This is a genomic window from Nitratireductor sp. (assembly GCF_017794765.1).
Taxonomy (GTDB): domain Bacteria; phylum Pseudomonadota; class Alphaproteobacteria; order Rhizobiales; family Rhizobiaceae; genus Nitratireductor.
Window position 1 is genome coordinate 1,994,389 of the sequence record NZ_CP051236.1, and the last position, 56,251, is coordinate 2,050,639.

Consider the following 56,251-nt stretch of genomic DNA (forward strand, 5'->3'; position numbering starts at 1 on the left):
GGTTTATGGGCTTGACACCTTTAAAGGGGCTTCTTTTTCTCTCCGGCGCTGTCGTGGCGGGTCTCGGGGCCGCATATGTTATGGGCGCCTTCGAAACACGGGAACCTTCCCCGGCAGGTCTGTCATCGATGCCGTCTCCCGAACCGGACGCATCTTCGACCCCGGCGAAGCTGAATGAGCCGGATGCCGGCCCCGGAACAAAGGAAGCGCGCCTGGAAGGGCCAGACGATGCTGAGACGGACAACAGGGCTTCTGAAACTCTGAAGTCTGCTCAGGAGATTGAACCGCCGACATTCGACGTTGTGCGGGTCGAGCCCAATGGATCGATGGTGGTCGCTGGCAAGGCTGCGCCCAATGCGCGGGTCGAGATCATCAATGGAGCGACCGTTCTTGGAACCACGATAAGCGGTCCTTCAGGCGATTTCGCGGCTGTGCTTGATGAGCCTCTGAAGCCAGGGGACTACCAGATCGTTTTGCGGGCAACGACACCAGAAAACCTTGCCGCGACATCCGTTGAAACGGCTATCGTTACAGTGCCCGACAGCGAAACCGGACAGGTGCTTGCACTTGTCGATCAACCGGGTGCGCCCAGCCGCCTGATCACGGTGCCTGAAGCCACAGCCCCCGAAGAGGGCAAGGCGCAGATGGAAGGGGAAGAGAAGGCCGAAGCCACACCAGCAGGCCAGGAGCAAGCGGTCTCGGTAGAAACGCCGCAGGCCGAACCCGCACCAGCCAACGCTCAGGTCATGAGCCCGCCGACGGAAGAGACCGCGCCTGCAGCCGAGCAGCCATCGCCGTCCGCTTCAACAATCGCGCAAACCTCTACGCCCCCCGCGGCAAGCCCGGAAACCCCCTTTATCGAAGCGGTCGAGATTGATGGACGCCAGGTCTTCGTTGCCGGTGCGGCTCGACCCGGCAGCACGATCCGTGTCTACGTGAATCAGATTCTTCTGGGAGAAACGGTCACCACACCCAATGGACGTTTCCTGATCGAAGCGACCCGTGAACTGCCCACCGGTGATTATATCGTGCGCGCTGACATGCTTTCTGATGATGGTCGCAGCGTCATTGCCCGTGCAGCCGTGCCTTTCACGAGGTCGGAGGGTGAGCAGGTGGCGGCTGTCGCTGCCCCGAATGCCGGGCCGGACGTGCGCAATGATGCTTCCGATGACAAGGATGCCCGTCTACCGACCACCGAGACGCCCAAAACGATGCAGGAGCAGAAGACTGCTGCAGCGGCGACTGCGTCTGCTGATCCGGAGACCACGGCTCCAAAGCTCGCTCCGGTGGATGGCTCTGTCATCATCCGTCGCGGCGACACCCTCTGGCATATTTCCCGCCGGGTCTATGGCCGCGGCATTCGCTACACCACGCTCTATCTGGCCAATCAGGACCAGATCGAAGACCCTGACCGCATCTGGCCGGGGCAGGTTTTTGCCGTGCCTGAAAGCACGGAGGAAGGCGAAGCCGCCGATATGGATGCTATCGAGGATCGGACGGTCAAACCGGACAGCCCAAATTAGTCGACAACAAAATTTTTCTTTGCCTTGAAATCGCGAGACCTTTCATCGTATATCGCCGATGAACGATGAAAGGTTCAGCCATGCCCAGAACTATGCCGGACACGTGCTGCGCGCATCACGCCATCACGAGGGGTGTGAGTGCGCTGTCTCATCCTGCACGCATAGAGATACTCAAGCATCTTTCGGGCTATGATGCATGTTGCTGCAAGGATGTGGTGAGACACCTTCACCTCGCGCAGTCGACGGTCTCCCAGCACTTGAAAGTGCTCGTGGATGCGGGGCTCGTGCATGTGCGTCCACAGCGTCAGAGTTCGCGCTATGAGGTCGACACAGAAGCTCTCCAAAGCCTGACCGAAGCCCTGGCGCATCTGACGCAGACCTGCATCGACGCCAAGAAAAGCAGAAAATCAAACCACGAGGCCGAAGCGAATGACCAGTAAAACCGTATCCGCCGAGGGTTCGACTTTCCAGACCTTGCGCAATCTCTGGCCCTATATGTGGCCGTCCCACCGGGCGGATCTGAAACGGCGTGTAGTCATCGCCGCATTCTTCCTGGTGCTCGCCAAGGTCATTCTTGTCTTTGTTCCGTATTTTTACAAATGGGCCACCAACGTCCTGTCCGGTGAAGGCGAGGCGCCCGGCTTCCTACCCGCCATTCTGGCCGGACCGATCATGTTGGTCGTGGCTTACAATGTCGTGCGTGTGGTCCAGCTTGGTTTTAACCAGTTGCGCGATGCGCTTTTTGCAAGTGTGGGGCAGCATGCGGTACGCCAGCTTGCCCACCGCACCTTTGTCCACATGCATCAGTTGTCGCTGCGCTTCCATCTGGAGCGGCGCACGGGCGGGCTGTCGCGCATCATCGAGCGTGGCACCAAGGGTATCGACACGATCGTCCGCTTCACGATCCTGAACTCGATACCCACGGTTCTCGAGTTCGTTCTCGCCGCGGGTATTTTCGCATTCGCCTATGGCTGGGTCTACGTTGCGATCATCGCCGTTACGGTCTGGCTCTATACCTGGTTCACGATCCGAGCGAGTGACTGGCGCATCGGAATTCGTCGGCAGATGAATGATTCGGATACCGATGCCAACACCAAGGCCATCGATTCCCTGCTCAATTTCGAAACGGTCAAATATTTCAATAACGAAGCGATGGAGGCCCGGCGTTTCGACCGGTCCATGGCGCGCTACGAGGATGCGGCAACCCGCACCTGGACATCGCTGGGCTGGCTCAATTTCGGTCAGGGCGTCATTCTGGGGCTGGGCATGACCGCCGCCATGGGGCTGTCGGCCTACGAGGTGATGCGCGGTACACAGACGGTTGGCGATTTCGTTTTCATCAACGCGATGCTGATGCAGCTTTCCATTCCTCTGAACTTCATCGGCTTTGTTTATCGCGAAATCCGGCAGGGCCTGACCGATATCGAGCAGATGTTCGATCTGCTTGACGTTCGTGCTGAGGTCACCGACAGGCCCGATGCAGAGACACTCACCGTTGAGGAGGGCGACGTCCGCTTCGAGAATGTGCGTTTTTCCTATGATCCTGAACGGCCGATCCTCAAAGGCATCAGCTTCGAAATCCCGGCCGGAAAGACTGTCGCCGTTGTCGGCCCTTCCGGTGCAGGGAAGTCCACCATCTCACGCCTTCTTTTCCGCTTCTACGATGCGCAGAGCGGTGAGATCACAATAGACGGGCAGAATGTGAAGGATGTGACGCAGGAAAGTCTGCGCGCGGCTATCGGAATGGTCCCACAGGATACGGTGCTCTTCAACGACACCATTGCCTACAATATCCGGTACGGCAGGCCTGACGCCAGCGATGAAGAGGTGCGCAAGGCGGCCGAATTGGCTCAGATCGGTTCGTTCATCGAGAGTTTGCCGGAAGGATATGACACGATGGTCGGTGAGCGCGGGCTAAAGCTTTCTGGCGGTGAAAAGCAGCGTGTCGCCATCGCCCGCACGATCCTCAAGGCACCACCCATTCTCCTGCTTGACGAGGCCACGTCAGCCCTTGATACGCATACGGAGCAGGAGATTCAGACGGCGCTCGACACCGTCAGCCGCGGGCGGACCACACTGGTGATCGCGCATCGGTTGTCGACCGTGATCAATGCAGATGAGATCATCGTGTTGAAAGGCGGAGAGATAGCCGAACGGGGACGCCATGGAGATCTTCTTGCGGCTGGCGGCCTGTACGCCGAAATGTGGAACAGGCAGCGCGAAGCAACCGAGGCCGAGGAACGCCTGCGCAAGGCGCGTGAAACCGATGAACTGGGCATCGTGGTTCGCCGGAAGCCAGCATATTAGTGGCCATCCCGCAGCTCGCTGACGTGTATCGAAAGGACACGCAGGTGTTGGAAACGGGCCGGCAGTCCTGTTGATGCGTTGCGGGAGAACCCGGATTCCGTTACCAAGGCGGCACATTCATTCGATTTGAAAGTGGCCGCCCATGAGCCTGATTGACACGATCCGCAACACTCTGGTGCCGATCCACCGCGAGGGATACCCATTTATTGCGGCCTTTGCGGGCGCTACGATTGTACTGGGTTTGATCTGGGGGCCGTTGTTCTGGATCGGTCTGATCCTCACGGCCTGGTGCATCTACTTTTACCGTGACCCCGAGCGCGTCACCCCGGTTGACGACAGTCTGGTGATTGCGCCTGCGGATGGCGTGGTGTCCTTCGTGGGCCCCGCCGTCCCGCCTGCGGAACTTGGCATGGGCGACGGGGAGATGACCCGCGTTTCCGTTTTCATGAATGTCTTCTCCTGCCACATCAATCGCGCGCCGGTACGCGGCCGGATTTCGCTGATCGAGCATCGCCCGGGCCGTTTCCTCAATGCCGAGCTCGACAAGGCGAGCACCGAGAACGAGCGCAACGGTCTGGTGATCGAGAGTCCCCACGGCCCGGTTCCGGTGGTGCAGATCGCGGGGTTGGTCGCAAGACGCATTGTCTGCTGGGCAGAAGCACCCGGCCAGATCTCTGTCGGCGAGCGTTTCGGCCTGATCCGCTTCGGGTCCCGTGTCGACGTCTATCTCCCTTCAGGCGCGGTGCCACAGGTTGCCATAGGTCAGACCGCCGTTGGCGGCGAAACTGTGATCGCCGCTTTCGGGCATGACCTCAAGCAGCCCATCGTCAGGGTTTCCTGATGGCCGGGCCCTTTCCACCATTCGAGCCGCATGGCGGGGGCGGGCCGAAACTTAGTGAAATTCCGTTGCGCATGCTGGTGCCGAACGTCATAACCGTTCTGGCAATTTGCGCCGGGCTTTCCGGTATACGACTGGCCTTCGAGCACCGTGTCGAAACGGCGGTGGTCATGGTGCTGATTGCTGCTTTTCTTGACGCGGTGGATGGGCGTGTGGCGCGCATGCTCAAGGCTTCGTCGAAATTCGGCGCACAGATGGATTCACTTGCCGACATCGTGAATTTCGGTGTCGCCCCGGCGCTTGTCCTCTATGCCTATGTTCTGGACAGGGCTGGCGCACTCGGCTGGATTGCAGCGCTCCTGTTTGCCATCGCCTGTTGTCTGAGGCTAGCGCGGTTCAATGTGATGCTTGAGGATCCGGAACGGCCCGCCTGGCACACGGATTATTTTGTTGGTGTTCCCGCGCCTGCCGGAGCGGCGCTTGTGCTCCTGCCAGTTTACCTGGGCTTTCTCGGCATTGCGCCGGATACCACCATGGCCTTTGCCGCATCGGCCTATACCGTTCTGATCGGCTTCCTGCTGGTGAGCCGCTTGCCGGTCTATTCGGGAAAGAGCTCAGGGAGCCGTGTCCCGCGTGAATATGTTCTTCCACTGATTCTGGGGCTGGCGCTCTACGTGCTTCTTCTAACCAGCTTTACCTGGATGACCCTGACGGTCTCAGCGCTTGGTTATCTGGTTTTTCTTGTTTTCAGCATGCGGGCCTACGCCCGCCGTGCGGAACTGGAAGACAGGAAAGTTGCAGAAGAAGCCGGTGACGGCCCGACGTAATTTCCCGTATCAGGTCTCGACTGTTGGCGCAGGGGCGCCACGAACCTCGATCATTCGGCCAAAGAGGGCTTCGGAAGCGCGCATGTCTTCCCTGCCAGAGCGTGCGATCAAGGCCTCGATCGTCATCGGAGGCAGGGTGCGTACGTGGCGCGCCGGTACCAACCCGCGCCGCTCCATATAGACAGGGACCACGTTTGCCTCGGCCTTGAGCGCAATCCGTGCGACGGCACGAAACAGGCGAAACGCCTTGGTGTCCGGCTCCGTGTCGTCAGGCATGTAGACGGCAAGTCGACCATTCCCTTTGAGGCGGCGCACAAGCCTGCGGCTGACGAAAACATGATGCGCGTTGAAGGCAATCGTGCGGGCGAGCGCGCGCCAGGGCTCGAGAAGTGGTGACTTTGCCGATGCTTCGTCCAGAATATGCAGCGTGTCGTCCGGCAACAGTGCAAGCATCGTCGCAGGGTCGAGGCTGGACTGATGCCAAACTGCATAGATCACCGGGGTTTCGGCTTTCCGCGCCAAATCGATCTCACGATCGCTGATGCGGAATACGAGCTTCAAAGGCGCATGCAAGGCCGCCTGGTGAAAGCTGACACCGCGGCGATACTGGACGATGCCTGCCATGGCGGCCCACACCGCCAGAACAAGCAGCACGAATTCGATGATCAGTATCATGCCGCATCTCCCAATCGCCGGTCCTTTACCATTGGGCGCAGCCCGGCATAATTCTCAATGTTCGGTCGGTCACGTCGAAGACGCAGACCTTTCCGCAGCCCCTCGCGGCGCGGTCTCTTCGTCCGCTGCCGGGTGGAAAGGTAACGAATGCGTTCCGCAGGTCAATCGTGAAGTCTGGTTTGAAACCGAGCCTGTATCCGCTTCATTCAGGCATCTGATAGCGAGTGAAGCGATTCTTCTTCACATCGAAGATCAGTCCTGTTTCTGCCAGTTCGGGGCTGGCAAGCGGCAGGATTTTGGCAGCCACTTCAGACGGGTGCGGCAATGTCTCGGGGTCTTCGCCCGGCATGGCTTGTGCGCGCATGGCGGTTCGCGTAGCGCCTGGGTTCACGGAATTGACCCGCAACGACATGTTCTTCGTTTCATCGGCCCAGGAGCGTGCCATCGCCTCAACAGCCGCCTTGGAGGCTGCATAGGGCCCCCAGAATGCGCGCGCGGAATGTGCCGCTCCCGATGACATCACGATGGCGCGTCCCGCATCTGAAGCACGCAGCAGCGGGTCCACTGACCGGATCAACCGCCAGGTGCCGGTCACATTGATGTTCATGACCTTCTCGAAGACCTTGGCCTCCACATGGCCAAGCGGCGCGATCACGCCGAGAACGCCGGCATTGGCAACCAGGATATCCAGTTTGCCCCAGCGCTCATGGATAGCGCCGCCGATACGGTCGATGCCGGCCATGTCGCTCAGGTCAAGCGGAACAAGCGTGGCTTCGCCGCCTGCAGCCTTGATCTCATCGTCGAGTTCTTCAAGACCACCGACAGTGCGCGCCACTGCAATGACATGCGCGCCACACGCTGCAAGCTCCTTTGCCAGAAAATAGCCGATGCCGCGGGATGCGCCGGTGACAAGAGCCAGCCGGCCTTTCAAGTCTGGTTTGGTGTCTGTCATTGACCGCCTGCTGCGAGAAGGGAAAGCGTGCGCACATTGTCTGTGCTGTCGTGATCGGTCAACCGCGTCGGGTAGTCCTTGGTGAAGCAGGCGTCGCAATATTGCGGCTGCTCTGAATTGCGTGCCGCCTCGCCAACCGCGCGGTAGAGCCCGTCAATTGTCAGGAAGGCGAGCGAATCCACCCGAATGAACTCCGCCATCTCCTCGATCGACATGCGTGATGCCAGAAGCTTCGTGGCTTCGGGGGTGTCTACCCCGTAGAAACAGGGCGAACGTGTGGGCGGGGAGGCGATGCGCATATGCACTTCGGCTGCGCCCGCATCGCGCACCATCTGCACGATCTTCTGACTTGTTGTGCCGCGCACGATGGAATCATCCACCAGCACAACCCGCTTGCCCTCAATGCAGCGGCGATTTGCGTTGTGCTTCAGCTTCACACCCATATGGCGGATGGAATCGGTCGGCTGAATGAAGGTACGTCCCACATAGTGGTTGCGTATGATTCCCAGTTCGAAGGGAAGGCCTGCGGCCTGAGCATAGCCAATGGCGGCAGGTGTGCCTGAGTCCGGAACCGGAACGACAATATCAGCTTCGACTGGCATTTCGCGCGCGAGCTCGGCACCAATTTCCTTGCGCACCTCATACACATTGCGTCCCTCGACAAGAGAGTCGGGGCGCGCAAAATACACATACTCGAAAATGCAGAACCGAGGGTTCTCTTTGTTTTCAAACGGGAAAAAGCTCTCGATACCCTTTTCCGTCACGACCACCATTTCGCCCGGTTTCAAATCGCGCACGAACCGCGCGCCGATAATGTCGAGCGCACAGGTCTCCGAGGCCAGGATATAGGCGCCGTCGAGATCGCCCAGAACCAGCGGGCGTATACCCAGCGGATCGCGGCAACCGATCATTTTTTTCGATGTAAGCGCAACAATCGAGAAAGCGCCCTCAATCTGCTGCACGGCCTCGATGAAACGCGCATTGGTGTCGCGTTCCTTGCTGGTGGCGACCAGGTGCAGCACCGTCTCGGTGTCGGAAGTGGACGAGAAGATCGCCCCTTCCTTCTGCAGCTTGCGTTGCACCGTCATGGCGTTGGTAATGTTGCCGTTATGAGCGATCGCAAGTCCGCCATCAGCCAGTTCGGCGAAAAAGGGCTGGACGTTGCGCAGGCCTGAGCCGCCCGTCGTCGCATAGCGCGTGTGGCCGATGGCGCGGCTTCCGCTCAGGCGGTCGAGGACCGACTGTTTGGTGAAAGTATCGCCGATCAGGCCGATATGCCGCTCGACATGGAATTGGGTGCCATCGAAGGAGACGATGCCGGCTGCTTCCTGTCCACGGTGCTGCAGGGCGTGCAGGCCAAGCGTTACGATCGCCGCCGCGTCACTGCGCCCGAATATACCGAAGACGCCGCATTCATCATGAAAATGGTCGTCCGCTTCGCCTGCGAGAGGCAAATTGTCTTCCAGTGCCATTTCTGGCCGCCCTTTCATTGTGACACAGACGGCCTGTGACCGTCAGTTTGCGGTTTCGCTCTCGCCGGATACCCCATCGGTGAGGCGGTCGAAAACCGAATTGTCCGGATCATCCGGAAGCATTCCCTGGATCCATTGGCCCACGCCGTCCAGCAACGGGCGGGATTTGGCTTCCGCTACCCAGCTGGGCGGGTTCGCACCCATCAGCCAGTTGAGAAACAGCAGCGCAACAGCCACCACCAGAATACCGCGTGCGGCACCGTAGAGGAAGCCGAGCGTGCGGTCGAGCGCACCGATCCGCGAATCAATGATGAAGTCCGCGATCTTCATCGTGATGATCGTCACCACGATCAGCGCAATGAGGAAAACGACCGCTGCTGCAACCGCCAGGGCCAACATGTCATTGCTGATATAGGGCGTGACGTAGGGCAGAACCAGCGAATGAAAATAATAAGCTGCCACCGCCGCCGCCGCCCACGAGGCGATCGACAACACTTCGCGTGAGAAACCGCGCACCATGGCCAACATGGCCGAAACGAGCGTGAAGCCGACAAGAATTCCGTCAAGCAACGTGATTGGCATTGTCACCCCTACTCCTTTGGCAGATAGGATGCCCCCGCAAGGTCATTTTCTTCGTCTTTCGGGCCACTGTGCCGCCAATCGATCTGTTCAAACCGCCCCGCCAGGCCGCCCCAGCTACTCCGCCTTGGAGCCCGCGATCCGAGCCACAAGTTCGGCCAGCGCTTCAGGGCGTGCGGACCGCGATGCTATCCCGCCCGATCCGTCCTCATTCCCCGGCGGCATGACCGCTTGGGCAAAACCGAGCTTCTCGGCTTCCTTGAGACGGCTCGCTGCATGTGCAACGGGTCTGACAGCTCCCGAAAGGCTGATTTCGCCGAAATAGACGCAATCGGCGGGCAGGGCAAGCCCGGTGAGCGAGGATACCAGCGCCGCCGCAACCGCCAGATCTGCTGCAGGCTCTGAAATCCGGTAGCCGCCCGCCACGTTCAGATACACATCATGGGTTGCAAACCGCACCCCGCAATGCGCCTCAAGAACGGCCAAAACCATGGAAAGTCTGGCAGAATCCCACCCCACCACGGCGCGGCGCGGCGTGCCGAGCGGGGAGGGCGCGACGAGCGCCTGGATTTCCACAAGAACCGGCCTTGTTCCCTCCATACCAGCGAATACGGCGGCGCCTGGTGCGGCGGCGCTTCGCTCCCCCAGAAACAGCTCCGATGGGTTTGACACTTCGCGCAGGCCCTTGTCGCCCATTTCGAAAACGCCGATCTCGTCGGTCGGCCCAAAACGGTTTTTTACCGTGCGCAGAATGCGGTAGTGATGTCCGCCTTCACCTTCGAAATAGAGAACCCCGTCCACCATGTGTTCCACCACGCGTGGACCTGCGATCTGGCCTTCCTTGGTTACGTGCCCCACAAGAACCACCGCGGCGCCTGTGGATTTCGCATAGCGGATCATGGCCTGGGCCGAGGCGCGCACCTGCGTCACCGTGCCGGGTGCAGACTCGGCCATGTCGGTCCACAGCGTCTGGATGGAATCCAGAATGACGAGATCGGGCCGCTTGCCATCCTCGATCGTGGCCAGAATATCCTCGACATTGGTTTCGGCTGCCAGTTCCACCGGCTGCTGTGCCACATCAAGGCGCTGGGCCCGCAGGCGGATCTGCGCAACTGCCTCTTCGCCCGACACATAAACGATGCGATGACCGCGCGAGGCAAGGGCGGCCGCAGCCTGGGTGAGCAGGGTGGACTTGCCGATGCCCGGATCGCCGCCGACCAGCAGCGCCGAGCCGCGCACGAAGCCGCCGCCGGTCACCCGGTCGAGCTCGCCAATGCCGGTGGTGATTCGCGGGGCGTCCTCAATGTCGCCCGAAAGCGTGGTCAGCGCCACCGCACGCCCCTTGCGGGCCTTGCGCGAGGCCGCCTGGGGGCCGGAACCGATCCCGCTGGAGGTGCCTTCCTCGACGAGCGTGTTCCAGGCACCGCAGCCATCACACTTTCCCGCCCAGCGCGCGTGCACCGTGCCGCAGTTCTGGCAGATGAACTGAACGCGCGCGCGCGCCATCAGGCACCATCTCCGCTGTGAATATAATGACGCTCGAAGCGATGTCCGAGCGCAGTCAACAGTTCATAGGAGATCGTTCCACACGCTGACGCAAGATCGTCTACCGGGATATTCGGTCCCACGAGCTCGATGAAGTCGCCTATCTGCAGTGCATCAGGACCAAGATCGGTGACGTCGAACAGCGTCAGGTCCATTGTGATGCGACCGAGAACAGGTACGCGCTGCCCCTCGATGAAACCGCATGCGCCTTCTTGCAGAACGTTGCGCAATGGCACACCAGCGCCGGAACCTGAGCGATGGTATCCATCGGCATAGCCCGTGGCGGTCACGGCAACGAGCGTGTCGCGGTTGAGAGGTGTTGCGCCGTAGCTGACAGTGCCGCCAGCAGGCACATGCCGCAATTGAGCAATGCGCGCGTGAACACGCACGACTGTACGCATGGGATTGAGCCCATCGCTTAGCGGATTGCTACCATAGAGTGCCACGCCAGGCCGCGTCACATCGCACAGAAATTCGCCACCGAGAAAAATGCCCGCAGAGTTCGCCAGACTTGATTCGGCATCTGGAAAAAGTGCGCGAAGTGCCTGAAATGATTCCAGTTGTTGCTGGTTCATTGGGTGGGTTGGCGTGTCGGCGCAAGCCAGATGACTAAGGATGAGGCGCGGGGTCAGTGCTCCGGTCAGCGCGTTTTCCTGCGCCAGAACATTGGCGCGATCAGCCGAAAGCCCGAGACGGTTCATCCCGGTTTCGACATGAAGGGCACAGGGGCGCGGCGTGTCCCCGTCATCCCAGCCATGCGCCTCCCAGATAGCCAGATCCGATTGCGAGTTCAAAACCGGCAGAAGCCGTCCTTCACGGTAGAATGAGGCTGCTTCAGGACTGAACAGACCGTTGAAGACGTAAATGTCGGCCTCCGGAGCCGACGCGCGAACGGCAAGCCCTTCCTCGGGGAGGGCGACGAAGAATTTTCGACACCCTTCGGCGACCAAGGCTTCCACCACCGGACCCGTTCCGAGCCCATAGGCATCCGCCTTTACAACGGCTCCGGCTTCCGCCGGTGTCGACTGTTCCGCCAGGAACCTGTAATTGGCCGCCAGCGCATCGAGGTCGACCGTAAGTCGCCCTCCCGCCACACGGGGGTCGGCGCCGCGCACTTGCGGATCGGTATGGATCATATCGCTATTACTCAAAACGCTCGGGCATGCGGTCCTCTTCTGCAAGGTCCGAGAAGCGTGTGAATTCGCCCTGGAAGGCAAGCTGTACGGTGCCCGTCGGGCCGTGGCGCTGCTTGGCAATGATCACTTCGGCCTTGCCGCGCACTTCGTTCATCTCGGCTTCCCACTGAAGATACTCCTCGGTACCGGGTTTCGGTTCCTTGTTCTTCAGATAGTACTCGTCACGATAGACGAAAAGCACAACGTCGGCGTCCTGCTCGATGGAACCCGATTCGCGCAGGTCGGCAAGCTGCGGGCGCTTGTCGTCGCGTGACTCCACCTGGCGCGAGAGCTGCGACAGCGCGATAATCGGCACAGAAAGCTCCTTGGCGAGCGCCTTGAGGCCCGTGGTGATCTCGGTGATTTCCTGAACGCGGTTTTGCGCAGATTTCGCGGAAGACCCCTGCATGAGCTGCACATAGTCGATGATGATGACATCGAGGCCACGCTGGCGTTTGAGACGTCTTGCACGGGCTGCGAGCTGGGCGATGGAGATACCACCCGTCTGATCGATGAAAAGCGGAATCTTCTGCATGGTCTGGGCGCAGGCCACGAGTTTCTCGAAATCGCTTTCCGTGATCTCGCCGCGGCGGATCTTGGAGGAGGGGATTTCGGTCTGTTCGGATATGATACGCGTGGCGAGCTGTTCGGACGACATTTCCAGAGAGAAGAAACCGACAACACCGCCATTCGCCGCGGCGTAAGAACCGTCTGCCTGCTGAGCTGGCTCATAGGCTGCCGCAATGTTGAAGGCGATGTTGGTCACCAGCGAGGTTTTACCCATGGCCGGACGACCGGCGAGGATGATGAGGTCCGAAGGTTGGAGCCCGCCCATGCGCGCGTCGAGATCACGCAGGCCCGTCGAAATACCCGAGAGGTGCCCGTCGCGCATGAATGCGGCATTCGCCATGTCGACGGCGATTTTCGTGGCATCGCCAAAGCTCTCGAAGCCACCATCGTAGCGGCCGGTTTCCGCCAGTTCGAAAAGACGCCGCTCCGCATCCTCGATCTGCTTGTTCGGGGCCATGTCCACCGGCGCATCATAGGCGATGTTCACCATGTCCTCGCCGACGGTGATCAGCGCGCGGCGGATGGCCAGATCGTAGATCGCCCGGCCGTAGTCGGCGGCATTGATGATGGTGACGGCTTCCGCCGCAAGGCGTGCCAGATACTGCGCGACGGTCAGTTCGCCGACCTTTTCCTCGGCAGGCAGAAACGTCTTTATCGTGACCGGGTTTGCGGTCTTGCCCATGCGGATGAGTTCGCCTGCAACCTCGAAAATCTTGCGGTGCAGGGGCTCGTAGAAGTGAACGGGTTTGAGGAAATCGGAAACACGGTAAAGCGCGTCATTGTTCACCAGGATCGCGCCAAGCAGCGCCTGCTCGGCTTCGATGTTGTTTGGTGCTTCTCGATAAAGCTGGGTTTCCGCGGTCTCAAGCTTGCGGACTGCCGCCTCTGCCATTTGCTCTTGTTCTTCCGGTATGATTTCGCCACGTGTGCCCGGACAATGATAGACATGAAGCCCCGGCACCCCGAACGTCTTTCGTACCTTTTCTTGGGAGAAGGTGAAAGCTCGGAGATGGTCTGTGACCGCGATTCACAGTTGCAGGTCTCAGCTGTGGGCAAGTTTCAAGATTAGCTTGACCGCGACTGCAGTGAAGCGGCACGCGAATCGCACCAGGGCTCGTGGAATTTATTCCGCCGCCTGCTTGAATTTCCCCGTTCTTTTTCCGGTCGCATCAGCGAGGTGCTTTTCGGCTTCGCCGATATAGGTCCGGGTCAGGGGCAGGGTTTCACGCTTCTTGGCAAGCTGAATCTGGAAGACCACCATTTCCTGCCAGCGGAACGAGGCCTCCGAGCCTGCGAGATAAAACTCCCACATGCGGGCGAAACGCTCATCGTAAATCTCGACCGCCTTGGCACGATTTTTCTGGAAGCGCGCCTGCCAGTGTTTCAGGGTCTCGGCATAGTGCAGCCGCAGGATCTCGATGTCGGTGACGATCAGCCCTGACCGCTCGATCGCCGGCATCATCTCCGAAAGTGCCGGAATATAGCCTCCCGGGAAAATATATTTGCGAATGAACGCGTTGGTCGCGGCTGGCGGCGCCGAACGTCCTATCGTGTGCAACAGCATCACGCCGTCATCGGCCAGAAGGCGCGCGCTCTGGTCGAAGAACGTTCGATAGTGGTTGATGCCCACATGCTCGAACATGCCCACCGAAACGATTCGGTCGAAAGGGCCCTTCAGGGAACGGTAATCGACAATCTCGAAACGTGCTCTGTCGGAGAGTTTCTCCTTCTGGGCTCTTTGAGTGGCCACGCGGTGCTGTTCTTCTGAGAGCGTCACGCCCAGAACATGGGCGTCGAACTGACGGGCAATATCGAGGCCCAGACCGCCCCAGCCACATCCGATGTCCAGGACTTTCTGTCCCGCACCCAGTGCCAGTTTCGCCATGATATGCCGTTTCTTGGCCCTTTGTGCTTCCTCAAGCGAGACCTCCGGCGTTTCGAAATAGGCGCAGGAATACTGCATGTCTTCGTCGAGGAAGAGGCGGTATAGCTCCTCCGAAAGATCGTAATGTCGATGGACGTTGCGTTTCGAGCGCGCAGCGGTGTTCCATTGCTGCAGGCGGCGGAAGGGGTGGCGCAGCGCCTCTCCCAGCCTGACCAGGAAAAGCTGCGAGCCTATTTCGTCCATGTTCGCATAGGCGATCTGAAGGAAGGTGAGAATATCGCCTTCCTCGATGTCAATCTCGCCGTCCATATAGCGTTCGGGGACAGCCAGTGTCGGGTCGATCGCAATGGCGCGTTCGGCAGCCTTGGTATGAATGACGATGTGGACGGGATCGCCGCTCCCGTCCCCGAAAACATGTGTTTTCCCAGCCGCATCGGTGACGGAAAGCTCTCCTTTGCGGACGAGGCGAGAAAGGATTTTTTCGAGCAACCAGTTCATCGCATAACCCCCAAAAGTCTCGGGAGGCCGCAAGTATGAAACAATTTTGAGACGGTTGAAAAGGGGGGAGGCCCCTGCTGGTCTGCAGTCAGCTACATGCTCTTGCCGCTTCTTGCCATTCCGGGCCGGAAGAACCGCTGAAATCCAAGCCGTTTGCGCGAAACATTCAAGGCATGCAAGCCAGGATCAAAACAATTGAATAACGCGATGGCCAGCACAAAAAAAGCCGGGCATGAGCGCCCGGCTTCCAATCTCCGAAACGCGTGATTTACGCGTTTTCGTCGGTCTCTTCCACGGCCGTCTCTTCGGCCGCTGCATCGTCATCTTCATACTCGGCTTCTGGATCGAAGAACTCGTCCGGACGCGCGCTGTCGTTGATGTCTTCGCCGTAGATGGCTTCAGCCGAATCCAGCGTTTCGCCGCGCGCCTGACGCTCGGCCTCGTCGCTCGAACGCGCAACATTAAGTGTCACGGTGACCTCGACTTCCGGATGAAGTGCAATGGCCACATTGATCAGGCCAATGGTCTTGATCGGCTGGTTAAGCTCAACCTGGTTGCGGCCGATCTTGAAGCCTTCTTCAGCCAGGATCTCGACGATGTCGCGGGTGGCAACCGAACCGTAGAGCTGTCCGGTCTCGGCAGCCGAACGAACGACGACGAAGGACTTGCCGTCGAGCTTCTCTGCAACAGCCTCGGCTTCCTTCTTCTGTTCCAGATTGCGCGCTTCGAGCTCGACGCGCTGGCTCTCGAATTTCTTGCGGTTGGCTTCGTTCGCGCGCAGAGCCTTCCCCTTGGGCAGGAGAAAATTGCGTGCGTAGCCGTCTTTGACCTTCACCACGTCGCCCATCTGGCCGAGCTTGGCGATACGCTCAAGGAGAATAACGTCCATCGTTTCTGTCCTTTGTCATCGGCGCTTTGCGCCGGAATTTCGTCAAGGCAGGTCAGAAACGGGAATGCCGGCATGCGGCATGAAAGTCGCTGTCCTGCCCGTCGTGGCAGTTAGGGGCATCTGCCCCAACTCGGGATTTGAAAAGCCTCTTCCGCGCCCGCCGCGGTAGAGGGGGCGGGCGGAAAACCGCCCGCGCCAAAAAGTCTTACTTCACCACATAGGGAAGAAGGCCCAGGAAACGGGCGCGTTTGATGGCCTTGGCCAGCTCACGCTGCTTCTTCTGGCTGACTGCCGTGATGCGGGAGGGAACGATCTTGCCGCGCTCCGAGATGTAACGCTGCAGGAGCTTCACGTCCTTGTAGTCGATCTTCGGTGCATTGGCGCCGGAGAACGGGCAGGTCTTGCGGCGACGGTGGAAAGGGCGCCGCGTCGGGATCTGGTTGATGTCGACCATTATTCGGAGCCTTCCTTGTTACTGTCGCGGTCATGATCGCGGCGCGGGCCACGGTCGTCGCGGCGCGGGCCACGCGGGCCACGGTCGTCACGGCGCGGGCCACGGTCGTCGCGGCGCTGCATCATCGCGGAAGGGCCTTCCTCATGCGCGTCGACGCGAATGGTCATGAAGCGCAGAATGTCTTCCGACAGGCCCATCTGGCGCTCGACTTCCTTTACGGCCGCAGCCGGAGCGTCGATGTCCATGAGGGTGAAGTAAGCCTTGCGGTTCTTCTTGATCCGGTAGGCGAGGGACTTCTGCCCCCAGTTTTCAACCCGGCCAACGGAGCCGCCACCAGCCTCGATCACACCCTTGTACTGTTCCACAAGGGCATCGATCTGCTGCTGCGAGAGATCCTGCCGGGCAAGAAACACGTGTTCGTAAAGTGCCATTGTCTTGCCTTTCTTCGTTTCCATCCACCGGCCCAGCGGCTAAGCCTCTGCGACTAGTCTTGTCCCTGAAGGGCCGAAGAAAAGCGCGTTGGACGGTCGAGAGCGGAGACACGGGAGGCGGAAGAACCTGTCTTCACAGCGTACGCTTCGCGAAATCGAGAAAAGCGCACGGCCCTCCGTTCAGCCCCCAGCTGAGACCGGCAGATCGCGCGCTTATACAGGGTTTGTTGCAGGATGCAAGGGACTCCGGGACCGGACGATAACACGATCAGGATAGGTGACCCCTCGGGGAGGGGGAGGCACGAAAAAGAGACACATGGCCACGACATGCCAGATGACCCGCAAGCTGCTGCATACGGGTGCCCCTTCGGTGGCATCGCTTTCGGTCATGGTGCTGTGTAACAGTGCGATAGCGGCATTTGCTTCCTGAGACGGAACACAAATGGGCATGCCGCCAAACGCTGTCGTATGTGTCCACAAAACCGAGCACAGTTGGAAACCCAGCACAACAGGATGGAGGCCGTAGCCCTCCAGAAACGACACAACGGCGCAGGTCTCACCATGACCGGAGCCGGTGGCGATTTGTACAAGAGTACCACTCTGGGGAGAAACAGATGTTGGCATTTCAAGTATCTCGGTCAGGGACTGCTGAAAAATGGCCGATGCAGCGGTGATGTGGAAAACAGGGTTTTGTAAAAACATTGGCGTAAGGAAGCGCGCGCCATGGTCGGAGCATTCTGCTTGAGTATTCGCTTGCGCTGCAGCCGGACGACGCCGGCCTCCAGCGATGCCATGAACGCAACGATTTCCGCAGTTTTCTCACTGATCGGCTGGTGACGGTCGCCGAAACCGGCGAACGCTTTGCAATAGGTCCTGACCCTCGAAACCGGCAGGGAGTCCAAAGACCATTTGAAGACCCTGCGATAGCGCGTCACGTCTTGAGCTTGTAACCAGTCTTGAAAATCCACCAGATGGCACCAAGGCAAAGCGCAAGGAAGAAGGAGATCATGGCGATGCTCACGCCAATCCCCACATCTGCAGTCTCGTAAAAGCTCCAGCGGAAACCGCTGATAAGGTAGAGCACCGGGTTTGCAAGCGTCACCTTCTGCCAGAATTCCGGCAGCATCTCGATGGAGTAGAACGATCCGCCAAGGAAGACGAGCGGCGTGATCACCAGAAGCGGTATCAGCTGAAGTTTTTCAAAATTGTCGGCCCATATGCCGATGATGAAGCCGAACAGACTGAAGGTAACCGCCGTCATCACCAGGAAGAACAGCATCCAGAATGGGTGCCTGATTTCTATGGGGACGAAGAGATGCGCCGTAGCCAGGATGATGAGGCCGAGGATCAGCGACTTGGTTGCAGCCGCCCCCACATAGCCAAGCACGATTTCGAAAAAGGAGATCGGTGCCGAGAGAACCTCATAGATCGTGCCGATGAATTTTGGAAAATAGATGCCGAACGATGCGTTGGAGATGGAATTCTGCAACAGCGTCAGCATCATCAACCCGGGAACGATGAACGCGCCATACTGGACGCCGTCGATCTCCTCGATGCGCGAGCCGATCGCCGCGCCAAAGACGATGAAATAAAGCGAGGTGGAGAGCACGGGCGAAATCACGCTTTGAAGAAGCGTGCGCTTCATGCGGGCCATCTCGAAGAGATAGATGGATTTGACGGCTTCGAAATTCACTTGTTTTCCTCCACCACGAGGCTCACGAAAATGTCTTCGAGCGAGCGCTGTTCCGTATCGAGATCCTTGACGGTGATTCCGGCTTCGCTCAGCGCCGACAACAGGGAGGCAATTCCCGTCCGTTTCGCCTGTGTGTCGTAATGATAGATGATCCGCGTGCCGCCATCGGCGAGTTCGAGATCGTATCCGGAAAGCTGTGCCGGCAACGCGTTCAGTGGCTTCTGTAGATCCAGCGTGAGCTGCTTTTGTCCGAGTTTACGCATCAACTCGGCCTTTTCCTCGACCAAAAGCAGCTGCCCTTTGTTGATGACACCCACCCGGTCGGCAATTTCTTCCGCCTCTTCGATATAGTGCGTGGTCAGGATGATCGTGACACCGGTATCCCGCAAGCGCTTGACGAGCCGCCACATATCCTTGCGCAGTTCCACGTCGACACCCGCGGTCGGTTCATCCAGAAAGAGGATGCGCGGCTCGTGGGCCAGGGCCTTGGCGATCATCACGCGCCGTTTCATGCCGCCCGAGAGAGCCATGATCTGGCTGTCTTTCTTGTCGTAAAGTGAGAGGTCGCGCAGGATCTGCTCGACCAGCGCCGGCGCCGGCTTCTTGCCGAAAAGGCCGCGACTGTAGCTTACCGTTGCCCAGACCGTTTCGAAGGTTTCGGTGTGCAGTTCCTGGGGAACGAGCCCGATCAACTGTCGCGCCTGGCGGTAGTTCTGGACAATATCATTGCCTTCCACGGTTACCGTGCCGGTAGTGGGCTTTACCAGCCCGCAGACGATGGAGATCATCGTCGTTTTTCCGGCCCCGTTTGGGCCGAGCAGCGCGAGTATCTCGCCGCGCCTGATATCGAGGTCGACCGATTTCAGTGCGGTCACACCAGTGTCGTAGGTCTTTGAAAGATCTTTGATGGAAAGAGCTGTCGTCATGGGAAAAGTCCGTCATGTCGGGGCTTTGGCAGGCCGCGCACATATAGACATTATGCAGCCCGCTTGCCAGCGCACGCGATTGCTCGCTGACAGTTCCTGACATGAACGGACGGTTTTTCTTCCCTTCGCCCGGCTCAGTTGTTTTCCGGGTCGGTCTCCGCAGCGAAGGCGAGTTGCCCGCAGCGCACCATCGCAAAAAGCGCGGGAATGCCGATGATCACCGACAGAATGATCTCGCCGACGGTCTGAAGGTGCAGTAATCCGGAGAGCCCCCATATCCCGGCAGCGGAAGCGGTTGCCACTTCCGTGGAAATGAAGAGTGTCACGGAAACAAAGCCCAAGATCTGCGCGAGCGTAAGCCTGCGGCGAGGTGCAATTTCCTGCTGTCGCGGCCCGTTTGCTTTAAAAGACATGTCTAAAATACCCCTGCACGCCACCGGAATTGGGGCGGAACAGCGATACATCTCTCCTCAATTATGGAGTTTTCATGTCACGGCTCTCGGGGACCGAAAACGCCCAAAAAGCTTGACGCGCCGATTGTGTTGCGTCACCAGATGCGCCCGACAAGGACGAATACCGGAGATTTGGCGATGGGCATCGCTTTCACCTTTCCAGGTCAGGGAAGTCAGGCTGTCGGCATGGGGCGCGATCTGGCCGATGCGTTCCGCGAGGCAAAGGACGTTTTCCAGGAGGTTGATGACGCGCTCAACCAGAAACTTTCCAGAATCATGTGGGAAGGTCCTGAGGACGAACTGACACTCACCGCCAATGCACAGCCAGCGCTGATGGCCGTTTCAATCGCCGCTATGCGGGTGATGGAGAAGGGCGGTCTTTCGCTTAGGGACAAAGTGTCCTTCGTGGCCGGTCATTCGCTTGGTGAATATTCTGCCCTGTGCGCTGCCGGCACATTCTCGCTGGCTGACACCGCGCGGCTTTTGCGCATTCGAGGCAATGCCATGCAGGCTGCCGTGCCGGTGGGCGAAGGGGCGATGGCCGCGATCATCGGTCTCGAAGCTTCAGACGTGGAAGCGGTCTGCTCTGCTGCCGGAAAGGAAGGCGTCTGCCAGATCGCCAATGACAATGGCGGCGGACAGCTCGTGATTTCCGGTGCCAGGAGCGCCGTCGAGGAGGCTGCCAGGCTCGCGTCGGAAAAGGGTGCCAAACGCGCGATCATGCTACCGGTTTCCGCACCCTTCCACTCCGCGCTCATGCAGCCGGCTGCCGAGGCCATGCGAGAAGCGCTCGCCGGTGTCAGGAAACACGCCCCGGCCGTTCCGGTGGTGGCTAATGTCACCGTCTCGCCTTTGAGGGATCCCGAAGAGATAGCCGAACGACTGGTCGAGCAGGTCACGGGTCGTGTGCGCTGGCGCGAAACCATCGACTGGTTTGGAGAGAACGGCGTGGAGACGCTTTATGAAATCGGCTCCGGCAAGGTGCTGTCTGGTCTCGCCCGTCGCATCAACCGTGATCTTGCCGCAGTCCCGGTTAACACACCGGCAGATATCGAAGCGGCAATGGCGGCACTCGGCTGAGCCGGGCCGCTTATACAACGAAGAATTTAGGTGATTGAAAAGGACAAGGCCATGTTTGATCTGAGCGGCCGCAAGGCACTGGTGACAGGGGCGTCCGGCGGCATCGGCGAGGCCATCGCGCGCACTTTGCATGCCCAGGGTGCCGTTGTCGGCCTGCACGGCACGCGGGTTGAAAAGCTGGAGTCGCTTGCCGCCGATCTCGGTGATCGCGTCAGGCTGTTTCCCGCCAACCTGTCTGACCGCAATGAAGTCAAACAGTTGGCCGAAAAGGCGGAATCGGAACTTGAGGGGGTCGATATCCTCGTCAACAATGCCGGCATCACCCGCGACGGCCTCTTCGTGCGCATGAGCGACGATGACTGGGATCAGGTTCTGGAAATCAATCTTGGATCGGTCTTCCGGCTGACGCGCGAACTGACACACCCGATGATGCGCCGCCGATTCGGCCGCATCATAAACATCACCTCCGTTGTCGGCGTTACCGGCAATCCCGGTCAGGCGAATTACTGTGCCTCAAAGGCGGGTTTGATCGGCTTTTCCAAGTCGCTTGCCCAGGAAATCGCCAGCCGGTCGATCACCGTCAACTGCGTTGCCCCCGGCTTCATCGAATCGGCCATGACCGACAAGCTCAACGACAAGCAGCGCGACGCGATCATGGGCGCCATTCCCATGAAACGCATGGGCAGCGGTGAGGAAATAGCGTCCGCTGTAGCATACCTCGCCTCCAACGAGGCCTCCTATGTCACGGGCCAGACCGTGCACGTTAATGGTGGCATGGCAATGATCTGAATACGGCTTGTGCAGGATCAACAATGGACGGGCTCTCCACACGGCGCTTTGATCTACGTGATTTCGAGCCCGCCGACATTCCGGCATTGGCCGCTTACCAGTCAGACCCCCGCTTTGTGTCCGCTCGCAGAAATGCGGGACAGGAAGCGGGGGATCCAGCCGAACTCGTTGCGCTGTTTTGCGCATGGGCGCAGGAGCATCCGCGCCGGAACTACCAGTTTGCCATTGTCGAACGCAGAATCGGACGGGTGGTTGGCTGTGCGGGTGTTCGCACCGCCAATTGTCCACAGGGTAGCGGTGAACTGGGTATTGAACTCTCTGCGGATCTGTGGGGGCGTTACGGCTGCGCCGTTGAAGTCATGTGCGCTCTGCTCGACTTCGGTTTCTCCACACTAAGTCTGCACGAGATTATAGGTGAAACCACTGCCGAAAATCATCAGGCAGCCAGGCTAGCGTCCTTTCTCGGTGCGCGGTGTGAGAAGCCTGCAGGGCACGGAAATAAAGGGCTCCAGCCATCCGGAAATCCGGTCCTGTGGCGATTCCTGTTTCGTGACTGGACCTTTGGGAGGAGTGGTTGAGGCGTCTTTCCCCATAAGCGCGGACACGCGGAATACCTCTTGGCGCGCGCGCTAAAATCGTGATAAGCGCCCGCTCGAAGCCGTTCCGCACGCCGCATGCACAGAGTGCATCGTTAACGGAACATAACAGACTGGGCGTCGATCGTATCGGCGCTTTAGTCGTCATTTCGCTTGATTAGCGGCATTCGTGCGGCTAACGAAGATCGGAAATTCAGAAAGTCGAGGGTTCTCTCATGAGCGATACTGCAGAACGCGTTAAGAAAATCGTTGTCGAACATCTGGGCGTCGAAGGCGACAAGGTGACCGAAGGCGCTAGCTTCATTGATGATCTTGGCGCAGACAGCCTCGACACCGTCGAGCTGGTCATGGCCTTTGAAGAAGAGTTCGGCGTTGAAATTCCGGATGACGCAGCCGAGACGATCCTCACCGTCGGCGATGCTGTGAAGTACATCGACAAGGCGACCGCCTGAGGCCGTCCGGCGTTTTCGTTACGAAACGTAGTCAAGGCGGATAATCAGCATATGAGACGCGTCGTCGTCACCGGTATGGGGCTTCTTTCACCCTTCGGCCTCGGTGTTGAACATGGGTGGAAGAGCCTGCTTTCGGGCAAGAGTGCGGCCAGCCGCATCGATCGTTTCGAGGTCGATGATCTGGCCTGCAAGATCGCCAATTCGATCCCGCGCGAAGGCGAGGGGGCGTTTGACCCTGATGCTTTTCTGGAGCCGCGCGAGCAGCGCAAGATAGGTGAGTTCATCACCTACGGCATTGCTGCGGCTGATCAGGCGTTGGAGGATTCGGGCTGGAAACCGGAAACCGAAGACGAAAAATATGCCACTGGCGTGCTTATCGGTTCGGGGATTGGTGGCATTGAAGGCATTGCTGAGAACGCCTTGACGCTCGCTGAGCGCGGCCCGCGCCGCATCAGCCCGTTCTTTATTCCAGGCAACATTATCAACCTGGTCTCGGGGCAGGTGTCCATCCGCCACGGGCTGAAGGGGCCGAACCATGCAGTGGTGACCGCGTGCTCAACCGGTGCGCATGCCATTGGCGATGCCGCGCGGCTTATTATGCTGGGTGATGCTGACGTTATGCTGGCGGGCGGTGCAGAAGCACCGATCACGCGTCTTTCCATTGCAGGCTTTTCTGCCTGCAAAGCACTTTCCACCAGCTTTAACGACACGCCGGAAAAGGCCTCCCGCCCCTATGACCGCGACCGTGACGGTTTTGTCATGGGCGAGGGCGCTGGCGTGGTTGTTCTAGAGGAGCTGGAGCACGCAAAGGCGCGCGGCGCCAGGATCTACGCTGAAGTTGTGGGCTATGGCCTCACCGGCGACGCCTACCACATTACGGCTCCGGCCGAGGATGGCGACGGTGCCTACCGTTGCATGAAGGCTGCTTTGAAACGTGCAGGTCTTTCCCCGGCCGATGTGGATTATATCAACGCACATGGTACATCCACCATGGCGGATACGATTGAACTCGGTGCCGTGGAGCGTCTCCTGGGGGATTCTGCCAGCAAGGTATCGATGTCCTCCACCAAGTCCTCAATCGGACATCTTTTGGGTGCCGCCGGGGCGGCAGAGGCGATCTTCTCGGTTCTTGCCATTCGTGACAACATTGTTCCGCCGACCATCAATCTGGACAATCCACAGGTGGAAACGCCAATCGATCTGGTACCCAACAGGCCGCGTGAGCGGCAGGTTGACGTAGCGTTGTCCAACTCGTTCGGCTTCGGCGGCACCAATGCATCGCTTGTGTTCAAGCGTTATGATGCCTGAAGCTTTCCGATAACGGTCTTGCAGTTTTGCCATTTTCGCAATTCAGTCTGACAGACACGAATCGAGATGGCGAACGCCAGGTGCCGGAGGAGTGTTTTTCTGAAGCCTGTGCGGACGTTTAAGACACGAATATTTAGGACAGGACTGGCGACCGTTGGCGCCGTTCTGAAGGGAGCGGTCCAAGAGGCATGACAGGGACTTCCGGTGACAATTCCGGCTTCGGCCGTCAGGCAGGCGATGAACGCGGTCGCGCGTTCAAATCGGCCAACCAGACTTTGCGGCCGGAGGCTGGCACACCGCCGCCACGTCGCTCGAAGCGTGCGCGCAGTCAGTTCGTGGTATTCCTGAACTTCGTCTTCTCATCCGTTGTATTTCTGGTCATTCTTGCCGGCTTCGCATTTTATTTCGGCAAGCGGGAGTTCCATCAGCCGGGTCCTTCGCGAACGGCCGAGACCGTGATGATCAAACCGAACACCGGTGTGCGCCAGATCGCGAGCCTGCTTGAACGCGAGGGCGTTATTTCCGATGCCCGCATCTTTTCGCTCGGCGTTCGCGCCTATGGTGCGGATTCCCAGTTGAAGGCGGGCGAATACGCCATCGATGCCGGCGCGTCCATGCACGACATCATGGAACTGTTGAAGAGTGGCAGGAGCGTTCTGTATTCGCTCACCATTCCCGAGGGACAGACCGTCTTCCAGGTGTTCGAGCGGATCCGTGAAACCGAAGAGCTTTCTGGCACTCTGCCCGACGAACTCCCACCCGAAGGCAGTCTTGCCGCCGATACGCTACGTTTCACGCGCGGTATGGATCGTGCGGCGGTCGTTGAGAAACTGCTCGAGGATCAGCGCGAGCTTGTTGACAGCATCTGGGAGCGTCGCGACGAAGATTTGCCGATCAAGGACAAGAATGAGTTCGTGACGCTGGCTTCCATTGTTGAAAAGGAAACGGGAATCGCCGATGAGCGCCCGCGGGTCGCCGCCGTATTCATCAATCGCTTGCGCAAGGGCATGCGGCTACAGTCGGATCCCACGATCATCTACGGGCTGTTCGGCGGTCAGGGAAAGCCGTCTGATCGACCGATTTATCGGTCTGATCTCGACAAGAAGACACCCTACAACACGTACCTTATCGATGGTCTGCCACCCACACCCATTGCCAATCCCGGCCGCGCGGCTCTCGAGGCCGTGGCAAACCCCTCTCAGACGGATGAACTCTATTTCGTCGCCGACGGAACAGGCGGGCACGTTTTCGCCAAGACACTCAAGGAACACAACGAGAATGTCGCTCGCTGGCGCAGGATCGAACGTGAGCGTCGGGCGGAGGAAGAAAACGGGAGCGACAACGGTTCGAATTGAGCCGGACGCGCAGGCGCACAGAGGGGAGGCATGAGGGGAGGCATGAGCAGGCTCCAGAGCATGACGGGATTTGCCCGTGCCGCGCGCGACCACGATGCAGGCGGCATCGCCTGGGAGGTGAAGTCGGTCAACGGGCGCAGCCTGGAAGCGCGCTTTCGTTTGCCGGCAGGCTTCGAACGCATTGAACAGACGGCCCGGCAGCGCCTGCAGAAGCGCTTTTCCCGCGGCAACGTTCAGGCTTCCCTTACATTCACGCAGAGCGCGGCGCTGCGTCGCCCTGTCGTTGACGAGGACTTTCTGAAAGAGATTGCGGCTCTTGCCGGACGGATTCAGCATGAGTTCGGTACGGGGCCGGCCACAGCCGATGGGCTGCTCGGTTTGCGCGGGGTTCTCGATTTCGCCGATCCCGTGGCGGATGAAGACATGCGTGCTTCACTTGACGAGGCGATCCTCGCTGCCTTTGACGACGCGCTGCAGGGCCTTGAGGAGGCCCGACGGGAAGAGGGCGGCGCGCTGCAATCCATTTTGCTCGATCAGGTGGCCCGTATCGAGACATTGACCGATCAGGTCGAAGCCGATTCTTCGCGCTCTCCCGAAGCCATTCGAGAGCGCCTGCGTGAGCAGGTATCGCGGCTTATCGATGCAGTCACCGGCTTCGATTCGGACCGTCTGCACGCGGAAGCAGCCATTCTCGCGACAAAAGCCGACATACGCGAGGAAATCGACCGTCTGCGCACGCATATCGCATCGGCGCGGGCGCTGATCGACGCAGGTGGCCCCATCGGGCGAAAGCTCGATTTCCTGGGTCAGGAGTTCAACCGCGAATCCAATACGCTTTGCTCAAAGTCCAATGCGGCAACGGTGACGGCCATCGGCCTGGAACTGAAGGCTGTCGTGGATCAGTTTCGAGAGCAGGTGCAAAATCTGGAGTAGACCATGTCCTCGGAACCCTCGCCTGCCGTTTCCACCGATGTCTCGCGCCGCGGTCTTATGCTGGTGCTGTCTTCGCCTTCAGGCGCGGGGAAATCCACCATTGCACGCACACTGCTGGCGCAGGTTCCCGGTTTCGAGCTTTCCGTCAGCGTGACAACGCGCGCGAGACGCGGCAGCGAGATCGAAGGCGTGCACTATCATTTCAAGTCGCAGCGCGAGTTCGAGATCATGCGCGACAATGACGATCTGCTCGAATGGGCCGAGGTCCACGGCAATTTCTACGGCACCCCGCGTGGCCCGGTCGAGAAGGCCCTTACGGAGGGCCGCGATATGCTCTTCGACATTGACTGGCAGGGAGCAGAGCAATTGCGCGAGAAGATGCGTGGCGATGTCGTGTCAATCTTCATTCTGCCCCCCACCATGAAAGAGCTTCTCGGCCGTCTCACGCGGCGGGCAGAGGATACGCCGGAGATCATCCAGACGCGCCTGAAGAACGCACGCACCGAGATAGAGAAGTGGATCGATTACGATTACGTGGTCATCAATGATCAGCTTGATCGGGCGTTCTCCGCGGTTCGCTCGATCGTTGAGGCGGAGAGGCTTCGCCGCGACCGGCGCCCCGGCCTGTTCGATTTTGTGGCAGGGCTCCTCGCAGAAGAGGCGAATTGAAGCTCAGGCCTTGTTCGCCAGCGTTACGAATTCGGCCACCGAAAGCGTCTCTGCGCGGCGCGTCGCATCAATGCCCGCACGAGCCAGAAGCACCTCACCACCAAGCGGTTTCAGACTCTGCCGCAGCATCTTGCGACGCTGCCCGAACGCAGCTTCGGTAACCTTTGCCAGTTTCGCCGGGTCGACGGCCAGCGGGGTTGCGCGCGGCACGATATGCACCACTGACGAGGTCACCTTGGGCGGTGGCGTAAAGGCCTGCGGCGGAAGGTCGAAAGCAATTCTTGCCTCTGTGCGCCAACCGGCCAGAACGCCCAGCCGGCCATACGACTTGTCACCGGGCTGCGCCACGATCCGTTGCGCCACCTCGCGTTGAAACATCAATGTCATGGAAGCATAGAACGGCGGCCAGGTTTCTGGCGTGAGCCAGCGCACCAGGAGTTCGGTGCCTATATTGTACGGCAGGTTTGCAACGATCCGCACTTCACCCGCCGCATGTGGTGCGAGATCAGCGAAATCCGTCTCCATCGCATCACCGCTGACAACGTCCAGCCGGCCCGGATAATGACTGGCGATCTCAGCCAGGGCATCAAGGCAGCGCTCATCGCGCTCGACAGCGATGACACGTTCGGCGCCTGCCATGAGAAGCGCACGTGTCAGCCCTCCAGGCCCGGGGCCAACCTCGATGACCGTCGCGCCTTCGAGATTTCCGGCAGCGCGCGCCACCTTCGCCGTCAAATTGAGATCAAGAAGAAAATTTTGCCCAAGCGACTTCTTCGCAGCAAGGCCGTGAGCGGCGATCACTTCGCGCAATGGGGGAAGGCCGTCAGCGCTCATCGGGTCGCACTCGTGTTGTCCGCCAATGCTCTCGCCAGGCGAATGGCCGCGATCATACTGTCGACGCGCGCAATGCCCCTGGCGGCAATATCAAACGCGGTACCATGGTCGGGGGAAGTGCGGATGAAGGGGAGGCCGAGCGTGACATTCACCGTTTCATCAAAGCCTATGGTTTTGACGGGGATCAATGCCTGGTCATGATACATGCAAAGCGCTGCATCATAGTGCTGGCGGGCTCGTGCGTGAAACATCGTGTCAGCGGGTAGGGGCCCGAACGCATTGATCCCGGCCGCCCGCAGAGCATGGATTGCTGGCACGATGATATCGTTATCTTCGGTTCCCATTGCTCCACCTTCGCCTGCATGCGGGTTGAGGCCGGCGATGGCAAGCCGGGGAGCAGCAATGCCAAAGCGCTCGCGCAGATCGTGCACGGCTATCCTGGCCGTCTCTTCCACAAGCTCCCGTGTAAGCGTCGAGGGAACGGTTGCCAGTGGCTCATGGACCGTCACCGGTATGGTGCGCAGGTCAGGACCGGCCAGCATCATTACAGGCTTTGCAGGGGTGCCCGTAATCTCTGCCGCCAGATGACCGAGATACTCTGTATGGCCAGGGTAGCGAAAACCCGCGTCATAGAGCGGCTTCTTGGCAATGGGGGCTGTAACCACCGCTGCGGAACGCATCTGCATAGTGTCATCCACGGCACGCGAAATGGCCTCGATGACGCCGGCCGCATTCACCGTTTGAGCATGCCCGGGCTTGTCGGCCAACCTGTTGTCGAGCGGCGAGATCGGCAGGCGTTGGGCAAATCCGGCGGTCGCATGTTCCGGTTCGGTTTCTGAAATCGGAACGTCCAGTCCCAGATATCGGGCCCGAGCCGAAAGCAGAGCTGGATCCCCAAGAACATAGAAGGGAGGCAATTCAAACTTGCCTCTCCCAAGCCACGCCTTGAGGATGATTTCGGGGCCTATCCCGGAAGGATCGCCGATGCTGAGCGCGAGCGGGAGCACGACCCATCTCCTTCTGGAGAAAATAGCTGGTGGAAAGAAGGGAGCCCGTCTGTGTCAGGCCCTTGGCAAATCACCGTTGGCTTATGCGCGCATTCTCGCGCAGTTCCGCCAGGAAAGCCTGCGCTTCCTTTTCCATGGCGTCATTGCCGGAGTTTTCGTTCTGGAAGACCATTTGCGCAACCCGGTCATCGGAAACCTCACGTGTGCTACACACACCGATGAACTCGACACCGCGCTCAGTTTCACGAACGCCCGTGGCACTTCCGGGAGAGGTCTTTTTGACCTGGTCCTTCCAATCGGACGGCAACTCCGGCTCCAGAATGCGGCCGAGGTCTCGCACCGTCACGTCGATCAGGCCCTTGGCAAACTGGCGCGTGCTGTCGCAGCCGCGAAAGCGGTCGCGCATGGCCTGTGCTTCACGCTTGCGTTTGCCCAGAAGACTGGAACGCTCCCCCGAAGGGACCACAAAGATCACCTGCTGGAGCATGTATTCGGTCGCGCTCGGCTTGCTGCCGCCCTGCTGGAGCATTTTGGCAACGACATCCTGCTCGCTCATGCGACCCGCCGAACTGGAGCGTGCCTGCATGACACGCCCCCAGCCGATCTGTGAACGGATGAATTCCTTGAAATGATCGGCGGTAACGCCGCTTTGCGCCAGAACGGTGTTCAACTGGCTGGTCGACATGCGGTTGCCGCTGGCGAAGCGGGCATAGGCCTGGTTCACCATTTCATCGGGTATGTTGATATTGCGACGCTGCATTTCCTGCGTCTTCAGCGTCTGCTCGATCATCTGATCGGTTGCCTTTTGGCGCAGATTGCCACTTTCACGCTGCAGCTTCAGAAACGCCACGCGACGGTCGATATCATAGCTGGTGATCGGCGCGTTGTTCACCACATAGCGGATTTCCGTCGCCTGTGCGCTTGTTACGGTAAGCATTGGCAGGGCCGTTGCCATGGCTACCGTAAGAACGCCCGCGCTCAGAAACCGCCTGCAATTGCTAAACATCGTCATTGTTCTCATCTTTGCACCCCGCAATTGCGCCTGAGATAACAGCAAATGCACGGGAGCTACAGTCCCTTAAGCTGTTTTATCGACATCGCGTGGGGCGAAAACATGGCCTTTTGACCGAAAGGAAAGCGCAAGCGGTGCTCGAAACGGCCCCGTCACCTGGACAGGGGCCGTATCAGGCGGGCTAGAAGCTGGTATTCAGCTCGCCGCTGCTGGTGCCGAAGTCGCCGATTGTCCGCAGTGAAATACGAAATCCGAAAGACTGACTGACTTCCTGCGTATCGCGGTTCTTGCTGCGGGAATAGGTCATCGAATAGATGAAACATTCGTCGCCGTAGGAGAAGCCGTAATCGTTTTTCACGAGGGTCTGGCTTTCAATATCATAAGTGCCCGAGGCAAAGCCGCTCCAGTTTTCGTCAAAGCGCACTTTGGCAACACCGGTAACTTCCTGCCGGTCGTCTTCAAACCCGTAGAGTGGCTGTGCTTCGATATAGGCGTATTGCAGCGATGTCGTGAGCTGGCCGAAGGTCGCGGCTGTTTTCAGGTCAGTGCGGCGAAGATCGAATGTCTTTTCGTCGAACCGTGCCCCGGCAGAAAACGCAAAACCGTTCGGGCTGGCAATACCGATCATACCCACAAAATCGGAGACGTCCGTCTCCAGACCCGAATAGGCACCCGCGTGGACGAGGTCCGTCTGGGCGTATGGGTTGGCGCCGGCCAGATGATAGGATTGCCCGAACAGCCCCTGAGTGGTCCATCCATTGGCAAAACTGCCCGAATAGCGGATGCCCACATTGGCGCGCGTGCCACCCTCAATCCGGTCATAGCCGGAGAACTTGTCGCGCTCGAACAAGGTCGTCGCGTCGAAGACAAGCGATTGAGCATCCTCGTTGGGAATGCCCAGCCTGTCCTGATGGGGCGCGTCCGGCCGCATGAAAATCTGCGCCATCGGCTCCAGAACATGGCTCGCGCTAGAGGTGGAGAAGAGGATGGGCCAGCGGGCTTCAAGGCCGGCCGTGGCCATGTAGCGGTAATAGGATGAGCGAACATCGCTGCCAACAGCCGTGTTGTTCAGCTCGAAACTGGTAATACCATTAACGGTATTGGCATCGTAGTCGGTGTAGATCGCATCGCCGCGCGCCTGCAGGATAGGTGTGACTACAAGGCCGCCGGAGCTCACGAAGGAACGTTTCCACTCGGCCTCGGCCGTCATGCGGCTGGCCAATCCCTCAATACCGTCGATTCGCTCATAGATTCCCGAGTTCTGGGAATTCAGATTACCGCTAAGCGAATCCCGATAAATGTTCTGCACGTTCACATCGAAATTCAGCTCGCCGCCAGCAACGGCTTCATCCGGCGTGTAGGAATAATCGAAGCTGGGCAAAACCCAGGGCTGCTTGTCGTTCCGCGCATTGATCGAGCCGTCGAGAACGTTTTCCTGAACGTCGAAATGAAAGGCTCTCAGATCGAAGAAGTTCCGGTCGTCGAGACCAGTCAGATAAAGTTGCGATGTCTGCACCGTGTCTGAGAAGCCATCGATGCCATAGGTGCGCGAAAAATTCTTGTCGGTCTGCGCCAGCACATCCCAGCCGAAGGTCCAGCGAGGATTGATACGGAACTGGCCCTTCGAACCGATCATGCCACGACCGGTTTCACTCCTGTTGACCGTGCTCGCATCCCAGGCTTCCGGATCCTGTTGTTTGATGCCGGCGATCTTGATGCTGTATTGGCCATTGTCGAAACGCTGGCGCCATTCGGCCTCACCGAGAAAACCCTGCTTGGTATAGTAGGTGCCTGTTACGGTCAGGTCGTAGGTCGGTGAAAATGCGAAGTAATAGGGGACGCTGATGCCAACCCCCATCTCTTCCTTGTAGGAGGCGCCGGGAATGAGAAAGCCGGACTTTCTCTTCACGGTCGGATCGGCGACCTCGAAGAAGGGCAGGTAGGCGATCGGCATGCCGAAGAACTCGAATCGGGAGCCTTCGAATCGAACCGTTTTCGATTCTCCGTTCCAGATGATCTTCTGAGCCTTGATCTGCCAGATCGGGGGCTTGCCGGGCTTCTCCCGGCATGGCTCACAAGCGGTGTAGACACCATTGTTAAACGTCGTCAGTTGTCCGCCGGAACGCTCCGCGCTTTCAGCGGCGAAATAGGTCTTGTCGACGGTCTCGATCCGCAAAGCGTTGACAAAGCCGTCACGGAAGTCGTCGGTGACATCGATCTCGTCGGCAAAGATGCGGTTGCCGTCTTCTTCGATGATCTGCACGCGTCCGCGGGCCACAACGCGCGATGTCCTGCGATCATAGATGACGCGGTCCGCGACTAGGCTGTTGCCGGCATACTCGATCTGCACACCGCCCGCAGCCGTGATTGTGTTGAGATCGTTGTCGTAAATCAGGTTGTCCGCCGTCAGGAGCATCTGCGCACCCTGCGGCAAGTCGGAAACGTCCAGGCCGCCCGTCTGCGCAAGGGCAGGGGCCTGTGGAAGCAATGTATAGGTGCACAAGGTTGCCAACGCGGTTGCGCCCATCAAATGCGCTAACCGTGTGGACATGCCGGCTCTCTTTGCCGCAACCCCCACTAACCGTCCTCCTTGTACAATAGGAAAGTCACCCCGTAGAACATCGCCACGACCACAGGCGTCCATGCAGCCACAACCGGAGGAACGACTCCAGCACTGCCGAACGCCTTGACCAGGACCGAAACCACATAAAGCAGAAACCCGGCGAGGATTCCACCCAGAATTACCGTTGCTGACTGTCCCATTCTGGTAAATCTCATCGATACCGTAGCGGCAATCAGGGTCATGGCGACCAGCAGCAGGGGCAACACCACAAGTGAATGAAAATGCGTAGCAAACGCGTTTGCTTTAAGCCCGAAGGAACGAGCAACTTCAATCTTTCCGGGCAGTGCATAGATTGACGTTGCTTCAGGGCGGGCGAGCTGCTCGCCAACGAACTCAGGCTGAAGATTGGTTTCGATCTGGATGTTTTCGATTTTCTCTGCCGCAGCAGTGCCGCGTCGACGTGCCACGCCCTGCAGGTCCCAGTAGCCGTCGCGGAGGAACGCTCGCGCGGCATCGAGACGTTCGAAGATACGGCCTTCGGCATCGATTCGGAAAAATGTCGGACGCACCAGAACCTGACCGCCGTTCAAAACGGCACTCGAACCGATGATGGTTTCCTCGCCGCCCGAGCGCTGCTTGATCCATTGCTCGGCCTCCGAATTGGTGCTGCTCTTGGCGCCGCGTACCTGGGCTTCTACGCTCTGCGCCTGGGCGAATCCATTGGCAGCAAGAGGATTGAGCGCAGCCACCGCAACCACTCCGAACAGGAACGAGCCGAACGCGATCGGTATCAGAAACTGCCACGCCGAGACACCGGCTGCGCGGGCCACGACGAGTTCATATTTGCGGTTCAGGCTGATCAGCGTCGCCATCGCGGCGATGAGCCCGATAAACGGAATAGCCTGCAACAGGATGATTGGTGTCTGCAGAGCGGCAAGCGAGAACGCCCATTGCGCCGTGTAGCCAGGCAATCCGGCCGAGCGGCTCGACACCTCCGCGAACGTCACGATGAAGATCAGCAGGCCGATGCCGAAGAAGTTCCATGCAGCAATCGAGGCGTAACGGCGGAAAAAATACCCGCCCAGCGTCAGGCCGATCATCCGCGCCTCCCGGCTGGTGTCCGCCTGTTTGCGAGCCTGACGCGCCAATGCGTCATGCTCTCGGTCAGTCGTTGCATGCGTGCGTTCAGCTTTTCAACCCAGTGCGTTGGCAATTCCATCACGCGATTGGTGAGGATGAACACCGCACATAGTCCAATCATCAAAAGAGGAGCGGCATAAAGAACGAAGGAGAAGAATGGTGAGCTTTCGGCTTCCGTACCCGAATAAAACCCGACCCATCGTATGATCAGCGAGATCGCCATTGTGGTGACGATGGGGTGGAGACGTGCTTCACGAAAAGACCGCGCATCGCCTGCAACGGCAAGTGCGACCATTGCGAAAACAAGCGGATATAGCCATTCGGAAAGGCGCATATGCAGCTCGGCACGGATGATCTGGGGCGATTTTTTGTAGAAGGTGTCGTTTACATCCGGGTTCAAAAGAAATGCGAGTGACCGATCCTTCGGATGCAGTGTCGGTTCTCCTCCGCCTCCGCTGGTGAACTGCGAAAGGTCGAACGCATATGAATCGAAGCGGATCGTCGAGACGTCGCCGTTCACCGATTGTCGCTGCACCATCCCGTCTTGCATTACCAGGATTGAGCCGCCTTCGCGCTCCACTGCCGCGCCGGTTCGCGCGTGATAGACGAGCTTGGTGTTCTCATCGCGCGAATCGGCCACGAAAATGCCGCCCAGAAGCCCGTTGGGGAGACGCTCTGAGACCTGTACGAAAAGCCCGTCATCCACCTTCTGGAAGGATCCCTCCTGAAGCACGGTCGTTATCAGATCCGCGCGGGCGTTGGCCAACACGGACCGGAAAGCCTGGCGCGAGGCGGGTTCCAGCGTGTTGTTGATCAGGAAGGAAGCAATGCTGGCGCCTATGGCGATGATCAGAACCGGGCGGATGATGGTGGCGCGGGGGGCACCCGAGGCATTGATGACCACAAGCTCGGAATCCGAGTTCATCGTCGCCAGCGTCTGAGCGACAGCGATGCCGAGCGCAAAGGGGATCACGATGGGGATGACGGACGGCAGAACGAGGGCCGCCACGAAGAAGAAAGTGCCAGCGGATTGCCCGCTATCGGTCACGAGGTCGATCCGGTTGAGGACCTGCGTCGTCCACACCAGTGCGAGCACCCACAGCAACGCCGCCGCGAAAAGCGCGAAGGTGCGACGCATGATGTAAAGTTCGATCACCCGCATGGATATCGACAATCCGTTTCGTTGGAACAGCCCTTTAAAGGCGCGCGCGAACCTAACGGTCCTGACACGCGCGCACAATGCGCAACTGCCGGCTTTGAAGGGCGGCCCACCATTTCTTGTCCCATGGGTGACTTTGGGTGGGATTGGTTAGAAAATGCGAAACAAACGCGGTTAACAGCTTGCTTACGGGTTGATAACTGACCCGCGCAGGTTGCACGCATCGGTGAAAAATCGGAACGCCCCTGCGTGCGGGCCTTGCCAATTTGCATAAAACCTCCAAGATCGCCGGCGCCTTCTATCGACCAATCACGGAAATCTGGGAAATATCATGACCGACAGACCGAGCGTCTCCTTCGCCAAATTTGCAATGCCCGGGAAGGGTACCGTCATCGTTCTGGCGAACGAAGGTGGCGGTCTGGGAGAAAAAGCAAAGGCCTGTGACCCCGAGGGTGTGCTTGCCCGAGCCTTTGAGGTTTCGGGATTTTCGGGAAAACTGGCGAAGAGCGTTGAGGTTCTGGCACCCGCCGGGTCGCAGCTCGATCGGCTCACGGCCATCGGTGCCGGCAAGCCCGAAGAGCTTGCCGAGGAAGCGCTTCTTAAAATCGGCGGCGCGGCTTTGGCCGCCGGGAAATCCGCTTCAGAGATTACCCTCGTGGCGGAGGTCGATGGCGCCGAAATCGATGCGGCGGCGGTCGCCAGTCTGGCGCTTGGCATGCTGCTGCGCGCCTACAGTTTCGAAAAGTATAAGACCACGAGCCGCGACAATGGAAACGATAAACCCGCCAAGAAGCTGAAGATTGTCATCCAGTGCGCCGATCCGTCTGCAGCGAAAAAGGCTTTTGTGCGCGCCGAGGCTGTCGCCAATGGCGTTGTGCTCGCGCGTGACCTTGTGAATGAACCGGCCAATGTTCTCGGACCGGTCGAGTTTGCCGCAAAGGCGAAGGAGCTGGAAAAGCTTGGCGCCAAGGTCGAGATTCTGACCGAGAAGGAAATGAAGAAGCTTGGCATGGGCGCGCTGCTCGGCGTTGCACAGGGGTCTGTCCGGCCGCCACGCCTGGCAATCATTGCATGGAATGGCGGCAAGGCGAAGGAGAAGCCTGTCGCTTTCGTCGGCAAGGGCGTGGTGTTCGACACAGGCGGCATCTCCATAAAGCCGGCCGGAGGAATGGAAGACATGAAGGGCGACATGGGCGGTGCCGCTGCCGTCATGGGCGTCATGCATGCGCTGGCTGCCCGCAAGGCCAGGGTCAATGCTGTCGGCCTGATCGGTCTCGTCGAGAACATGCCTGACGGCAATGCCCAGCGCCCGGGCGACATCGTCACATCCATGTCCGGCCAGACCATTGAGGTCATCAACACCGATGCGGAAGGGCGGCTCGTGCTGGCCGATGTGCTCTGGTATTGCAACGATCGCTTCAAGCCGCAGTTCATGGTCGATCTCGCGACGCTTACCGGTGCGGTCATGGTGGCGCTCGGCCATCATCGGGCGGGCCTGTTTTCCAACGACGACACGCTGGCCGGGCGGTTGTTTTCGGCGGGCGAGGCCACCGGAGAGAAGGTCTGGCGTCTTCCGCTTGGCGAAGATTATGACAAGCAGATCGATTCGAAGAATGCGGACATGAAAAACTCCGCTGGCCGCATGGCTGGGTCCATCACTGCTGCACAGTTCCTTAAGCGTTTCGTCAAGGAGGGAGCCTGGGCGCATCTCGATGTTGCAGGCACAGCGATGGGCGCGCCCCTAGACGAGATCAACCGGTCCTGGGGTTCGGGTTTCGGTGTGCGTCTGCTCGACCGCCTTGTAGCGGATCACTACGAATAGGCCGATGGACGTTCTTTTCTACCACTTGACAGAATCGACCCTGGAGGAAGCGTTGCCGTCCCTGGTCGAGAAAAGCCTCGAACGGGGCTGGAAAGTGGTGATCCAGACGGGCACCCGCGAGCGTTGCGACGCACTCGACAACTGGTTGTGGACGTGGCGCGAGGAGGCCTTCCTCGCCCACGGCACCGATCGGGACGCGCATGCAGAGCACCAACCGGTGCTCTTGACCGATGCAGAAATCAATCCGAATGGCGCTCAGATCCGCTTTTTCGTGGATGGAGCCGATCCGACCGGGGTGAAAGGATATGAGCGCGCTGTCGTGATGTTCGACGGTCACGACGCCGCTCAGCTCGACGCTGCGCGCGGATACTGGAAAGCCCTCAAATCTGCCGGCCATGCCGTCACCTATTGGCAGCAGGGTCCGGATAGACGCTGGCAGAAGAAGGCCTAGACGGCCGATTCGCTTTCGGCCCGTAAAGCACCTTGCCTTGCAGGAGCCCTCATCCTGATCTCGTCGCAGGGCGATTGCGCCTGGCGCCGTCAGAGCGCCGAAAACGTTAGCTGATTTCCGCCAGAACCGCTTCGATTTCACCCAGATGCGTGATTTTGCGGAAACGCGGTTCAGTGTGCGGTTCATCCGCATGTTCGTGCGCCCAGGTCAGATCATGCGGCACGAACACGCCCCAGGCCCCAGCCTCGATTGCCGGGATCACGTCGGACTTGAGCGAATTTCCGATCATAGCAGCATGCTCAGGCCCATCCCCGTGTGTCGCGAATATGCGCTGATAGGTGGCCTGTGATTTGTCGCTGACAATTTCGACGGCATCGAAGTAATCACCAAGGCCCGATGCTGCCAGCTTGCGTTCCTGGTCGAACAGGTCACCCTTGGTAATCAGCACCAGCCGATGACGCCCGGCAAGCGTCTCCAGGGCCTCGCGCGCGTAGGGCAGGGTTTCCACCGGATGGTCCAGCATCTCCCGGCCTGCATCGAGAATGTCACGGATCGTCGCCGCTGGCACTTGTCCGTCCGTCACCTCGATGGCGGTCTCGATCATGGAAAGGGTGAAGCCCTTGATGCCGAACCCGTATTTTCCCAAATTCCGTTTCTCGGCCTGCAGAAGGCGCTCTGTCAGGTGCCCGGCCTCTGCAAAATCCGCAAGAAACTCCACAAAGCGCGTCTCCGTCAGGCGATAGAAGCGTTCATTGTGCCAAAGCGTGTCATCGGCGTCGAAGCCAATGGTGAGGGGCCGTTTCACGAAGCCATCCCTTCCTCATAATCGCTGGAAAGCGTGAGCCAGCGGTCTTCGTGCTTTGCCAGCATGGCGGCAAGATCGGAACGTTCCTTGGCTAGTTCCGAGACCTTTTTCGGCTCCTTGTCGTAGAGGCTCGCATCGGCGAGCCGCGCCTCGATGGCGTCGATCCGTTTGCGGGTTCTGTCAATCAGCCCTTCGGTGGCCTTGATTTCCTTGGCAAGTGGTTCGAGAGCTGCGCGCTTGCGCGCCGCCTCCCTGCGCTTGTCCGCCTTGGAAGCCTTGTCTGTTTCCCGCTTTTCCCGGTTGCGGCTTGCCCCGCCCGTCATGCGGGCGCGGTAATCGTCCATATCACCGTCATAGGAGGAAACGGTCCCATCGCCGACAATCCACAGGCGGTCTGCCGTCGCCTCGATCAGGTGTCGATCATGGCTGATGAGGATCACCGCTCCGTCGAACATGTTGAGCGCCTCGACAAGCGCTTCTCGGCTATCGATGTCGAGATGGTTGGTGGGCTCATCGAGGATAAGCAGGTGCGGAGCCTCGAACGTGGCAAGGCCCATCAGAAGCCGCGCCTTCTCGCCGCCCGACAGGTCGCGGGCGGGTGTCGACATTTTTTCGGTGGTCAGGCCGAACTGCGCCACCCGTGCCCGCACTTTCGCCTCCGGAGCATCGGGCATCAGCCGCCGCAAATGCTGATAGGCGTCTTCGTCGGGCCGCAGATCATCAAGCTGATGCTGGGCAAAAATGGACACCTTCAGACCGGGTGCGACCGTCTTGGTGCCCTTTTCCAGCGTCAGCCTGTCGGCGATCAGTTTCGCGAAAGTCGACTTGCCGTTGCCGTTCGCGCCAAGAAGCGCGATGCGGTCGTCATTGTCGATGCGCAATGTCAGTCCGCGCAGAACGGGTTTGCCCGGCGTGTATCCGACAGCGCCGCCATCAAGCGCGATGATGGGGGAGGCGACCGCTTTTTCAGGATTGGGAAAGCGGAACGGCAAAACCGTCTCGTTCACGACTGCGGCCATGGGCGACATGCGTTCCAGCGCTTTCAGCCGCGATTGCGCCTGGCGCGCCTTTGAAGCCTTGTAACGAAAGCGGTCGACGAAGGACTGCATGTGCTTGCGCTGGGCTTCCTGCTTGACGCGCATCTTTTCCTGGAGCTCGGCCTTTTCGGCATATTGACGGGCAAACTGGTCATAGCCCCCGCGCCAGAAGGTCAGTTTCTTGCGCTCAAGATGCACGATTGACGATACGGCCCGGTTCAGAAGGTCGCGGTCATGGCTGATGAGAAGAACCGTGTGCGGGTAGCGAGACAGGTAGTTTTCAAGCCAGAGCGTGCCTTCGAGATCCAGATAGTTCGTCGGTTCGTCAAGCAGCAGCAGATCGGGCTGGGTGAAGAGCACCGACGCAAGCGCCACGCGCATGCGCCAGCCACCGGAAAACGACGATGCGGGACGCTTCTGCGCATCCGCGTCGAAACCAAGGCCGGACAGGATTGATGCCGCGCGTGCCTCCGCAGAGTGTGCATCGATATCGGTCAGTCGCGTCTGGATTTCGGCGATGCGATGCGCGTCGGTGGCCGTGTTGGCCTCCGTGAGGAGTGCTTCGCGCTCCGTGTCCGCCCTCAAAACGATATCGATCAACGGCTCGTCCGTGCCAGGCGCTTCCTGTGCAACCTGACCGATCCTGGTCCCTTTGGGCACGCTTACCGTCCCACTTTCGGATACAAGATCTCCGGTGATCGCGCGAAAGAGGGTTGTCTTGCCGGTGCCGTTCCGGCCAACAAGGCCTGCCTTCGTTCCGGCTGGAAGGGTAAGCGAAGCCTGGTCGATGAGGAGCCGGCCTGCAATGCGCAGCGATAAGTTTGAAATGGTCAACATGACGGCGTTTTGACGGGTCGTCGTCAGCCTTGCAAGCCACGACTGTCGAACCAGAAGCCGCGGGCTGACAGAAAATGGCGGGTGTTGCCAAAAGCAGACAGGTGTGGCCCAGACAAAGTGGGCCACACCCGGTTCATGAAACGGCGTTCAACGTGCGGCCGCTTGGCGCAGAAGTTTGCACAGCTGCACGAGATCGTATTCCCATGCGTTTGGATTGCGCAGGATGTTGACGCAGCGTTTGCGGTAAATTGCGATCTGCTGATCGCTCATGCCGCTGATAGCCCGGTGCCCCAGGCTGCCGCCGCCACCGATACCCCCACCGCCATTGCCAGGTCCCCCAACGCCGGGACCGCCGGCTCCTGGGCTGTCATCTGCGCCCAGCCGGAGCCTCAGACGGGTCCCGAGACCGCCGTTACCGACATTCGCGTTGACGCCTGCGTTTAAACCGCTGTCGCCGCCGATGGACGCCGTGGTGTTGGAACCGAAGAGGCTCCCGCCGCCGCCTCCAACCGTTGTGTTGCTCCGTGCGCCAACCGCTCCACCGACATTCGCGTCTGCATTGATGCCGGCAACGCTGCCGCCTCCGACCGAAGCACCCACATTGGCGGATGTTGATCCCAGACCTGCATTGACGTCGGCCGATACGCCGTTGCTGGTGCCGACCGACGCGGAAACGCCGCCCACACTGGCACTGACACCGCCGCGGTCATTCCCGCCGATGCTGACGCCGCCAAGGTCGATTGCCGCTGCGGGCATTGACATGCTGAGCACAACAACCCCACACGCCAGGTTGGCGAGTACTGTTCTATACTTCCTGCTCATCATCGTCCTCCTTAGTTGGGTCGAAGTAAGTTTCGACAATAAGGAGGGTAGGGCAGCTATGGATTATTAAATACCCGCATTTACGATAGAGTTTATTCAAGTAAATAAAAATAAAAAAATTGTAATAAAATTCAATTTACATGATTTATTGTTGGTTGAAATATGTATATATCAATTCAACCAAAACGCGATCCTTGTTTTGTTCTCTGGAAGTATATCAGATCGATAGAAGGTGCGTCTATCCCGAGGATCGACAGAGCCGCGTGGGCGTGCCCGCGATGGTGTGTTTGATGGTTGAAGAAGTGACTCAGTGCGGGCGCAAGGCGTTGTGAAACCGTTCGCACGTCGGTGACGGTGACATAGGTGAAGCGGCCGGAGAAAGCTTCTTCATCGAGATTCTCTATCCAGTTTAAAATACGCTTGTCCTCGTTTTCTCGTGCGATGCGCAGAGCCGGAAGTGCCGGATGCAGGATCGTGTCCAGCCGGGCTGGGGCCGCGCCTTCTCCCGTAAATCGCTTCATCCAGATGAGATCGGCCACAAGAATGTGATTGAGTGTGCCCATCAGCGATTTGAAGAAGATGCCCACGTTCCGGTTGAGGGCGTCCGCATCGAGGACCTGTGCAGCCTCATAAATTTTCGCATTAGCCCACGAGTTGTAGGAGGCGAACATCTCAAAATGCTGTTTCATCGTCTTTGTCCGAGGTCTGGAGCAGAAAATCCTGCGTTTGGAACATTGTTTTGAACAGTGGATATGCAATCGTGAGCAATCTCTCAGGTCTCATCCGGAATAGAAAGGACCAGGCGTGACGATTGTATTGTACGATCTCGTGGGCGCGGATGAAGCCCGCCCTTTCAGTCCGCATTGCTGGAAAGTTGCCTTTGCGCTCGCCCACAAGGGGCTTGAGTTTAAGTCGATGCCGGTTCGCTTTACGGATATCGGAGAGATTGAGGCTGGTAGCTTCAAGACCGTTCCGGTCATTCGGGACCGCGGCAGAACATGTGCTGATTCTTTCCAGATCGCACTTTACCTGGAAGAAACCTATTCCGACCGCCCCTCGCTCTTCGAAGGCGAGGGGGGCAAGGCTCTCTCGCGTTTCATCGAGAAATGGGCGCAGGCCACTCTCATAGGCTATATCGGCCCTTCTTTGCTTCTTGAAATCCACGCTGCACTCGACCCTGCCGACCAGGTGTATTTCCGCGGCAGCCGCGAAAAACGGTTCGGGCGCACGCTGGAGGAGGCGGCAAGGGGGCGGGAAGATCGTCTTGAGGGATTTCGTGCGAGCCTGCTGCCACTACGTCTAATGCTTTCCGAGCAGCCGTTCATCGGCGGGCAAAGGCCTCTTTTTGCCGACTATATCGTGGCGGGCATTTTCCAGTGGGCGCGCGTTATTTCTCCGTTCCCGCTTCTGGCCGTGGATGACCCGGTAACCACTTGGTTCGAGCGCTGCCTGGACCTTCACGACGGGATTGCTCGGCGCATCCCGGCGGCCTCCTGAAGGGAAGGGCCTTCCCATGTGCCTTCGAGACCGCTATAGAGCGCGCCATCTCCAAGAATGAGCCGACGCTCAAACTCCAGACAATCGAAGGACCGACCATGGCGATCGAACGCACATTTTCCATGATCAAGCCGGATGCCACCAAGCGCAATCTGACCGGCGCCATCACCAAGAAGCTCGAAGATGCCGGCCTGCGTGTCGTGGCTTCGAAACGCGTGTGGATGAGCCGCCGTCAGGCCGAGGGTTTTTATGCGGTACACAAGGAGCGGCCGTTCTTCGACGAACTGTGTGAGTTCATGTCCTCCGGCCCGACCGTCGTTCAGGTTCTCGAGGGTGAGAACGCCATCCTGAAGAACCGTGAGATTATGGGCGCAACCAATCCGGCCGAAGCCGCCGAGGGCACGATCCGCAAGGAATTCGCCACGTCGATCGGTGAGAACTCTGTTCACGGTTCCGATGCGCCTGAAACCGCAGCCGAAGAGATCCGCTACTGGTTCTCCGACACCGAAATCGTCGGCTGACTGACGAGCGTTCATCAAGCGCTGTTCTTTGAAACCGGGGTTCAGCCCCGGTTTTTTTTATGCGCCCTGGCGCGAGTTCGGAAATTTGAGGATGGAAGCGGGATTGCGCTCCAGCACATAGTTGGCGAAGTCGCCTCCCGTCATGGCGCGGCCATAGAGCCAGCCCTGGAAATACATGCAGCCTGATGATTTCAGCAGAACTTCCTGCTGCTGGGTCTGCACGTGTTCTGCGACGGCAGAAAGACCAAGCGTGGAGGCCATGTCCAGCATGGTTTGGACCAGTGCACGATTGCTTTCGCTGCTCTCGATATCGGTAATGAAGCTTCCATCGATCTTCAGTTCGTCAAAAGGCAGTTTTTTCAGATAGGCTATGGAGGAATAACCCGTTCCGAAATCGTCGAGCGAAAGCCGCACACCCAGCGCCTTTAGCTCATGCATGCGCCGGGTGATCTGCATCTGATCGCTGGTCAGAACACGTTCTGTCATCTCCAGTGTCAGACGCTGGGGATCGAGGCCGTGCGTATTGAGCCTGTCGTGCAGGAAGTCGAGAAAATCCGGATCGCGCAGCGATTTGAGGCTGATGTTCACGGCCATCCGCAATCCCGCAAGGCGCGGGTTGTCTTTCCATTGGGCAAGGGTGCGCACGCTGGTGTCGATCACACCGCGCCCCAGGAGTTCCGCAAGCCCGTGCTGTTCGGCCAGCCCCACGAAGTCGCTTGGCGAAAGCGCGCCGTGCTCCGCGTGGTTCCACCGCAGCAGCGCCTCTGCTCCCACCACATGGCCGGCGGCATTCACCTGGGGTTGGTAGTGCAGCTCCAGATTGTTATCCACCAGCGCGCTACGCATATCGTTGAGCAGTCGAAAACGCTTGCGCTCCTTCCGCAGCACTTTCGGATCGAACAGGGCGACGTTATTCCGGCCCAGGCTCTTCGCCTGATACATCGCCATGTCGGCATTCTTCATCAGCACTTCAGGGCCCTTCTCGCTGCCGTCGAACACGAGAACGCCGACGCTTGCCGACGTGTGATGGATCATGTGCCCCAGAACGAATTCCTGCCGCAGGGCAGCAAGAACCCGGTTGGCGGCCACGATTGCGTTGCGCGTAGCCGTCGCAGCCGTGGTGTCATTCAGGGAAAGAACGATCACAAACTCGTCACCGCCGATCCTGCCCACCGCGTCCTGCGGCCCAACGGCAGCCTGAAGGCGATCGGCCACCTGCTTGAGAAAGACGTCACCGACATCATGGCCCATTGTGTCATTAAGGGTCTTGAAGTTGTCGAGATCGATGAAGAGAATCGCCCCGCGATGCCCGCTTCGTTTGCATAACGCCATTTGACGGCCCACCTGATCGAAGAGCCGCCGGCGGTTGGGAAGCCGGGTCAATGGATCGTAGAACGCCAGGCGTTCGATCTCCATTTCATTCTTCTTGCGCGGGGAAATATCGGAAAGGTAGCCGTGCCAGACAATACCCTCTTTTGTCGTTTCAGGCATTGCCGCGACACGCAGCCATTTCTCCGCTCCATCCACCGCATGAATGCGAAATTCACATTCCCAGGGTTGAAGCTTGAGGCCTGAATCCCTCAGCGTTTCAAGGTAGTTTGCGCGGTCATCATTGTGGACCATGTGGAGAACGGTGTTCGGGTTCTCCGGCACTGTGCGGTCGTCATAGCCGAGCAAATGGCGGAAGCCTTTTGAGACGTAGAGAACGGAGAACTCGCCATTGTCACGCCGGAGTAACTGGAAAAGCCCTCCGGGCAGTTGCGATGTCAGCTTCTCGAACATGTCCTGAAGTTTCAGGCGCTTCATCGTTTCGGTGATTTCGCGAACAGAGCCTTCATAATAGAGCGGCTTGCCGGTTCGGCGGTCGCGCACCAGGCGTGCCGATTCGCTGATCCAGATACGTTCCCGCGTCTTGTGACGATGTACTTCCGAGATGAAATTCTCGACCTTGCCGTTGGCCTCTAGCTCCGCTCGGAACGCATCGCGTCGGGTGGGGTCCACATACCATTCCTTGGCAATATCCTTGACCCCCGCAAGGAGTGCTGCCTCGCTCTCGTAACCGTTAAGACGCACAAGTGCAGGATTTGCGCTCAACTGCCGTCCGTCGGGCGAAGACCGGTAGATGCCTTCGGAAAGGTTGTCGATGAGTTCTTGATGGTTTTTCTGATCGTCCCGCGCGTCGCGATAGCGCCGGCTGACACGGGCCAGTTGATATCCAAGCCCCAGGCACCCCGCAAGGCCTGCAGCTGCGATCAACCATGCGGGGCTCGTTCCCGCAATCAGCATCGTCTGGAAAGATTCCGACATTGCGCTCCCCGGCGTTACCTGGAGGAAGCTATAACCCTGAATGGTTTGTCGAAACGTCTAGTCTTGAGAGAAATGAACGCTATCGTTAGCAAGGCGTAAAGGCATCTGGTTTCAACGCTCCCAGCGTTTCATATCGTCCAGGTCTGCATCCTTCGCTTCCACCCAGCCTGCCCCGGTGCCTCCTCTGACATGCTCTTTCTTCCAGAAGGGTGCACGGGACTTGAGAAAATCCATGAGGAAGTCGGCGGCTTCGAACGCTGCACGCCTGTGGGACGAGGCAGCCACCACGAGCACGATATTATCGCCGGGCACGATCTTTCCGAAACGGTGGATAACCGTCAGACCCGTAAGTGGCCAGCGCCCCGCTGCCTCACTGGAAATCCGGGCGATCTCCGCCTCTGCCATGCCGGGGTAATGTTCGAGTTCAAGTGCCTCAAGCATCCCGTTCTCGTCTCTGCAGAGACCCGTGAAGCTCACGACAGCACCAACATCGCGTCGCCCGGCGGTGAGCCGCCGGGTTTCTGTGGCGAGGTCGAAATCATCTGCCTGTACGCGTACCAGCGGTTCACACGTTGGCGCCATTTTCACCCTCCGGTCATCGGCGGGAACAGCGCAATCTCACCATTGGCGGGCAGGGGCGCGGAATGGTCCGCATGCTCCTGGTTGATGGCCACACGGATGATGTCCTGCCGTTCCAGGGCGGCCCCGTAGTTTTCTCCCCGCCCTTTCAGCCAGTTGAGCAGGTCCGCAACCGTGTTCACGTCCGCAGGCAGGTCCACCGTCTCGTCAGGCAGACCGATGCGCTCGCGCACCCATGCAAAATAAACCAGCTTCATCGTCACTCCTCCACGATGTGCTTCAGCCCGGCGCGGAAATAGTCATAGCCCGTATAAAGGGTCACGATGGCAGAAATCCAAAGGAGCGCGATGCCGAGTTGGGTCGTGTAGGGCAGAACCTTGTCCCCGGCGGGACCGGCGAGCAAAAACCCGATGGCAACCATCTGGATCGTGGTTTTCCATTTGGCCAGTTGCGTGACAGGAACGCTGACTTTCAGGGCTGCCAGATACTCCCGAAGGCCAGAAACCAGAATTTCTCGGCAGAGGATGATGATCGCTGCCCACAGGGTCCACCCGGCGATGGTGCGGTCGGTGTCGGCTGCAAGAAGCAGAAGGCACGTGGAAACGAGCAGCTTGTCGGCAATGGGATCGAGCATTTTGCCGATGTTGGAGGTCTGCTTCCAGATACGGGCAAGATAGCCATCCAGGTAATCTGTGATGCTTGCCGCGATGAAAAGCGCGAGCGCTGACCAACGGGCGAAATCACTCGACTGGAGCCTGCCCTCCAGAAAAAAACACAGGACAATCGCTGGCACCGCGAGAATTCTGCCGTAAGTCAGAAGGTTGGGGATGTTGAATGCCGGTGTGCTACGTCTGGCCATGAAGCGCAATCCTGCTCCGGTCTGCCGCGGGGCCTCTGGGCGCCCCAGTCTGTTGAAGTCGGCCCACCCGTCTGTACGCGCCGGGGGCCAATCACCTCCTGTCAAATCAGAACGAGGCGCATACGGCAAGCGCCAACCTCATGGGGCGCGACGAAACAACGCCGGTTCAGCCGTTTTCGTGAAAATGATTGTAGATTAGTCGGGCGATGGCCTCGGAGATGCCATCCACTGCCGTTAGATCTTCGATGGCGGCGCGGCTCACGGCTTTCGCGGTCCCGAAATGATGCAGGAGCGCGCGCTTGCGGCCGGGGCCTATGCCGCCAATCTCGTCCAGCGGATTTTTGACCATTTCCTTCTTTCGCCGCGCGCGGTGCGAGCCGATGGCGAACCGGTGGGCTTCATCACGCAGCCGCTGGATGAAATAGAGGACCGGGTCGCGAACCGGTAGGCTGAAAGGGTTTCTGCCTGCCATGAAGAACCGCTCCCGCCCGGCGTCGCGGTCGACGCCCTTGGCCACGCCGATGGCGGTAACCAGGCCCGCGATCCCGAGTTCCTCCAGCACTTGCGTGACCGCCGCCAACTGGCCCTGACCGCCGTCAATAAGAAGAACATCGGGCCAGGCGGGCAACTCGCCTGCCTCTTCTTGGTCGGTGTCGGGATCAGACGGCGCTGCCGACCCTGGTAGCCCGTTCTCCTTGATCAACCGAGAAAACCGCCGTTGCATCACCTCGCGCATCATGCCGTAATCATCGCCCGGCGTGATATCCGTCGAGCGGATGTTGAACTTCCTGTACTGGTTTTTTGCAAAGCCTTCGGCGCCGGCAACGATCATGCCGCCCACCGCGTTAGTGCCCATGATATGTGAATTGTCATAAACCTCGATGCGCCGTGGTGCGCTTTCAAGGCCGAACGTCTCTGCAAAGCCTTCCATGAGCCGCGCCTGCGACGATGTCTCGGCCAGCCGCCGCCCTAGCGCTTCGCGGGCGTTCTGCAACGCGTGGTCGGTCAGGTCCTTCTTTTCACCCCTTTGCGGGCACGAAACCTGCACCTTCCTGCCTGCGCGTGTCGAAAGCGCATCGGCCAGAAGTTCCTGGTCCTCGATCTCGCGCGACAGGAGAACCATGCGGGGGCAGGGTTTGTCGTCGTAGAATTGAGCGAGGAATGCGCCGAGCACTTCTTCTGCCTCAAGGCTCGCGTCGGCCTTCGGGAAATAGGCGCGGTTGCCCCAGTTCTGACCGGTGCGGAAGAAGAAAACCTGAATGCAGTTCTGCCCGCCCTCCTGGTGAATGGCGAACACGTCCGCTTCTTCCACACCTTGCGGATTAATGCCCTGATGGCTCTGTACATGGCTCAGGGCAGAAAGCCTGTCGCGGTAGATTGCCGCGCGCTCGAAATCGAGCGCCTCGGACGCCTCCTGCATGGACTGCGCGATTTCCGCTTTCACCTTGCTGGAGCGGCCCGAAAGAAAAGCCTTCGCTTCTGAGACGAGCTCTGCGTAGCCCTCTTCGCTGATCTCGCCTGTGCAAGGTCCCGAGCAACGTTTGATCTGGAACAGAAGGCAGGGGCGGGTGCGGCTCTCAAAGACCGAATCGGTGCAGGTACGCAAAAGAAATGCGCGCTGCAGGGAATTGATCGTGCGCCCGACGGCCCCCGCCGAGGCGAACGGACCGAAATAATCGCCCTTCTTTGATCGCGCTCCACGATGCTTGAAAATCCCTGGTGCCGGATGGTCGCCGGTCAGGAGAATATAGGGAAACGACTTGTCATCGCGCAAAAGCACGTTGAAGCGCGGCCGCAACCGCTTGATGAGGTTGGCTTCAAGAAGCAGCGCTTCGGTTTCCGTCCGCGTGACCACGAATTCCATGGACGCGGTCTCTCTGACCATGCGACCGATACGGTTCGTATGGCCGCGGCCCTGCGCGTAATTGGTGACGCGCTTCTTGAGGCTGCGCGCCTTGCCGACATAGAGCACGTCACCCCCGGTGTTCATCATGCGATAGACGCCCGGGGCGTTGGGCAGACGTTTCACGGCTGACTGGATGACCTCGATCCCGACAACACCGTCAGTCGTTTCACCGCTGTCCCACTCGAGCGCCAGGTTCGCCGGCTCTTTTAACGTGACTATGGTGCTCACTCGGGGATCCCCGCAACGTCGGGGGTCTCCCACGCAAGATGCTGCCCCCCGTCAAGCGCGATCATCTGGCCGGTTATCGAGCGTGTCTCCCAAAGATATCGGATGGTGCGCCCAAAATCAGCGAGGTCGGGGCCGCGCTCGAGAATAAGCGCGTCCGTCTGACGGTCGAAATCCGCCTGCTGCTGGCGCTGGTTGGGTAGGGTGGGGCCAGGTCCTATGGCGTTGACGCGTATGTTCGGGCCGAGCGCCTGCGCCATGGTTCGTGTGGCGGTCCAGAGTGCTGATTTTGAGAGCGTATAGCTGAAGAAACGTGGATTGAGACGCCACACACGTTGATCGATCATGTTGACGATCAACGCTTCCTGATCGTCCTTGAGCGCTCCTGCAAGGGCTTGCGCGAGCAGAGCCGGCGCTTTCACATGCAGGTCGAAGTGCGCATCCCAGCTTTCATCTGTAAAGTCGGTAATTCCGTCATCTTCAAACACCGAGGCGTTGTTGACGAGAATGGTTGGCACGCCCAGCGCTCGACGCGTCTGGCCGATCAGGTCGCGGGTGGCCGCGCCATCCTGCAGGTCAGCCTGCACCACATGGGCTTCCCCGCCTGTCCTGACGATCTCATCGGCCAGGTTCTCGGCTGCTTCGCGGGACTGGCTGCAGTGAATGGCAACGGCAAATCCGTGCCCAGCAAGGTCGCGCGCAATGGCTGCGCCGATGCGTTTCGCACCTCCGGTGATCAGTACCGTTGCCCTCGATTGAGCCATGTCTTTCCCGTAATTTCTCACCACGGAACGCCTTCGTTTGCCCGGGAACGTTTCTCACCAGTCCATGTAAGCTGAAAATCGATCGGGTCCAACCCTTTCACATTCGCTGCGAAAACGCTCCTGACGCATCTTGAGAAAATATCTATTGCGTATCCATATTGTTTAGAAGAATAGATTTATAGATTTTCCAAATTTCACAATTTTGACAAATAAATCTGAAGAGCTATATTTGTATTATTTGATATAGGTGAGTAATGTTATATAAAAAATCTATCTTGACTTCCTTTTCTGTATTGCTGGCAACTGGCGGAGCTTTTGCAGCGGACCCAACCTTGAATGATGTCTCTCGCAGCGCACCGGTCTTGGCACCCGCGCCAATGAAAGATTGGGGAGGGGGCTATCTCGGAGCAATGGTCGGACGCGGGTTTTCTGGGAAAGCCAAGGATGGCGAGAAAGCCCTGACGCCAAGCGGCTTCATTGGATCAGGGTTTGCCGGCTACAACTTTCAGAATGGTTCAATGGTCTACGGCGGTGAAACCGACATTGGCTTCAATGGTATGAAAGCTGAGAACTATGGGGTCACCCTTAAAGCTGGCGCCGAGGGAGCTCTGAGAGCGCGCCTCGGCTATGCCATCACGGATAATCTCTTGCTCTACACTACTGCAGGTGCGGCAGTCGCTCGTGTGCAGCTTTCGCAAGGTAGCAAGAAAGATACTCAGACCCTCGTCGGATGGACCGCGGGAGTTGGTGCTGACGCGATGCTGACCGATACGGTATTTGCGCGTACGGAGTATCGCTACACCCAGTTTGGAAAGAAAGACTTCGAACTGGAGAGTGGAACTGGACCAATGAGCTGGGGCTCCCATCGCATAGGCCTGGGTGTCGGCGTCAAATTCTGATATCGAATAGCCTGGGTTGCCAATAGCGGGGCCGGCCAGTTCGGCCCCGCTTGTGCGATTAGAAAACCGTGACGATGTAACCGGCAAACCCCGCCAGCATTGCGCTGCCCATGAGCTTGCCTGACGCGATGCGCAGGAAGCCGAGAAGTGCCAGCACACAGGCAGCGGCGAGCATTACCCACATATCGATCGACACGATGCGCGGATCTACAGCGATCGGCGTAATGAGCGCCGTCAGGCCCATGATGCAGGCGATGTTGAAGATGTTCGATCCCACGATATTGCCCAGCGCAACGGTGGAGTGACGTTTCAGTGCAGCCGCCAGGCTCGTGGCAAGCTCGGGAAGCGAGGTGCCTATGGCGACGATCGTCAGGCCGATCACGGCGTCGCTCACGCCAAAACTTTCAGCGATCCTCACAGCGCCGGCTACTGTCAATTGGGCCGCTATGGGCAGACCGATTACACCAGCCACCAGATAGGCGGTCACCCGTTTGCGATCGTGCGGCGCCTCGCCGATCTCGTCGTGAAAGTCGTGGTCTGCAGATGCTTTGCCGTTCACAGCATCGCGCGCCTGCCAGGCGATGAAGGCGCAAAGGCCTGCGAAAAGCAGTGCACCTTCAAGACGCGAGATGACACCGCCCGTGAGCATCCACATGAAAATGACGGTGGTCAGTAGCATCGCCACCAGGTTGCGCCTCAGGCCCTTCCCGTCTGAGACGATGGGATAAATGATCGCGGGAAGGCCGAGCACCAGAAGAATGTTGGCAATGTTGGAGCCGACCACATTGCCCACCGCGAGGCCCGGCGCATCCGAGAGTGCTGCCTGTATGGAGGTGAAGAGTTCTGGTGCAGAAGTGCCGAAGGCGACCACGGTCAAGCCGATGACTAGAGGAGATATGCCAAGATTCTCAGCCAGCCCCACAGCGCCTTTGACGAATATGTCGCCGGCCAGCATCAGAAGAACGACACCGGCCGCAAGTAGAAGCAGGCTGAAGAGCATGAGGAACCTCGTGAGAATCGGAACAGCCGTCGGAATATAGGAACTAGCGCGCAGGACCCCAAGGTGCAGTTCAGGGGATGTTGCCCATTTGCAACGTCAATTTTCCGCCTTATTGGCGCCGCTGAAAGACCCATTTTTCGGGCACGTTCAGCCTCATTTCGCGCCCAGATAGGGCTCATGCGAGATCGGCCCGCTTCCTCCCAGGATAACCGGTCTCGCCAGCGTGGAGCGTTTGAAGGGCATGATGCCAAGAGGGGCGCCCACAGCTATGAAAATGCTAGTGGCTTAAGGAGTATGGACCATGAAAGCCCATAAGAACGTAATTCTTTCCGCGGCCGCAGCCGTTGGTTTTGTTGCAGCGGCTGGTGCCGCACAGGCTGCGGATGCAGTCATGGAGCAGCCGCCTGCACCGCCTGCCGCGCCGGTGATCTCCACCCCGATCAATGATTGGGAAGGTGGCTATGCCGGTATCGCGCTTGGCTATGGTTTCTCCGGTGAGACCGCAGCCAATCAGCCGGTTGCCGGCAACGACATCGACACTGACGGCTTTGTCGGAAACGGCTTCGCCGGCTGGAACTTCCAGTCCGGCAGCTTCGTCTACGGTGTTGAAGGCGATGTGGGCTACAACGGCATGGAAGGCACTAATGCCGGTGTCGAATCCAAGCATGGCGTCGACGGCACGCTGCGTGCTCGTCTGGGTGTCGCCGCGACCGACAACATCCTGATCTACGGTACGGCCGGTGGCGCTGCACAGCGTCTGAAGATCACGGATGCAGCCGGGTCCGACACCAACACCATGCTCGGCTGGACGGCTGGTGCCGGCGTCGATGCGAAGCTGACCGACAAGGTCTTCGGCCGCGTCGAATACCGTTACACCAAGTTCGGTGACGAAGCGTTCAACACCGGCAGTGGTGCGCAGGAAGTCAGCGACAGCTCCAACAAGGTCATGTTCGGCCTTGGTATGCAGTTCTGATCCAAGCGACAGACTGAAATGGAAAAGCCGGGCCCCGTGTCCGGCTTTTTCTTTATCCGCCCCGCGCCGGTGGCATCAGAACCCGCTCGCGCCGGCAGTCCTTTCGGTCCACGGCTTCACAGGACCGGAACTCCAGGTCCCTGGTCATGCAGATGCGCACTTCGCGCAGATAGCGCTTGTCGCAGGTGACGGCGATGGCGTCTTTCTTCAGGCCGGGATTGGCTTCTAGAAATGCTTCTTCGACGTGCTTGGGCGAAACCATTTCCGGTTTCGAGAGCCTTTGAAACTCGGGAGGTGTTTCCACACGCTCCCGCGCTTTGCGGGAGAGGGCGAAATAGTCCTCCTGCGCAAACCCCGTACACATGCCGTGCTTGCGCCATTGATGGCCCATCAGGCCTGCCGACGGCATGATGTCTCGATACTGATCAACCAGCGCATTCGGAACACGCTGCGGGCGCTTGGATTGGCAATATTCCGGGTAGCTTCTCTCATATTGCGGCCAGAGCCCGTGGACCACGAAGGCATGGGGGCGCTCGCGTCCGCATTGCTGCTGGTTGGCCTCCGCGCCCTCGGCGGCGCAGTAGCTGGGCGACCAGCTTAGCGACAGCACATAGAAATCGAACTCACCCGCCGGCGCGCCGCGCTCGCCGGCAATCGCCGGGGCAGGGAATGTCACAAGACATGCCAGAAGGGCGGCGGAAAGCCGCTTTGCGATACGCATGGTCCGCCCCGCAATCGCGTCGTCTATCGCAGCACGCGGCAGTGGCTGTCATAGACGTTCCAGCGGTCGAAGCCGGAAACGCAGAATTCGACATTGTTGCCGACACCGGCAAAGCCCTGGCCATATTCGATCAGATACCAGATCGTCCGGTCGCGCCCATCGGAGAGGCGCGCCGTGGCGCGGCAATAACGCCGCTCGATCGGGCTGTCATAGGAGGACGGGCTGTAGCGTGTCTGGTAGGACCCGTAGAAATCGACGATGTCGACATCGGGCAGGTTCGGCACATGGGTAGCCTGATAGCGGAAGCGCTTCTGAATAGTCGAGTGAACACGCGCATCCGCGCAGACATCGTCCACCGCGCCGTATACGCCGACCGGATCGGCTGCCATCGCCTGCATCGAAAGGAACGATGCGGTGAGGCCGGCTGCAAGAGCCAAAAAGCGCGCCATAGGTCTGTCTCCCGGATTGTTGCGGTGCGGTCGGTTGAAGTTTTGCGCCAGTGCGCGGTTTGGGTCAAGCATGGTCGCGCTATTCTGCCGTAAGCCTTTCGAGTGCCCAGCGGCCCTTGCCCTCTTCGCCCAGAATGTCTGCAAGCGCCGGAAGCAGCGTCTCCATCTCCTCACGCAGCACGAAAGGTGGATTGATCACGATCATGCCGGTCCCGTCGAGGCGCGGTTCATCGGAGGGCGGGCGCAACTCGAGACGGATGTCGATCACATCGGCAATACCGCTTTCGGTAAGGCGTATGCGGAAAGCCTGAACCGCGTCATGGTTCTTGATCGGGTACCAGACCGCATAGATGCCGCCCGGCCAGCGCCGGTGTGCCTTTTCGAGTTTCGTGACAATTCGCCCGAACTCGTCCTCCTCCTCGAAGGGCGGGTCGATCAGCACCATTCCACGCTTTTCTTTCGGCGGCAGATGCGCGCCCAGCGCCAGCCAGCCATCAAGTTCGATCACCCGTGTCTGGAAATCGCCGGCAAAAACTACCTTCAGCCGCGCAGCATCCTGTGGGTGCAGTTCGATGGCGGTCAGACGATCCTGCTTGCGCAGAAGATGGCGCACGAGGCGCGGCGAGCCGGGATAGTGCAGGATATCCGCACCCTGATTCTCCTTATGAACCGCTTCCAGCAAGGGATTCAAAAGCTTCGATGTTTTCTCATTGAGGGAAGCCTCGACCAGTCGGCCGATCCCGTCGCGCCATTCGCCGGTTTTCTGCGCCTCTTCCGAACTCAGGTCGTAGAGGCCGATACCCGCATGCGTGTCGATGACACGGAAAGCCTTGTCCTTGCGCTTCAGATATTCGACGATGCGGGCCAGGATGGCGTGCTTGACCACATCGGCGAAGTTTCCGGCATGATAGGCGTGGCGATAGTTCATGTTTCCAACTTCAGTGAGGCCTGCACGTGATTTTCTGTTCATTGGCTCTACGCGTCCGTACAGAAAATCGCTAGTGTTCCTGCCATGAACACACACGCAAACATCCATATCGGCCATTCGGCCTGTCCGCATGACTGCCCGTCGACCTGTGCGCTTGATGTCGAGGTGAAGGACGGGCGCATTGGCCGCGTCCATGGAGCCAGGGACAACAGCTATACCGCCGGCGTGATCTGCGCCAAGGTTGCCCGCTACGCGGAACGCATTCACCACCCCGACCGTCTGCTGAAGCCGCTGGTCCGTTCCGGCGCGAAAGGTGAGGGGCAGTGGAAGGAGGCGAGCTGGGAGGCCGCGCTCGACCGTGTTGCCGAAGCCTTCCTGAAGGCGGAGGAAAAACTCGGGAGCGAGACGGTCTGGCCCTATTACTATGCCGGCACGATGGGACTTGTGCAGCGCGATTCCATAGACCGCCTGCGACACGCCAAACGCTATTCCGGCTTTTTCGGCACGGTCTGCACCAATGCGGCCTGGACCGGCTTTGTCATGGGAACCGGCGATCTGCGCGGGCCCGATCCACGCGAGATGGCCAAGTCCGACTGCGTGGTGATCTGGGGCACCAACGCCGTTGCGACCCAGGTCAATGTGATGACGCATGCGATCAAGGCGCGCAAGGAGCGCGGTGCGAAGATCATTGTCATCGACGTCTACGACAATGCTACCATGAAACAGGCCGATCTCGGCCTTGTCTTGAAGCCGGGCACGGATGCTGCCCTTGCCTGCGCGGTCATGCATGTTCTTTTCCGCGATGGTTTGGCTGACTGGGCATTTCTTGACAAATACACCGACGATCCCAGGGGGCTCGAAGCGCATCTCAAGACGCGCACGCCCGAATGGGCCTCTTCCATCACGGGGCTTTCGGTCGACGAAATCGAGACATTTGCAAAGCTGGTCGGTGAGACCAAGCGCACTTTCTTCCGGCTGGGCTACGGATTTACGCGCAATCGCAATGGCGTCGTGAACATGCATGCCGCCCTTTCCATCGCTGCAGTCACCGGCTGCTGGCAATATGAGGGTGGAGGGGCGTTTCACTCCAATTCCGGCATTTTTCGCCTCGACAAGTCGCAGATCGAGGGCAGTGCGCTGCGCGATCCCTCGATCCGTTCGCTCGATCAGGCGCAGATCGGGCGCGTTCTGACCAATGATGCTGATGCATTGCATGGGGGCCCACCCGTCACCGCACTTCTGATCCAGAACACCAATCCGGCCAACATCGCCCCGGAACAGCGGCTGGTGAAAAAGGGGTTTTTGCGCGAGGATCTTTTCACCTGCGTGCACGAGCAGTTCATGACCGACACGGCGAAGCTTGCCGATGTGGTTCTGCCGGCGACGATGTTTTTGGAACATGACGACATCTATCGCGGTGGCGGTCACCAGCACATCATTCTCGGCCCCAAGCTCGTGGATGCGCCTGGTGAAGCACGCGAAAACCTGTTCGTGATCGAGGAACTCGCCAAACGACTTGGTGTCGCTGGACAGCCGGGGTTCGGGCTCACGGCACGCGAGCATGTCGAATTCATGCTTGAGAAGCGCGGGCTTGGTACGTTCGAAAGCTTCAAGGCCGATCGCTGGGCCGATGTGCAGCCTGATTTCGACACTGCGCATTTCGTCGACGGTTTCGGTCATCCTGATGGCAAGTATCGGTTCCGGCCGGACTGGACCGGAACGCCTGCGCCCAACCGCCCGCCGGCCTCTATCGGCCTGCAGGGGCCGCACGCGCGCATGCCGGAGTTCCCCGACCACATGGACTTCATCGAGGTTGCGGATCCGGAGCATCCGTATCGGCTGGCGACCTCGCCGGCACGCACCTTCCTGAATTCGAGTTTTACGGAAACGCCGGGCTCGGTGAAACGGGAAGGGCGGCCCGAACTGTTGCTGCATCCCGACGATGCGGCAGAGCTGGGACTTCAAAACGGCGATCGCGTTGAAATCGGCAATCAGCGCGGCGAGGTGATCCTGCACGTAAAGCTCTTCGACGGTGTGCGGCGCGGCGTGGTGATTGCCGAGGGCATCTGGCCGAACAGCGCGCATGAGCGGGGTGAGGGCATCAATGTATTGACTGGCGCCGATTCCATCGCGCCATATGGCGGCGCGGCGTTCCACGATACGAAGGTGTGGGTGCGGGCTGTGTGAGGACCAGGCCGTGCGCTCGCGCATTCTGCTAATGGGTTCCGAATAGCCTGCGGCTTCCGGGATGACGGGGCATT

55 protein-coding genes are annotated in these 56,251 nt (G+C 59.2%); 20 read left to right on the top strand and 35 right to left on the bottom strand.

Annotated elements, in window-relative coordinates:
• Positions 1-128: 128 nt before the first annotated feature.
• From HF949_RS09425 to pssA, 5 genes are all read left to right on the top strand, one after another.
• Positions 129-1,523: a LysM peptidoglycan-binding domain-containing protein gene (locus tag HF949_RS09425; protein WP_366931255.1), complete on the top strand. Its 1,395-nt coding sequence runs from the start codon at positions 129-131 to the stop codon at positions 1,521-1,523.
• An 80-nt stretch (positions 1,524-1,603) separates the two neighbouring features.
• Positions 1,604-1,963 carry an ArsR/SmtB family transcription factor gene (locus HF949_RS09430; protein WP_292893546.1) on the top strand — a complete coding sequence of 120 codons (360 nt, stop codon included), beginning with the start codon at positions 1,604-1,606 and terminating at the stop codon, positions 1,961-1,963.
• Positions 1,953-3,830, top strand: a complete 1,878-nt coding sequence (locus tag HF949_RS09435; protein WP_292893549.1) for an ABCB family ABC transporter ATP-binding protein/permease — start codon at positions 1,953-1,955, stop codon at positions 3,828-3,830. Before HF949_RS09430 ends, HF949_RS09435 begins: the two co-directional genes overlap by 11 nt.
• Positions 3,831-3,972: 142 nt before the next feature.
• Positions 3,973-4,671 (top strand): phosphatidylserine decarboxylase, encoded by a 699-nt coding sequence (locus HF949_RS09440; protein ID WP_292893552.1) that lies wholly within the window; start codon positions 3,973-3,975, stop codon positions 4,669-4,671.
• The gene (pssA, locus tag HF949_RS09445; RefSeq protein WP_292893555.1) at positions 4,671-5,495 is read left to right on the top strand and encodes a CDP-diacylglycerol--serine O-phosphatidyltransferase; all 825 of its coding nucleotides are present in this window, start codon (positions 4,671-4,673) and stop codon (positions 5,493-5,495) included. Before HF949_RS09440 ends, pssA begins: the two co-directional genes overlap by 1 nt.
• Positions 5,496-5,504: 9 nt before the next feature.
• Here the strand turns inward: pssA and HF949_RS09450 are convergent, their stop codons facing one another.
• From HF949_RS09450 to HF949_RS09520, 15 genes are all read right to left on the bottom strand, one after another.
• A complete protein-coding gene (locus tag HF949_RS09450) occupies positions 5,505-6,170 on the bottom strand; it encodes a 1-acyl-sn-glycerol-3-phosphate acyltransferase (RefSeq protein ID WP_292893557.1) in 666 nt (221 codons plus the stop codon).
• A 202-nt stretch (positions 6,171-6,372) separates the two neighbouring features.
• Positions 6,373-7,122 carry an SDR family NAD(P)-dependent oxidoreductase gene (locus HF949_RS09455; RefSeq protein WP_292893560.1) on the bottom strand — a complete coding sequence of 250 codons (750 nt, stop codon included), beginning with the start codon at positions 7,120-7,122 and terminating at the stop codon, positions 6,373-6,375.
• On the bottom strand, positions 7,119-8,594 hold the full coding sequence (gene purF / locus HF949_RS09460) for an amidophosphoribosyltransferase (RefSeq protein ID WP_292893563.1): 1,476 nt from the start codon (positions 8,592-8,594) through the stop codon (positions 7,119-7,121). The genes HF949_RS09455 and purF overlap by 4 nt, the downstream gene beginning before the upstream one ends.
• Positions 8,595-8,636: 42 nt before the next feature.
• The gene (locus HF949_RS09465; protein ID WP_292893566.1) at positions 8,637-9,176 is read right to left on the bottom strand and encodes a CvpA family protein; all 540 of its coding nucleotides are present in this window, start codon (positions 9,174-9,176) and stop codon (positions 8,637-8,639) included.
• A gap of 114 nt (positions 9,177-9,290) precedes the next feature.
• Positions 9,291-10,679 (bottom strand): DNA repair protein RadA, encoded by a 1,389-nt coding sequence (gene radA / locus HF949_RS09470; RefSeq protein WP_292893568.1) that lies wholly within the window; start codon positions 10,677-10,679, stop codon positions 9,291-9,293.
• On the bottom strand, positions 10,679-11,854 hold the full coding sequence (gene alr / locus HF949_RS09475) for an alanine racemase (protein WP_292893571.1): 1,176 nt from the start codon (positions 11,852-11,854) through the stop codon (positions 10,679-10,681). Before alr ends, radA begins: the two co-directional genes overlap by 1 nt.
• A gap of 7 nt (positions 11,855-11,861) precedes the next feature.
• Positions 11,862-13,355 carry a replicative DNA helicase gene (locus HF949_RS09480; RefSeq protein WP_292893573.1) on the bottom strand — a complete coding sequence of 498 codons (1,494 nt, stop codon included), beginning with the start codon at positions 13,353-13,355 and terminating at the stop codon, positions 11,862-11,864.
• Between the two features lie 231 nt (positions 13,356-13,586).
• The gene (locus HF949_RS09485) at positions 13,587-14,846 is read right to left on the bottom strand and encodes an SAM-dependent methyltransferase (RefSeq protein ID WP_292893576.1); all 1,260 of its coding nucleotides are present in this window, start codon (positions 14,844-14,846) and stop codon (positions 13,587-13,589) included.
• A gap of 268 nt (positions 14,847-15,114) precedes the next feature.
• Complete coding sequence (gene rplI, locus HF949_RS09490) at positions 15,115-15,735, bottom strand: 50S ribosomal protein L9 (protein WP_292893579.1); 621 nt, start codon at positions 15,733-15,735, stop codon at positions 15,115-15,117.
• Between the two features lie 205 nt (positions 15,736-15,940).
• Positions 15,941-16,189, bottom strand: coding sequence for a 30S ribosomal protein S18 (rpsR, locus tag HF949_RS09495; RefSeq protein ID WP_002963610.1), 249 nt, complete (start codon positions 16,187-16,189; stop codon positions 15,941-15,943).
• A complete protein-coding gene (gene rpsF / locus HF949_RS09500; RefSeq protein ID WP_292900103.1) occupies positions 16,189-16,620 on the bottom strand; it encodes a 30S ribosomal protein S6 in 432 nt (143 codons plus the stop codon). The genes rpsR and rpsF overlap by 1 nt, the downstream gene beginning before the upstream one ends.
• Positions 16,621-17,258: 638 nt before the next feature.
• On the bottom strand, positions 17,259-17,588 hold the full coding sequence (locus tag HF949_RS09505; protein ID WP_292894330.1) for a hypothetical protein: 330 nt from the start codon (positions 17,586-17,588) through the stop codon (positions 17,259-17,261).
• Positions 17,552-18,313 (bottom strand): ABC transporter permease, encoded by a 762-nt coding sequence (locus HF949_RS09510; RefSeq protein ID WP_065818315.1) that lies wholly within the window; start codon positions 18,311-18,313, stop codon positions 17,552-17,554. The genes HF949_RS09505 and HF949_RS09510 overlap by 37 nt, the downstream gene beginning before the upstream one ends.
• A complete protein-coding gene (locus tag HF949_RS09515; protein WP_292894334.1) occupies positions 18,310-19,239 on the bottom strand; it encodes an ABC transporter ATP-binding protein in 930 nt (309 codons plus the stop codon). Before HF949_RS09515 ends, HF949_RS09510 begins: the two co-directional genes overlap by 4 nt.
• A 134-nt stretch (positions 19,240-19,373) precedes the next feature.
• Positions 19,374-19,652 (bottom strand): hypothetical protein, encoded by a 279-nt coding sequence (locus HF949_RS09520; protein ID WP_292894337.1) that lies wholly within the window; start codon positions 19,650-19,652, stop codon positions 19,374-19,376.
• Between the two features lie 177 nt (positions 19,653-19,829).
• Between HF949_RS09520 and fabD the strand changes: the two genes are divergently transcribed.
• From fabD to gmk, 8 genes are all read left to right on the top strand, one after another.
• The gene (gene fabD / locus HF949_RS09525) at positions 19,830-20,771 is read left to right on the top strand and encodes an ACP S-malonyltransferase (protein WP_292894340.1); all 942 of its coding nucleotides are present in this window, start codon (positions 19,830-19,832) and stop codon (positions 20,769-20,771) included.
• A gap of 51 nt (positions 20,772-20,822) precedes the next feature.
• On the top strand, positions 20,823-21,560 hold the full coding sequence (fabG, locus tag HF949_RS09530; protein WP_292894343.1) for a 3-oxoacyl-[acyl-carrier-protein] reductase: 738 nt from the start codon (positions 20,823-20,825) through the stop codon (positions 21,558-21,560).
• Positions 21,561-21,583: 23 nt separating this feature from the next.
• Entirely contained in the window at positions 21,584-22,138 is a 555-nt protein-coding gene (locus HF949_RS09535; protein ID WP_292894346.1) for a GNAT family N-acetyltransferase, read from the top strand.
• A 233-nt stretch (positions 22,139-22,371) separates the two neighbouring features.
• The gene (locus HF949_RS09540) at positions 22,372-22,608 is read left to right on the top strand and encodes an acyl carrier protein (protein WP_007007691.1); all 237 of its coding nucleotides are present in this window, start codon (positions 22,372-22,374) and stop codon (positions 22,606-22,608) included.
• Between the two features lie 51 nt (positions 22,609-22,659).
• Complete coding sequence (gene fabF, locus HF949_RS09545) at positions 22,660-23,916, top strand: beta-ketoacyl-ACP synthase II (RefSeq protein WP_292894352.1); 1,257 nt, start codon at positions 22,660-22,662, stop codon at positions 23,914-23,916.
• A gap of 188 nt (positions 23,917-24,104) precedes the next feature.
• Positions 24,105-25,271: an endolytic transglycosylase MltG gene (gene mltG / locus HF949_RS09550; RefSeq protein ID WP_292894355.1), complete on the top strand. Its 1,167-nt coding sequence runs from the start codon at positions 24,105-24,107 to the stop codon at positions 25,269-25,271.
• A gap of 42 nt (positions 25,272-25,313) precedes the next feature.
• Positions 25,314-26,204, top strand: a complete 891-nt coding sequence (locus HF949_RS09555; RefSeq protein ID WP_292894358.1) for a YicC/YloC family endoribonuclease — start codon at positions 25,314-25,316, stop codon at positions 26,202-26,204.
• Between the two features lie 3 nt (positions 26,205-26,207).
• On the top strand, positions 26,208-26,873 hold the full coding sequence (gmk, locus tag HF949_RS09560) for a guanylate kinase (protein ID WP_292894361.1): 666 nt from the start codon (positions 26,208-26,210) through the stop codon (positions 26,871-26,873).
• Positions 26,874-26,876: 3 nt separating this feature from the next.
• Here the strand turns inward: gmk and rsmA are convergent, their stop codons facing one another.
• The 6 genes from rsmA to HF949_RS09590 form a co-directional block, all read right to left on the bottom strand.
• Positions 26,877-27,707: a 16S rRNA (adenine(1518)-N(6)/adenine(1519)-N(6))-dimethyltransferase RsmA gene (gene rsmA / locus HF949_RS09565; RefSeq protein ID WP_292894364.1), complete on the bottom strand. Its 831-nt coding sequence runs from the start codon at positions 27,705-27,707 to the stop codon at positions 26,877-26,879.
• Positions 27,704-28,714, bottom strand: coding sequence for a 4-hydroxythreonine-4-phosphate dehydrogenase PdxA (pdxA, locus tag HF949_RS09570; protein ID WP_292894367.1), 1,011 nt, complete (start codon positions 28,712-28,714; stop codon positions 27,704-27,706). Before pdxA ends, rsmA begins: the two co-directional genes overlap by 4 nt.
• Before the next feature lie 70 nt (positions 28,715-28,784).
• Entirely contained in the window at positions 28,785-29,720 is a 936-nt protein-coding gene (locus HF949_RS09575; protein ID WP_292900105.1) for a peptidylprolyl isomerase, read from the bottom strand.
• A gap of 187 nt (positions 29,721-29,907) precedes the next feature.
• A complete protein-coding gene (locus HF949_RS09580) occupies positions 29,908-32,277 on the bottom strand; it encodes an LPS-assembly protein LptD (RefSeq protein ID WP_292894370.1) in 2,370 nt (789 codons plus the stop codon).
• 26 nt (positions 32,278-32,303) lie between these two features.
• Positions 32,304-33,389: an LPS export ABC transporter permease LptG gene (gene lptG / locus HF949_RS09585; RefSeq protein ID WP_292894373.1), complete on the bottom strand. Its 1,086-nt coding sequence runs from the start codon at positions 33,387-33,389 to the stop codon at positions 32,304-32,306.
• Complete coding sequence (locus HF949_RS09590; protein WP_292894376.1) at positions 33,386-34,591, bottom strand: LptF/LptG family permease; 1,206 nt, start codon at positions 34,589-34,591, stop codon at positions 33,386-33,388. The genes lptG and HF949_RS09590 overlap by 4 nt, the downstream gene beginning before the upstream one ends.
• Before the next feature lie 328 nt (positions 34,592-34,919).
• Here HF949_RS09590 and HF949_RS09595 point away from each other — a divergent pair, with 328 nt between their 5' ends.
• Both HF949_RS09595 and HF949_RS09600 read left to right on the top strand, forming a co-directional pair.
• Positions 34,920-36,410: a leucyl aminopeptidase gene (locus HF949_RS09595; RefSeq protein ID WP_292894378.1), complete on the top strand. Its 1,491-nt coding sequence runs from the start codon at positions 34,920-34,922 to the stop codon at positions 36,408-36,410.
• Between the two features lie 4 nt (positions 36,411-36,414).
• A complete protein-coding gene (locus tag HF949_RS09600; RefSeq protein WP_292894381.1) occupies positions 36,415-36,861 on the top strand; it encodes a DNA polymerase III subunit chi in 447 nt (148 codons plus the stop codon).
• 106 nt (positions 36,862-36,967) lie between these two features.
• On the opposite strand, the gene HF949_RS09605 is transcribed toward HF949_RS09600, so the two are convergent.
• The 4 genes from HF949_RS09605 to HF949_RS09620 form a co-directional block, all read right to left on the bottom strand.
• Positions 36,968-37,666: an HAD family hydrolase gene (locus tag HF949_RS09605; RefSeq protein ID WP_292894384.1), complete on the bottom strand. Its 699-nt coding sequence runs from the start codon at positions 37,664-37,666 to the stop codon at positions 36,968-36,970.
• Positions 37,663-39,540: an ABC-F family ATP-binding cassette domain-containing protein gene (locus HF949_RS09610; protein WP_292894387.1), complete on the bottom strand. Its 1,878-nt coding sequence runs from the start codon at positions 39,538-39,540 to the stop codon at positions 37,663-37,665. Before HF949_RS09610 ends, HF949_RS09605 begins: the two co-directional genes overlap by 4 nt.
• A gap of 147 nt (positions 39,541-39,687) precedes the next feature.
• Positions 39,688-40,302: a hypothetical protein gene (locus tag HF949_RS09615; RefSeq protein ID WP_292894390.1), complete on the bottom strand. Its 615-nt coding sequence runs from the start codon at positions 40,300-40,302 to the stop codon at positions 39,688-39,690.
• A 236-nt stretch (positions 40,303-40,538) separates the two neighbouring features.
• Positions 40,539-41,051, bottom strand: coding sequence for a DinB family protein (locus HF949_RS09620; RefSeq protein ID WP_292894393.1), 513 nt, complete (start codon positions 41,049-41,051; stop codon positions 40,539-40,541).
• A 115-nt stretch (positions 41,052-41,166) separates the two neighbouring features.
• Between HF949_RS09620 and HF949_RS09625 the strand changes: the two genes are divergently transcribed.
• Positions 41,167-41,859: a glutathione S-transferase family protein gene (locus HF949_RS09625; protein ID WP_292894396.1), complete on the top strand. Its 693-nt coding sequence runs from the start codon at positions 41,167-41,169 to the stop codon at positions 41,857-41,859.
• Positions 41,860-41,957: 98 nt separating this feature from the next.
• Entirely contained in the window at positions 41,958-42,380 is a 423-nt protein-coding gene (ndk, locus tag HF949_RS09630) for a nucleoside-diphosphate kinase (protein WP_292894398.1), read from the top strand.
• Between the two features lie 57 nt (positions 42,381-42,437).
• Here the strand turns inward: ndk and HF949_RS09635 are convergent, their stop codons facing one another.
• The 6 genes from HF949_RS09635 to HF949_RS09660 form a co-directional block, all read right to left on the bottom strand.
• Entirely contained in the window at positions 42,438-44,687 is a 2,250-nt protein-coding gene (locus HF949_RS09635) for a putative bifunctional diguanylate cyclase/phosphodiesterase (RefSeq protein WP_292894400.1), read from the bottom strand.
• 111 nt (positions 44,688-44,798) lie between these two features.
• Positions 44,799-45,269, bottom strand: a complete 471-nt coding sequence (locus HF949_RS09640) for a molybdenum cofactor biosynthesis protein MoaE (protein ID WP_292894402.1) — start codon at positions 45,267-45,269, stop codon at positions 44,799-44,801.
• Between the two features lie 2 nt (positions 45,270-45,271).
• Positions 45,272-45,523, bottom strand: a complete 252-nt coding sequence (moaD, locus tag HF949_RS09645) for a molybdopterin converting factor subunit 1 (protein ID WP_292894403.1) — start codon at positions 45,521-45,523, stop codon at positions 45,272-45,274.
• Positions 45,524-45,525: 2 nt separating this feature from the next.
• Entirely contained in the window at positions 45,526-46,125 is a 600-nt protein-coding gene (gene pgsA / locus HF949_RS09650; RefSeq protein WP_229447334.1) for a CDP-diacylglycerol--glycerol-3-phosphate 3-phosphatidyltransferase, read from the bottom strand.
• A 166-nt stretch (positions 46,126-46,291) separates the two neighbouring features.
• A complete protein-coding gene (uvrC, locus tag HF949_RS09655) occupies positions 46,292-48,223 on the bottom strand; it encodes an excinuclease ABC subunit UvrC (RefSeq protein ID WP_404934976.1) in 1,932 nt (643 codons plus the stop codon).
• Between the two features lie 32 nt (positions 48,224-48,255).
• A complete protein-coding gene (locus HF949_RS09660; RefSeq protein ID WP_292894410.1) occupies positions 48,256-49,020 on the bottom strand; it encodes an SDR family oxidoreductase in 765 nt (254 codons plus the stop codon).
• A 254-nt stretch (positions 49,021-49,274) separates the two neighbouring features.
• On the opposite strand from HF949_RS09660, the gene HF949_RS09665 reads away from it, so the two are divergent.
• Positions 49,275-49,919, top strand: coding sequence for an outer membrane protein (locus HF949_RS09665; RefSeq protein ID WP_292894413.1), 645 nt, complete (start codon positions 49,275-49,277; stop codon positions 49,917-49,919).
• 58 nt (positions 49,920-49,977) lie between these two features.
• Here HF949_RS09665 and HF949_RS09670 read toward each other — a convergent pair whose 3' ends face one another.
• The gene (locus tag HF949_RS09670; RefSeq protein ID WP_292894416.1) at positions 49,978-50,919 is read right to left on the bottom strand and encodes a calcium/sodium antiporter; all 942 of its coding nucleotides are present in this window, start codon (positions 50,917-50,919) and stop codon (positions 49,978-49,980) included.
• Between the two features lie 301 nt (positions 50,920-51,220).
• On the opposite strand from HF949_RS09670, the gene HF949_RS09675 reads away from it, so the two are divergent.
• Complete coding sequence (locus tag HF949_RS09675; protein WP_292894418.1) at positions 51,221-51,892, top strand: outer membrane protein; 672 nt, start codon at positions 51,221-51,223, stop codon at positions 51,890-51,892.
• Positions 51,893-51,944: 52 nt separating this feature from the next.
• Here the strand turns inward: HF949_RS09675 and HF949_RS09680 are convergent, their stop codons facing one another.
• The 3 genes from HF949_RS09680 to HF949_RS09690 all read right to left on the bottom strand — a co-directional run bounded on the left by HF949_RS09680 (position 51,945) and on the right by HF949_RS09690 (position 53,990).
• Positions 51,945-52,613: a ribonuclease T2 family protein gene (locus HF949_RS09680; protein ID WP_292894421.1), complete on the bottom strand. Its 669-nt coding sequence runs from the start codon at positions 52,611-52,613 to the stop codon at positions 51,945-51,947.
• A gap of 23 nt (positions 52,614-52,636) precedes the next feature.
• Positions 52,637-53,062, bottom strand: coding sequence for a hypothetical protein (locus tag HF949_RS09685; protein WP_292894424.1), 426 nt, complete (start codon positions 53,060-53,062; stop codon positions 52,637-52,639).
• 79 nt (positions 53,063-53,141) lie between these two features.
• A complete protein-coding gene (locus HF949_RS09690) occupies positions 53,142-53,990 on the bottom strand; it encodes a 23S rRNA (adenine(2030)-N(6))-methyltransferase RlmJ (RefSeq protein ID WP_292894427.1) in 849 nt (282 codons plus the stop codon).
• An 84-nt stretch (positions 53,991-54,074) separates the two neighbouring features.
• Between HF949_RS09690 and HF949_RS09695 the strand changes: the two genes are divergently transcribed.
• A complete protein-coding gene (locus tag HF949_RS09695) occupies positions 54,075-56,177 on the top strand; it encodes a molybdopterin-containing oxidoreductase family protein (protein ID WP_292894430.1) in 2,103 nt (700 codons plus the stop codon).
• Positions 56,178-56,251: the final 74 nt, after the last annotated feature.

What these genes read in the sequence shown, in the direction of transcription:
- HF949_RS09425 (WP_366931255.1), top strand. Translation starts at nt 129, where the DNA reads ATGCCGTCTCCCGAACCGGACGCATCTTCGACCCCGGCGAAGCTGAAT.
- HF949_RS09430 (WP_292893546.1), top strand. Translation starts at nt 1,604, where the DNA reads ATGCCCAGAACTATGCCGGACACGTGCTGCGCGCATCACGCCATCACG.
- HF949_RS09435 (WP_292893549.1), top strand. Translation starts at nt 1,953, where the DNA reads ATGACCAGTAAAACCGTATCCGCCGAGGGTTCGACTTTCCAGACCTTG.
- HF949_RS09440 (WP_292893552.1), top strand. Translation starts at nt 3,973, where the DNA reads ATGAGCCTGATTGACACGATCCGCAACACTCTGGTGCCGATCCACCGC.
- pssA (WP_292893555.1), top strand. Translation starts at nt 4,671, where the DNA reads ATGGCCGGGCCCTTTCCACCATTCGAGCCGCATGGCGGGGGCGGGCCG.
- HF949_RS09450 (WP_292893557.1), bottom strand. Translation starts at nt 6,170, where the DNA reads ATGATACTGATCATCGAATTCGTGCTGCTTGTTCTGGCGGTGTGGGCC.
- HF949_RS09455 (WP_292893560.1), bottom strand. Translation starts at nt 7,122, where the DNA reads ATGACAGACACCAAACCAGACTTGAAAGGCCGGCTGGCTCTTGTCACC.
- purF (WP_292893563.1), bottom strand. Translation starts at nt 8,594, where the DNA reads ATGGCACTGGAAGACAATTTGCCTCTCGCAGGCGAAGCGGACGACCAT.
- HF949_RS09465 (WP_292893566.1), bottom strand. Translation starts at nt 9,176, where the DNA reads ATGCCAATCACGTTGCTTGACGGAATTCTTGTCGGCTTCACGCTCGTT.
- radA (WP_292893568.1), bottom strand. Translation starts at nt 10,679, where the DNA reads ATGGCGCGCGCGCGCGTTCAGTTCATCTGCCAGAACTGCGGCACGGTG.
- alr (WP_292893571.1), bottom strand. Translation starts at nt 11,854, where the DNA reads ATGATCCATACCGATCCGCAAGTGCGCGGCGCCGACCCCCGTGTGGCG.
- HF949_RS09480 (WP_292893573.1), bottom strand. Translation starts at nt 13,355, where the DNA reads ATGGCAGAGGCGGCAGTCCGCAAGCTTGAGACCGCGGAAACCCAGCTT.
- HF949_RS09485 (WP_292893576.1), bottom strand. Translation starts at nt 14,846, where the DNA reads ATGAACTGGTTGCTCGAAAAAATCCTTTCTCGCCTCGTCCGCAAAGGA.
- rplI (WP_292893579.1), bottom strand. Translation starts at nt 15,735, where the DNA reads ATGGACGTTATTCTCCTTGAGCGTATCGCCAAGCTCGGCCAGATGGGC.
- rpsR (WP_002963610.1), bottom strand. Translation starts at nt 16,189, where the DNA reads ATGGTCGACATCAACCAGATCCCGACGCGGCGCCCTTTCCACCGTCGC.
- rpsF (WP_292900103.1), bottom strand. Translation starts at nt 16,620, where the DNA reads ATGGCACTTTACGAACACGTGTTTCTTGCCCGGCAGGATCTCTCGCAG.
- HF949_RS09515 (WP_292894334.1), bottom strand. Translation starts at nt 19,239, where the DNA reads ATGACGACAGCTCTTTCCATCAAAGATCTTTCAAAGACCTACGACACT.
- HF949_RS09520 (WP_292894337.1), bottom strand. Translation starts at nt 19,652, where the DNA reads ATGTCTTTTAAAGCAAACGGGCCGCGACAGCAGGAAATTGCACCTCGC.
- fabD (WP_292894340.1), top strand. Translation starts at nt 19,830, where the DNA reads ATGGGCATCGCTTTCACCTTTCCAGGTCAGGGAAGTCAGGCTGTCGGC.
- fabG (WP_292894343.1), top strand. Translation starts at nt 20,823, where the DNA reads ATGTTTGATCTGAGCGGCCGCAAGGCACTGGTGACAGGGGCGTCCGGC.
- HF949_RS09535 (WP_292894346.1), top strand. Translation starts at nt 21,584, where the DNA reads ATGGACGGGCTCTCCACACGGCGCTTTGATCTACGTGATTTCGAGCCC.
- HF949_RS09540 (WP_007007691.1), top strand. Translation starts at nt 22,372, where the DNA reads ATGAGCGATACTGCAGAACGCGTTAAGAAAATCGTTGTCGAACATCTG.
- fabF (WP_292894352.1), top strand. Translation starts at nt 22,660, where the DNA reads ATGAGACGCGTCGTCGTCACCGGTATGGGGCTTCTTTCACCCTTCGGC.
- mltG (WP_292894355.1), top strand. Translation starts at nt 24,105, where the DNA reads ATGACAGGGACTTCCGGTGACAATTCCGGCTTCGGCCGTCAGGCAGGC.
- HF949_RS09555 (WP_292894358.1), top strand. Translation starts at nt 25,314, where the DNA reads ATGAGCAGGCTCCAGAGCATGACGGGATTTGCCCGTGCCGCGCGCGAC.
- gmk (WP_292894361.1), top strand. Translation starts at nt 26,208, where the DNA reads ATGTCCTCGGAACCCTCGCCTGCCGTTTCCACCGATGTCTCGCGCCGC.
- rsmA (WP_292894364.1), bottom strand. Translation starts at nt 27,707, where the DNA reads ATGAGCGCTGACGGCCTTCCCCCATTGCGCGAAGTGATCGCCGCTCAC.
- HF949_RS09575 (WP_292900105.1), bottom strand. Translation starts at nt 29,720, where the DNA reads ATGTTTAGCAATTGCAGGCGGTTTCTGAGCGCGGGCGTTCTTACGGTA.
- HF949_RS09580 (WP_292894370.1), bottom strand. Translation starts at nt 32,277, where the DNA reads ATGTCCACACGGTTAGCGCATTTGATGGGCGCAACCGCGTTGGCAACC.
- lptG (WP_292894373.1), bottom strand. Translation starts at nt 33,389, where the DNA reads ATGATCGGCCTGACGCTGGGCGGGTATTTTTTCCGCCGTTACGCCTCG.
- HF949_RS09590 (WP_292894376.1), bottom strand. Translation starts at nt 34,591, where the DNA reads ATGCGGGTGATCGAACTTTACATCATGCGTCGCACCTTCGCGCTTTTC.
- HF949_RS09595 (WP_292894378.1), top strand. Translation starts at nt 34,920, where the DNA reads ATGACCGACAGACCGAGCGTCTCCTTCGCCAAATTTGCAATGCCCGGG.
- HF949_RS09600 (WP_292894381.1), top strand. Translation starts at nt 36,415, where the DNA reads ATGGACGTTCTTTTCTACCACTTGACAGAATCGACCCTGGAGGAAGCG.
- HF949_RS09610 (WP_292894387.1), bottom strand. Translation starts at nt 39,540, where the DNA reads ATGTTGACCATTTCAAACTTATCGCTGCGCATTGCAGGCCGGCTCCTC.
- HF949_RS09615 (WP_292894390.1), bottom strand. Translation starts at nt 40,302, where the DNA reads ATGTCAATGCCCGCAGCGGCAATCGACCTTGGCGGCGTCAGCATCGGC.
- HF949_RS09620 (WP_292894393.1), bottom strand. Translation starts at nt 41,051, where the DNA reads ATGAAACAGCATTTTGAGATGTTCGCCTCCTACAACTCGTGGGCTAAT.
- ndk (WP_292894398.1), top strand. Translation starts at nt 41,958, where the DNA reads ATGGCGATCGAACGCACATTTTCCATGATCAAGCCGGATGCCACCAAG.
- HF949_RS09635 (WP_292894400.1), bottom strand. Translation starts at nt 44,687, where the DNA reads ATGTCGGAATCTTTCCAGACGATGCTGATTGCGGGAACGAGCCCCGCA.
- HF949_RS09640 (WP_292894402.1), bottom strand. Translation starts at nt 45,269, where the DNA reads ATGGCGCCAACGTGTGAACCGCTGGTACGCGTACAGGCAGATGATTTC.
- moaD (WP_292894403.1), bottom strand. Translation starts at nt 45,523, where the DNA reads ATGAAGCTGGTTTATTTTGCATGGGTGCGCGAGCGCATCGGTCTGCCT.
- pgsA (WP_229447334.1), bottom strand. Translation starts at nt 46,125, where the DNA reads ATGGCCAGACGTAGCACACCGGCATTCAACATCCCCAACCTTCTGACT.
- HF949_RS09660 (WP_292894410.1), bottom strand. Translation starts at nt 49,020, where the DNA reads ATGGCTCAATCGAGGGCAACGGTACTGATCACCGGAGGTGCGAAACGC.
- HF949_RS09665 (WP_292894413.1), top strand. Translation starts at nt 49,275, where the DNA reads ATGTTATATAAAAAATCTATCTTGACTTCCTTTTCTGTATTGCTGGCA.
- HF949_RS09670 (WP_292894416.1), bottom strand. Translation starts at nt 50,919, where the DNA reads ATGCTCTTCAGCCTGCTTCTACTTGCGGCCGGTGTCGTTCTTCTGATG.
- HF949_RS09675 (WP_292894418.1), top strand. Translation starts at nt 51,221, where the DNA reads ATGAAAGCCCATAAGAACGTAATTCTTTCCGCGGCCGCAGCCGTTGGT.
- HF949_RS09680 (WP_292894421.1), bottom strand. Translation starts at nt 52,613, where the DNA reads ATGCGTATCGCAAAGCGGCTTTCCGCCGCCCTTCTGGCATGTCTTGTG.
- HF949_RS09685 (WP_292894424.1), bottom strand. Translation starts at nt 53,062, where the DNA reads ATGGCGCGCTTTTTGGCTCTTGCAGCCGGCCTCACCGCATCGTTCCTT.
- HF949_RS09690 (WP_292894427.1), bottom strand. Translation starts at nt 53,990, where the DNA reads ATGAACTATCGCCACGCCTATCATGCCGGAAACTTCGCCGATGTGGTC.
- HF949_RS09695 (WP_292894430.1), top strand. Translation starts at nt 54,075, where the DNA reads ATGAACACACACGCAAACATCCATATCGGCCATTCGGCCTGTCCGCAT.